We start from the raw sequence: 57,100 nt of genomic DNA, 5'->3' as shown, positions 1-57,100 counted from the left end.
GCCGGTTGGGCCGAGCCGCTGCCACTGCCGCCCGTCGCCATGGCCGCCGGCCTGTTGGGAGCGCTCTCCTTCGGCCACGAGTTCAGGTACCCCGCGCTCGCCCCCTCCCGGGTGCCGGTGCCACGCCGACTCTCGCTGCTCGCGGGCAAGCTCGTCGTCTCCGCGCTCGCCGCCGTCGCGCTGTGCCTCGCCGCGCTCGTGATCAACTCGGCCGCGCTCACCGCGCTGTTCGCCGAGGGCCGCCGCATCTCCGGCTCCTGGGACGTGGCGCTCTCCGGCACCGTTGGGCTCTCCGTCGGCTGCGCCTGGGCCGGGCTGCTGGCGGCCGGGATCTTCCGCTCCACGCTGGTCGGCTCGGCCGCCGTCGGCGCGGTGCCCCTGCTGCTGGCGCCCGCGTTGCGGGCCGCGCTCGACAGTGGCGCCGGGCGCTCCCTCGACGGACTGCCGGGCAGGCTGCACGCGTTGACGACGCTGCCGCTCCCCTCCGGCGTGGACCGCTGGCTGTCGGCGTCCGCGGCGCTCGCCACCCGGCCCGTCGGCTGGGCGCTGCTGCTCTCGCTCGCCGTGCTGCTCTGCGGGTACACGCTGGTCTGCCTGCGCAACAGCCCACGTTGATCGGCGAGTCGGCCGGTCGCCCCACCCGCCCCAAGGCGCCGGCGCGGCCCCAACTGGGCGGCGGCGCGGGAGGTTGCTCGACCGCCGTCTCGACCGGCGTCCATTTCCTTACGGTTAGGCGTCAATTATGCGGGAGCCGCCGATCACCCTTTCGTGTGCTTTTCACCAAAGACCTCAAGGTGTCAACGAGGGCCGCCGACAAAGGAGGCGTGACTACCCTTGCGCACTCCATGATGACCGCCACCCGTTCCGCCGACTCCGGCCCCGCCGGCCCGGGTGAGCTGGACCGCTACTCGTACGCCGAGTCGACGGGAGCGGCTCGCACCACCAACGCGCCGGCCTGGGACGGCCCCGACACCGACATGGGGCGGGTCGGCCGCCGCGCCGCCGGCAGCCGGGGCCGCGGGCTCCACGGCCAACTCGTCCAGCAGCTCGGCCAGATGATCGTCTCCGGCGACCTCGGCGCCGACCGGCCGCTGGTTCCCGAGGAGATCGGCCAGCGTTTCGAGGTCTCCCGCACCGTGGTCCGCGAGTCGCTGCGGGTCCTCGAGGCCAAGGGCCTGGTGAGCGCCCGGCCCAACGTGGGCACCCGGGTCCGCCCCGTCGGCGACTGGAACCTGCTCGACCCCGACATCATCGAGTGGCGGGCGTTCGGCCCGCAGCGCGAGGACCAGCGTCGTGAGCTGTGCGAGCTGCGCCTGACCATCGAGCCGCTGGCCGCCAGGCTCGCCGCTCGCGACACCAGGGAGGAGGTGCGGCAGCGTCTCGGCGACATGGTCGACATCATGACCCACGCCCTCGCCCAGGGCGACGCGCTCACCTTCTCCCGCGCCGACGCCGAGTTCCACGCCCTGCTCCTCCAGGCCGCCGGCAACCGCATGCTGGAGCACCTGTCCGGGATCGTCGCCTCCGCGCTCCAGGTCTCCGGCGGCGCCCCCTCCGGCTGTGAGCACCCGACGGAGGGCTCGGTCGCCCAGCACCAGCGCATCGTGGACGCCGTCACCTCAGGGGAGCCGGCCGCCGCCGAGACCGCGATGCGCCACCTGCTCTCCCTCTCCACGGACGGCGCCGCGGCCGCGGCGGGCTCGGACCATGTGGTTCCCGCCCCGCGCGAGCACTGAGCCGGCGGAACGACACGCGACCCGGCGTCGTCGGGGCCGACCCGGCAGGGTTCCGGCGGCGCCTCGGGCCCGACTCGTCGCCGTCGGGTCGCGATGTGACTCGCGCCACGTGCGAGCCGCGTAACGCTTCGGGAAGCAGCGCGATGATTGAAGAGGTGGCCGTAGTGTCCGGACCGAGGGTCCGCAGCACCGCGCCACCACCGCCGGCCCACCCCGCCGTCGGTCACGGTTCCGCTTGCTTCGGGCGGGCCCTAAGCCGTTCCCAGAGTTTCCGAGAGGTTGTTCGTGTCGGCCAGCACTTCCCGTACTCTCCCTGCCGAGATCGCCGAGTCAAATTCTGTGATGGCGCTGATCGAACGGGGAAAGGCTGAGGGGCAGATCGCCGGCGATGATCTGCGCCGGGCCATCGAGGCTGACCAGATCCCGAAAGCCCAGTGGAAGAACGTTCTGCGCAGCCTCAACCAGATCCTCGACGAGGAGGGCGTGACGCTGATGGTGAGTGCCGCCGAGGCGCCCAAGCGCACCCGGAAGAGTGTCGCCGCGAAGACGACGGCCAAGCGCACCGCGACCAAGACCGTCGCGGCCAAGACGGCTCCGGCCAAGCAGGCCACCGCCATGGCTCGCCCGGAGGATCCGGCTGGTGAGGTCGAGCGCGCCGAGGCGGCGGGCGGCTCCGTGAGCCGTCCCGCGGCGAAGAAGGCCGTGGCCAAGAAGGCGGTCGCCAAGAAGGCCCCGGCGAAGAAGGCCGTGGCCAAGAAGGCGCCGGCCGCCAAGAAGGGCCCCGTCGCCACCAAGAAGACCGCGGGCAAGAAGGACGAGCCGAACGGCAAGTCGGAGCTGGCCGACGAGTTCCTGGACGGCGACGAGGAGGGCCTGGAAGAGCCCACCGACCGCGCCGTGCGGGCCGGTGCCGCTCCCGGTGAGGGCCCCGAGGGCAAGCAGGAGAACGAGGGCTTCGTCCTCTCCGACGACGACGAGGACGACGCCCCGGCCCAGCAGGTGGCCGCCGCCGGCGCCACGGCCGACCCGGTCAAGGACTACCTCAAGCAGATCGGCAAGGTCCCCCTGCTCAACGCGGAGCAGGAGGTGGAGCTCGCCAAGCGCATCGAGGCGGGTCTCTTCGCCGAGGACAAGCTGGCCAGCTCCGACAAGATCGCGCCCAAGCTGCGCCGCGAGCTGGAGATCATCTCCGAGGACGGCCGCCGGGCCAAGAACCACCTGCTGGAGGCCAACCTCCGGCTGGTCGTCTCGCTGGCCAAGCGCTACACCGGCCGCGGCATGCTCTTCCTGGACCTGATCCAGGAGGGCAACCTCGGTCTGATCCGCGCGGTCGAGAAGTTCGACTACACCAAGGGCTACAAGTTCTCCACGTACGCCACCTGGTGGATCCGGCAGGCGATCACCCGCGCCATGGCCGACCAGGCCCGCACCATCCGCATCCCGGTGCACATGGTCGAGGTGATCAACAAGCTCGCCCGCGTCCAGCGGCAGATGCTCCAGGACCTGGGCCGTGAGCCCACCCCCGAGGAGCTGGCCAAGGAACTCGACATGACCCCGGAGAAGGTCGTCGAGGTCCAGAAGTACGGTCGGGAGCCGATCTCGCTGCACACCCCGCTCGGCGAGGACGGCGACAGCGAGTTCGGTGACCTCATCGAGGACTCCGAAGCCGTGGTGCCGGCCGACGCGGTCAGCTTCACGCTGCTCCAGGAGCAGCTGCACTCCGTGCTCGACACGCTGAGCGAGCGCGAGGCCGGCGTCGTCTCGATGCGCTTCGGCCTCACCGACGGCCAGCCCAAGACGCTGGACGAGATCGGCAAGGTCTACGGGGTGACCCGGGAGCGGATCCGGCAGATCGAGTCCAAGACCATGTCCAAGCTGCGTCACCCGTCCCGCTCGCAGGTGCTGCGGGACTACCTCGACTGAGGCGGCAGCCCGGGCGCGGGGCCCGAGAGCCCCGTCCCGGCGCGCCTGAACGGCCGGTGGCCCCTCTCGGGGGCCGCCGGCCTTCTCGCGGCGTCATGGGAGGCTGCCGTGGCCCGCAGGAAGGGCCTGGAGGGCAGGGAAACGGGCGGTCACCGCGCGTGCACGGGTGACCGCCCGTTGTCCGGTCGACACACCGACCGGACGGAGCCCGTCGTCAGGGGGACGCGATACGTCGGATCTCGGTCGATCAGCGTTCGTCGTCGCTCGCGGATGCGGGAGTCGCGGTGAGCTTCTCCGTCTCGTCCTGTATCTCCGCGGCGATCTTCTTGAGCTCCGGCTCGAACTTGCGGCCGTGGTGAGCGCAGAACAGCAGCTCTCCGCCGCTGATGAGGACCACGCGAAGATACGCCTGGGCACCACAGCGGTCGCAGCGGTCCCCAGCCGTCAGCGGGGTCGCGGGGGTCAGAACAGTAGTCACGTCGCCTCTTCTCTAGCTCGACGAGCTGTCGTACCAGGGACAACATCCAACCAGGCCGAGAACGTTCCCGCTCGCGGCTTCTCGATGGAAAAATTTCTCCCGAGATGGCCGAACGCTGCCCGGTGGCGGCGAATGAGCCGTATTGCAGTCGCTTGGTGTAATGCGTCGTCTAGTTGTTTTGTTCCGGCTACCTCGGTGTATCCGGGGGCCCTCCCTTGTTCAGGAGGACGTGCCCGGAGCCTAAATGGTTCATGCCTCGAAGGGAACGTGATGTACACGTCACCCAGACGAGTTATCGAACGTGTGAGCGATGCTCGGCTACCCTGGATACTTCCCGGGGAGCCGCACAACCGCTCTACAGGGCCTCGGTACCCTCTGAGCGGCGACCGCCACCACATCTGGGCCAGATCAGAATTCAGCGAGGAGCGAACTGCGTGACCGCCGACACGTCCGTGCAGTCCACAGCACTGTTGACCGGGGCCGACCCGGCAGGCAACTACACCGCGCGGCACCTGCTCGTCCTGGAGGGTCTCGAGGCGGTCCGTAAGCGGCCGGGCATGTACATCGGGTCCACGGACAGCCGGGGGCTGATGCACTGCCTCTGGGAGATCATCGACAACGCCGTCGACGAGGCCCTGGGCGGGCACTGCGACCGGATCGAGGTGCTGCTGCACGGCGACGGCTCGGTCGAGGTCCGGGACGACGGGCGCGGCATCCCCGTCGACATCGAGCCGAAGACCGGGCTCTCCGGCGTCGAGGTCGTGATGACCAAGCTGCACGCCGGCGGCAAGTTCGGCGGCGGCTCCTACGCGGCCTCCGGCGGCCTGCACGGCGTCGGCGCCTCCGTGGTGAACGCCCTCTCCGCCCGGCTCGACGTGGAGGTCGACCGGGGCGGCAGCACCCACGCCATCAGCTTCCGGCGCGGCACCCCCGGCGTCTTCGCCAGGACCGGGCCCGAGGCCCCGTTCGCCCCGGCCAACGGCCTGCGCAAGGCCAAGAAGATCCCCAAGACCCGCACCGGCACCCGGGTGCGCTACTGGGCGGACCGGCAGATCTTCCTCAAGGACGCCAAGCTCTCCCTCGACACCCTGTACGCCCGCGCCAGGCAGACGGCCTTCCTGGTCCCCGGGCTGACCATCACGGTCCGTGACGAACGGGGTGTCGACGGTGCCGAGCCGTCCGAGGAGGTCTTCCACTACGACGGCGGGATCAGCGAGTTCTGCGAGTTCCTGGCCTCCGACAAGCCGGTCTGCGACGTGCTGCGGCTCACCGGCCAGGGCACCTTCAAGGAGACCGTCCCGGTCCTCGACGACCGCGGCCACATGATCCCGACTGAGGTCAAGCGCGACCTGGACGTGGACATCGCGCTGCGCTGGGGCACCGGCTACGACAGCACCGTGCGGTCGTTCGTCAACATCATCGCCACCCCCAAGGGCGGCACCCACGTCACCGGCTTCGAGCGGGCCGTCACCCGCACCGTCAACGAGGTGCTGCGCGCCACCAAGCTGCTGCGGGTCGCCGAGGACGACGTCGTCAAGGACGACGCCCTGGAGGGCATGACCGCGGTGGTCACGGTGCGGCTCGCGGAGCCGCAGTTCGAGGGCCAGACCAAGGAGGTGCTCGGCACCTCGGCCGCCTCCCGGATCGTGGCCCAGGTGGTCGGCAAGGAGCTCAAGGGCTTCCTGACCTCCAGCAGGCGGGACGACAAGCAGCAGGCCCGCGCCGTGCTGGAGAAGGTCGTCGCCGCCGCCCGCACCCGGATCGCCGCCCGCCAGCACAAGGAGGCCCAGCGCCGCAAGACGGCCCTGGAGTCCTCGGCGCTGCCGGCCAAGCTGGCCGACTGCCGCAGCGACGACGTGGACCGCAGCGAGCTGTTCATCGTCGAGGGCGACAGCGCGCTCGGCACGGCCAAGCTGGCCAGGAACTCGGAGTTCCAGGCGCTGCTGCCGATCCGCGGCAAGATCCTGAACGTTCAGAAGTCGTCGGTGTCCGACATGCTGAAGAACGCCGAGTGCGGCGCCATCATCCAGGTGATAGGAGCCGGCTCGGGGCGTACCTTCGACATCGACCAGGCACGCTACGGCCGGGTGATCTTCCTGGCCGACGCCGACGTGGACGGGGCGCACATCCGCTGTCTGCTGCTGACGCTGTTCCAGCGCTACATGCGGCCGATGGTCGAGCAGGGCCGGGTCTTCTCGGCCGTGCCGCCGCTGCACCGGATCGAGCTGAGCAACCCGAAGAAGGGGCAGGACAAGTACCTGTACACCTACTCGGACGCCGAGCTCCGCGAGACGCTGCTCGATCTGGAGCGCCGCAAGGTCCGCTTCAAGGAGTCGATCCAGCGTTACAAGGGCCTCGGCGAGATGGACGCCGACCAGCTGGCCGAGACCACGATGGACCCGCGCCGGCGCACCCTGCGGCGGATCAACATCAACGACCTGGAGGCGGCCGAGGAGGCGTTCAGCCTGCTGATGGGGAACGAGGTGGCGCCTCGCCGCGAGTTCATCACCAACTCGGCGGCCACGCTCGACCGCTCCCGCATCGACACGTAGTCGCGGCGCCGGCTCAGGGGGACGGCGGCGCGCTCGGCAGGGTGACGATGTCGGTGACGGCGATCCGTGGGCGGGTCTCGAAGAGCGCGCCGCAGCTGGCGGGGGCGGGTTCGCCGGCGGTGTGCTCCGCCACCGTCACCCGCCAGCGGCGGCCGTCCGTGTGGCCCACCACGATCCCGTCCCGGCCCCGGTCGGCGAGCACGGCCAGCGCGTCCAGGCCGTGCTCACCGGTGGCCTCCCGGACGGCCAGCTCGGCGGCCTGGCCAGGCCGGTCCCAGGCGGACCGGCCGCGGCAGCCTTCCGTGACCAGCTGGCCGTCGTCCAGCGCCGCCAGGACGCTCTTGACGCCCACCGCGGTCATCCGCCCGTAGGCGTAGCCGTGCGGCAGGACCAGCAGCGTGGGGGAGAAGCGGTGCCCGCCGATGTGGCTGATCTCCCAGACCTCCGAGCCGCCGCTGGCCACCAGCTCGGCGGCCAGCGGCCGGCCGAGCAGCGCGCAGCAGCGGTCGCGCCGGCCGTTGGTGCACACCAGGGTCAGCGGCTCGCCGCGGTGCGGCTCCCAGCGTCCGTCGTGGTCGCCGGCGCCGAGCCTGGCGAAGTCCAGGTCGAGCAGGCGCTCCGGGCGCACGTGGTCGGTGACCCGGACCCAGGCGTTCCCCGGCAGGGTGTGGGCCAGGTAGGCGCGGCGGCCTCCCGGGCGGTCGGCGTGCCGCCCAGGCCGGCGGATGAGCGCCACCCGGACGCCGGTGCCGGCGGTGGCGGCCTCCAGGGCCCGGCCCACGGCGGGGTCGAGGTGGCTGTCGACCAGGGCGTCGGGGCCCCAGGGGCCCGGCTGTTCGATCAGCAGCCAGGTCCGCGCGGCGCTGGCGGTCCCGGCCAGCGGCTCCGTCAGGGCCTGGGAGAGGGTGGTGCACGTGCTCACCCAGGTAAGGCTAGCCTCTCCTGACCCGGGCGCCGCTCCCGTCCCTTGGTTCGGGGGTGACGCAAGTGACTTGCGTGGCTTGCATTATTCTTGCGGCCATGACACGACGACTTGCGCAGGTCGCGCAGAAGGTGGGGGTCAGCGAGGCCACGGTCAGCCGGGTGCTCAACGGCAAGCCCGGGGTCTCCGAGGCCACTCGGCAGGCCGTCCTCACGGCGCTCGACGTGCTCGGCTACGAGCGCCCCACCCAGCTGCGCGGGGAGCGCGGCCGGCTGGTCGGCCTGGTGCTGCCCGAGCTGAGCAACCCGATCTTCCCGGCGTTCGCCGAGGTGCTCGGCGGGGTGCTCGCCCAGCGCGGCCTGGTTCCGGTGCTGTGCACCCAGACCCCGGGCGGCGTGCAGGAGACGGACTACGTCGACCTGCTGCTCCAACAGCAGGTCTCCGGCGTGGTGTTCGCCGGCGGTCGGTACGCGCAGGCGGACGCCTCGCACGACCACTACCGGCTGCTCGCCGAGCGGCGGCTGCCGGTGGTGCTGATCAACGCCTCCGTGCCGGGGCTCGGCTTTCCGCAGGTCTCCTGCGACGACGCGGTGGCGGCCGAGCAGGCGTGGCGGCACCTGGTCTCGCTCGGCCACGAGCGGATCGGCCTGGTGCTCGGCCCGAGCGACCACATGCCGTCCCAGCGCAAGCTGGCCGCCGCCCGCGCGGTGGCCGCGGCCGCCGGCCGGGAGCTGCCGGACGACCTGGTGGCCAGGGCGATGTACACGCTCGAGGGCGGGCAGGCGGCCACCGCGACCCTGCTGGAGCGCGGCGTCACCGGCGTGATCTGCGCCAGCGACGTGATCGCGCTCGGCGCGGTGCGCGCGGCCAGGCGGCGTGGGCTCGGGGTGCCCGACGACCTGTCCGTGGTGGGCTTCGACGACTCGGCGCTGATGACCTGCACCTCGCCGCCGTTGAGCACGGTGCGACAGCCGATCGAGGCGATGGGGCGGGCGGCCGTGGAGATGCTGGTGGCCCAGTTCGGGGGCCGCGACGTGGCCCGCGGCGAGCTGCTGTTCGAGCCGGAACTGGTGGTCCGCGAGTCGACAGGGCCCGCACCCCGCGAGGCGTAGTCAATTTTTTTCCCTTTACACGCAGGATATTGCGCGCTGCTGACTCCGGTGGTTGAGTGTGCGCCACTCTGTGGTCACGCCGTGCCGTGCCGACGAAGGGGTCCCTCATGACACGCAGCGCGCACCGGCGGCTCCGCGTCCGCCTCGCGACCGCCACCGCCCTCGTCCTCCCGCTCGCCCTGGTCGCCTGCTCATCCGGCGACGGCGCCACCGGCGACGACGGGCGGATCCGGCTCGACATCAACGGCCAGCCGCCCGGCACCGACGAGCGTGAACTGCGGGTCTTCCTCGCCGAGATCGCGGCCTTCGAGGAGGCGCACCCGGACATCGACATCGTTCCGCACGAGGGCTTCATGGAGCCCGAGACGTTCAACACCCGGGTCGCGGGCGGCGACCTGGAGGACGTCTTCTACGTCTACTTCACCGACCCCGCCGGCATCATCGAGCAGGGCTACGCCGCCGACATCACCGACCACCTCGCCGACGTACCCCGGCTCGACCAGGTGCGGCCCGAGCTCCACCGGGTCTTCCAGGACGAGGCGGGCCGCCAGTACGGCATCCCCACCGCCAACTACTCGATGGGCCTGCTCTACAACCGCGACCTCTTCGAGCGCGCCGGCCTCGACCCCGACGCGCCCCCGACCACCTGGGAGGAGGTCCGCGAGGCCGCCGACGCCATCGCCGAACTCGGCGGCGGCGTCACCGGCTACGGCGAGTGCACCATCGACAACACCGGCGGCTGGCACCTGACCGCCGAGATCTACTCCAGGGGCGGCCTCGTCGCCGAGCCGGAGGGCGAATCCCACCGCGCCGCGTTCGATGCCGCCCCGGCGCGCGGGCTGCTGCGCACCCTCCAGGCCATGCGGTGGGAGGACGACTCGATGGGCAGCGACCAACTCCGCTCCTGCGAGGACCTGATGGTCCAGATGGGCGCCGGGCAGCTGGGCATGTACATAGCCGCCCCGGACAACCTGCCCACCCTGGTCAGGCAGTACGAGGGCTCCTACGAGAACCTGGGCCTCGCCCCCGTCCCCGACGGCCAGGCCACCCTCGTCGGCGGCGAGGGCTACATGGTCAACGCCAACGCCACGCCCGAGCAGATCGACGCCGCCCTCACCTGGCTCCAGTGGCGGTTCGTCAACCCGGACGAGATCGAGCGCCGCATCCGGGAGAGCCGCGACGACGGGCTGCCGGTCGGCCTCCCCATGCCGCCCACCCCCGACATCTGGACAGCCGGCGAGACCAGGGACGCGGTCGAGGCGCTCAAGGAGCAGTACGCCAACGTTCCGGTGGAGCACGTCGCGCCCTTCATGGAGGCGGCTCCCGAGATCGAGGGCCGGATCGAACCGCCGCGGGCCCAGGAGGTCTACGCGATCCTCGACAACGTCATGCAGGCCGTGCTGACCGAGCGCGACACGGACGTCGACGCGGTGCTCGCCGACGCGGCGGAGCAGGTCGACCGGATCTACGGCGCCTCCTGAGATGGCCCTCCGAGGAACGGCGACCGCGCCGGCCGCCCGGGCCACCAGGCGGCGGCTGACCGAACACCTCACCGCCTACGGGTTCCTGTGCGGCGCGCTGGTGGTCTTCGCCGTCTTCGCCTGGTACCCGGTCGTCAGGAACGTGGTCCTCGCCTTCCAGGAGGTGAACTTCGTCCGCGGCTCCAGCTGGGTCGGCCTGGAGAACTTCCGCCACGTCCTCGACGACCCGCTGTTCGCCACCGCCTGGCGCAACAGCGCCCTGTTCACCCTCTACGCGCTGGTGCTCGGCTTCGGTGTGCCGTTCGTCGCCGCCGTGCTGATCAACGAGTTCCGGCACGCCCGCGCCTACTTCAGGGTCCTCGTCTACCTGCCGGTGATGCTGCCGCCCGTCGTGGTGGCCCTGATGTGGCGCTGGTTCTACCAGCCGGAGGGCGGGCTGATCAACGAGGTGCTCGGCACCGCGGGGCTGCCCACCTCCCAGTGGACCAACTCCCCTGACACCGCCCTGATCTCGCTGGTCATCGTCTCCACCTGGGCCAACATGGGCACCGCCACCCTGATCTACCTGGCCGCCCTCCAGACCATCCCAGGCGAGCTCTACGAGTCCGCCGAGCTGGACGGCGCCGGGCTCTGGCGACGGCTGTGGCACGTGACGGTCCCGGGGACCCGCTTCGTCATCCTGATGCTGCTGCTCCTCCAGGTGGTCGCCACCATGCAGGTGTTCACCGAGCCCTTCGTGATGACCGGCGGCGGCCCGCAGGACTCCACCGTCACCGTGATGCTGCTCGTCTACCGCTACGCGTTCGTCCACCACGATTTCGGCGCGGCGAGCGCCATGAGCCTGCTGCTGCTCCTCGTGCTCGCCGCCTTCTCCGCCGCCTACCTGCGGGTCACCCGCGGCCGGGCCGACTAGCGGGAGGTCGTCCATGCGCACCCTGGTCCGCCCGGCCGCCCTCAGGACGCGCCGCGGCCGGCTCGTCTACTGGTCCCTGTTCACCGTCACCCTCCTGCTGTTCACCCTGGCCTTCGTCATCCCGCTCTACTGGATGGTGACCGGCGGCATGAAGAGCTCGCCTGAGCTCGCCAGGAACCCGCCCACGTACGTGCCGGAGGAGTGGCACCCGGACACCTACGCGGACGCCTGGAACCGGCTCGACCTCGCGCGCTACTTCGGCAACACCCTCACCCTCATCGGCGGCGCCTGGCTACTCGGGCTCGCGATCCAACTGCCGGCCGCCTACGCGCTCTCCCGCCTCCGGCCGCGGTTCGGCGGCCTGCTGCTCGGGCTGATGCTGGTCACCCTCATGGTCCCGGCCACCGTGCTGCTCGTGCCGACCTACCTGACCGTCACCGACGTGCCGCTGGTCGGCCTCAACCTGGTCAACAACCCCGCCGCGGTCTGGCTGCCGGCCGCCGCCAACGCGTTCAACATCTACGTCCTCAAGAACTTCTTCGACCGGATACCAGGCGAACTCCTGGACGCGGCGCGCATCGACGGCGCCGGACCGCTCGCCGTGTTCCGGCGGATCGTGCTGCCGCTCTCCCGCCCGATCATCGCCGTGGTGTCGATCCTCTCCGTCACCGCGCTCTGGCGCGACTTCCTGTGGCCCCTCGTGGTGCTGCCCGACCCGGCCAGGCAACCCATCACCGTCTACCTCCAACGGATCTCCGACAGCACCTCGCTCAATCTGCTCATCGCCGGGCTCGTCCTGGCCAGCATCCCCCTGATCGTGCTCTTCCTGGTCTTCCAGCGCCACATCGTCGCCGGCCTGACCGCCGGCGGACTCAAGGGCTGAGCGATCACCGGAAAGGAACCTCACTCCGTGCCGCACCAAGCCAGCGACTGGTGGGGCAGCGCCGCCATCTACCAGGTGTACATCCGCAGCTTCGCCGACGGCGACGGCGACGGAACCGGCGACCTGGCCGGCGTCCGGGCCAGACTGCCCTACCTGGCCGACCTCGGCGTCGAGGCGCTGTGGTTCACCCCCTGGTACGTCTCGCCACTCGCGGACGGCGGCTACGACGTCGCGGACTACCGCGCCATCGACCCCGCGTTCGGCACCCTGGCCGAGGCCGAGAAGCTGATCACCGAGGCCGACCGGCTCGGCCTCCGCACCATCGTGGACGTCGTCCCCAACCACGTCTCCGCCGAGCACCCCTGGTTCCGGGCCGCGCTCGCCGCGCCGCCCGGCAGCGCCGAGCGGGCCCGCTTCCACTTCCGCCCCGGGCGCGGCCCGGGCGGCGAACGGCCGCCCAACGCCTGGCGGTCCGAGTTCGGCGGCCCCGCCTGGAGCCGCACCACCGAACCCGACGGCACCCCGGGCGAGTGGTACCTGCACCTGTTCGCGCCCGGCCAGCCCGACCTCGACTGGTCGCACCCCGACGTCCGCGCCGAGCACGAGGACGTGCTGCGGTTCTGGTTCGAACGCGGCGCCGCCGGCATCCGGATCGACTCCGCGGCGCTGCTCGCCAAGGACCCGGAACTCCCGGACTTCGACCCCGAGCACGACCCGCACCCCTACGTGGACCGGGACGAGCTGCACGACGTCTACCGCTCCTGGCGGGCCGTCGCCGACCACTACGGCGGCGTGCTGATCGGCGAACTCTGGCTGCCGGACGTCGAGCGCTTCGCCCGCTACCTGCGCCCCGACGAGCTGCACACCGCCTTCAACTTCGACTTCCTCGCCTGTCCCTGGGACCCCGACCGGCTGCGCCGCTCCATCGACGCGACGCTCGCCGCGCACGCCGGCGTCGGCGCCCCCGCCACCTGGGTGCTCAGCAACCACGACGTGACCCGCACCGTCACCCGCTACGGCCGCGCCGACACCGGGTTCGACTTCGCCGCCAAGCGCTTCGGCACCCCCACCGATCCGGCCCTCGGCACCCGCCGCGCCAGGGCCGCCGCGCTGCTCACCCTCGCCCTGCCGGGCGCCGTCTACCTCTACCAGGGCGAGGAACGCGGCCTGCCGGAGGCCGAGATCCCGCGCGACCGCATTCTCGACCCGATGCACGACCGGTCGGGCGGGATCGACCCGGGCCGCGACGGCTGCCGGGTGCCGCTGCCCTGGGAGGGCACCGAACCCCCCTACGGCTTCGGCGGTGCCGCCACCTGGCTGCCGCAGCCAGCCGACTGGGCGCCCTACACCGTGGACCGGCAGGCGGCCGACCCCGACTCCATGCTCAACCTCTACCGCACCGCGCTCCGGCTGCGCCGCGCCGGCCCGCCGACCGCCGCCGACGGGCTGCGCTGGCTGCCCACCGCGCCGGGACTGCTCGCCTTCGCCCTGCCCGACGGGCTGATCTGCGCGGTCAACCTGGCCGCCGAACCCGCCACGCCACCGCCCCACTCGGAGGTCCTGCTGACGTCCGGCCCGCTGGACGACGCCGGCCGGCTGCCGCAGGACACCGCCGCCTGGCTGCGCGGCTGACCGACCCCGCGCCGCCCGGCACAGCACAGGAGCACCACAGCACGGCAGCACAGCACGCACCGTTCCCGCACCGCACAGCCGAACCCCACCGGAAGGAACGACGTGACCCCACCACGCACCGGTCGAAGGCCACTCGTGGCCCTCGCCGCCGCCGTCTGCGCCGCGCTCCTCGGCACCCTGGCGAGCACCGCGCCCGCCAGGGCCGCCGACGCCCAGGACGACGTCTCCGTCGCCGCCGGCGCCACCGTCCCCTTCGTCACCCAGGAGGCCGAGGCCGCACAGCACAACGGCACCGCCGTCGGCCCCGACATCACCCAGGGCACCGTCGCCTCCGAGGCGTCGGGGCGACGCGCGGTGCGGCTGGCCGCCGGCCAGCGCGTCACCTTCACGCTGACCGCGCCCGCCAACGCCGTCACCGTCGCCTACAACATCCCGGACGGCGCGAGCGGCACCCTGTCCGTGTACGTCAACGGGCAGAAGCTGGACCGCGGCCTCGACGTCACCTCCCGCCATACCTACTTCGACGCCCCCTGGATCCAGGGCTCGAAGACCCACCACTTCTTCGCCCACGGCAGGCTCCCGCTCGGCCGCGACCTCGCCGCTGGCGCCACGGTCACCCTCCAGGTGGACGCCGGCGACAACGCCGGGCCCTACGTGATCGACACCGCCGACTTCGAGCAGGTCGCGGCCCCCGCCCAGCAGCCCGCAGGCTCGCTCAGCGTCACCAGCCGCGGCGCCGACCCCACCGGAGTCGCCGACTCCACCCAGGCGTTCACCCAGGCCGTCGCCGAGGGCCGGGGCGGCACCGTGTGGATCCCGCCGGGCACCTACCGCCTCAGCCAGCCGATCTACGTCGAGAACGTCACCCTCCGCGGCGCCGGCAACTGGCACTCGGTGGTGCGCACCTCACGGTTCATCAACCAGGGCACCTCGCCTGGCAACGTGCACATCCGCGACTTCGCCGTCATCGGCGACGTCACCGAGCGCGTCGACTCCCACCCCGACAACTTCGTCAACGGCAACCTCGGCGCGGGCTCCTCGGTCTCCGGGATGTGGCTCCAGCACCTCAAGGTCGGCCTCTGGCTCACCGGCGCCAACGACAACCTGGTCGTCGAGAACAACCGCATCCTCGACATGGCAGCCGACGGGCTCAACCTCAACGGCAACGCCAACGGCATCACCGTCCGCGACAACTACGTGCGCAACACCGGCGACGACGCCCTCGCCATGTGGTCCCTGCCGGCCCTCAACCGGAACTCGGTCTTCGAGAACAACACCGTCGTCCAGCCCAACCTCGCCAACGGCATCGCGATCTACGGCGGCGAGAACATCACCGTGCGCGGCAACCTGGTCCGGGACACCAACGCCCTGGGCAGCGGCCTCGCCATCTCCAACCAGGCGTTCCTCCAGCCGTTCTTCCCGCTGGCCGGCACCATCCGGGTGGAGGGCAACACGCTCCAGCGCGCCGGGGCGCTCAACCCCAACTGGAACCACCCGATGTCGGCGCTCCGCGTCGACGCCTACAACCACGCCATCACCGCGAACGTGCGGATCACCGACACCACCATCCTCGACAGCCCCTGGAGCGCCATCCAGTTCGTCTCGGGCAGCGGCACCGGGCTCGCCACCGACAACGTGACGGTCGACCGGGCCAGGATCGAGAACGTCGGCACCGTCGTGGTCCAGGCGGAGACCAGCGGACGCGCCACGTTCAGCGGCGTGACCGCGACCGGCGTCGGCTCAGCCGGCGTCTACAACTGCCCGTTCCCGACCGACCGCGCCCCGCTCACCCTCACCGACGGCGGTGGCAACAGCGGTTGGGACAGCGCCTGGACCGACTGCGCCAGCTGGCCCCAGCCCGGCGAGCAGCCCCAGGAGCCCGACCCGGACCGCAACCTGGCCGCCGGCCGGCCGGTCACCGTGAGCAGCCACACCGACGTCTACACCGGGCAGCGGGCCGTCGACGGCAACCCGGAGACCTACTGGGAGAGCGCCAACAACGCCTTCCCACAGACCCTGACGGTCGACCTCGGCGAGGCCACCGAGGTCGGCAGGCTCGTCCTCAGGCTGCCCACCCCCGCCGCCTGGGGCACCCGCACCCAGACCATCACCGTGCGCGGCGGCGACCAGCCGAACGCGCTCACCGAACTCGTCTCGCAACGCGGCTACACCTTCAACCCCGCGAGCGGCAACCAGACCACCCAGGCGCTGCCCGCCGGCACCGCCGTCCGCTACCTCCAGCTCACCTTCAGCGCCAACACCGGCTGGCCGGCCGGGCAGCTGAGCGAACTCGAAGTCTACCGCCGCTAGCGCGAACGGGTCGGCCGCCACGGCTATCGTGGCGGCCATGACCACCAGCCGGATCCCCGTCGTCGTGTTGGCGGGCTTCCTCGGGGCGGGGAAGACCACGCTGCTCAACCACCTGCTGCGCAACCGTGAGGGGGTGCGGATCGGCGCCGTCGTCAACGACTTCGGCAGCATCCCCGTCGACGCGATGCTGGTCGCCGGGCAGGTCGACGCCATGGCCTCGTTCGACAACGGCTGCCTGTGCTGCGCCGTGGACACCGAGGACCTGGACGCGGCCCTCGGCAGGCTGGCCGACCCGGCCGCGGGCATCGACCTGATCGTGGTGGAGGCCAGCGGCCTCGCCGAACCTCCCAGCCTGGTCCGGATGATCCTGGCCAGCGGGGACCGGCGGATCGTCTACGGCGGCCTGGTGCAGGTGGTGGACGCCGCCGAGCCGGCCGGGACCCGGCACCCCGGCGCCGCCGACCTGGTGGTGCTCAACAAGACCGACCGGGTCCCGGAGGCCGAGTGGCGCGCCCAACTCGCCGCGCTCACCGACCTCGCCGCCGGCGCCCCCGTGGTGCCGGCGGCCGGGGGCCGCGTCGATCCCGGCCTGTTCTTCGACCGGGACACCGGCCGCGCCGGCCTCGACGCGCCGGACGCCGGCTTCCGGCAGCTCTCGTTCGCCGACCTGGCGCACGACGACGAGAACGACGGCGAGGACGGCGCGGGGCACGACCACCCGCACACCGCCTACGACAGCGTGGCGTTCAGTGACGAGACGCCGCTCGACCCGGCCGCCCTGATGCGCTTCCTCGACACCAGGCCGGCCGGGCTCTACCGGATCAAGGGCTTCGTCACCCTGGCCGCCGGGCCGCGCCCCGAGCGGTACGAACTGCACGCCGTAGGCCGCTTCCTGCGCTTCTACCCGGCGGCCGACGCCGACGGCGCGACCCGCCTGGTGCTCATCGGCGCCGGCATCGATCCCGAGGCGTTGCGCAAGGAGCTGGCCGGCTGCGCCGCGGCGGGGCCGGCCGAGGCCGACCCCGCGCGCAACGGCATGTGGGAGGTGCTGCGGTACGTCGACGACCCGGAGGACGTCACCGAGCCGGAGCCGGAGCCGGAGCCCGAGCCGCGGCCTTAGTCGCCGGCCGTCGTCGACCGGCCGCCACTACACCGGGCCGGCGACCACCGCGACCGGCCGGCCGAGCGGCGTGCCCGAGCCGTCCCGGCGCGGGTCGGGCTCCGGCAGGTCGACGGGCGCGCCCGTCGACGTGGCCGCCCGACCCGGCATCGTGCCGGCCCAGGCGAACGTCAGCCGCTCCTCGCCCTTCAGGAACCGCTGGCAGCGCACCCCGCCGGTGGCCCGGCCCTTCCGCGGGTACTGGTCGAACGGCGTCAGCTTGGCCGTGCCGAGCGAGTCGTCCAGGGTGCCGCTGCCGCCCGCCACGGTGAACACCGCGCCCTCGCTCGCCGGATCCACCGCCGTGAAGGAGATCACCTTCGCGCCGTCCGTCAGCTTGACGCCGGCCATGCCGGCCGCCGGCCGGCCCTGCGGCCGCACCTGGGCGGCCTGGTAGCGCAGCAGCTGCGCGTCGTCCGTGATGAAGACCAGGTCCTCCTCGCCGGTGCGCAACTCGGCCGCGCCGACGATCACATCGCCGTCCCTGAGGGCGATGACCTCCAACTCGTCCTTGTTCGACGGGTAGTCGGGCACCACCCGCTTCACCACGCCCTGTTCGGTGCCGATCGCGAGCCCGGGCGAGGACTCGTCGAGCGTGGTCAGACAGATCACCCGCTCGTCGGGGCGCAGCGTCAGGAACTCCGCCACCTGGGCCCCGCCCGACAGGTTGGGCGCGGCGGCGCTGTGCGGCAGCATCGGCAGATCCACCACGTTCAGCCTGAGCAGCCGGCCCTCCGAGGTGACCACCCCGATCTCGCCGCGGGTGGTGGAGGGCACCGCCGAGACCACCACGTCGTGCTTCACCCGGCGCGCGTTCTCGTCGAAGACGGACTGCTCGTCGGCCGTGCGGGCCAGCAGCCCGGTGGAGGAGAGCAGCACCCGGCAGGGGTCGTCCGACACCTCCAACGGCAGCACCTCGACGGCGGCGCCCTCCGCCTCGGCGAGCTGGGTGCGGCGCGGGGTGCCGAACTTCTTGGCCACCTCGGCCAGCTCGGCCGAGACCAGCTTGCGCAGCTCCGCGTCCGACTCCAGGATCCTGGTCAGCTCCTCGATCTCGGCCGTCAGCCGGTCACGCTCCGACTCCAGCTCGATCCGGTCGAACCGGGTCAGCCGGCGCAGCGGGGTGTCCAGGATGTACTGGGTCTGCGTCTCGGAGAGCTCGAACCGCGCCATCAGCGCGTCCTTCGCCTCGGCCGCGTTGTCGCTCGACCTGATGAGCCGGATCACCTCGTCGATGTCGACGAGCGCCACCAGCAGGCCCTCGACCAGGTGCAGCCGGTCCCTGCGTCTGCCCCGCCGGTACTCGCTGCGCCGCCTGACCACCTCGAAGCGGTGGTCGACGTAGACCTCGAGCAACTCCCGCAGGCCCATGGTGAGCGGCTGGCCGTCCACCAGGGCCACGTTGTTGATGCCGAAGGTCTCCTCCATCGGCGTCAGCTTGTAGAGCTGGGCCAGCACCGCCTCGGGGTGGAACCCGTTCTTGATCTCGATCACCAGCCGCAGCCCGTGCTCACGGTCCGTCAGGTCCTTGACGTCCGCGATGCCCTGCAGCCGCTTCGCGTTGACCAGGTCCTTGATCTTGCCGACGACCTTCTCGGGGCCGACCGTGAACGGCAGTTCGGTGACCACCAGGCCCATCCGCCTGGCCGTGACCTTCTCCACCGCGACCGTGGCCCGGATCCGGAAGGTGCCGCGCCCCGTCTGGTACGCGTCCCGGACGCCGTCGAGCCCGACGATCCGGCCGCCGGTCGGCAGGTCGGGCCCCGGGATGTAGCGCATCAGGGCGGCCAGGTCGGCGTTCGGATAGCGGATCAGGTGGCGGGCCGCGGCGATGACCTCGCCCAGGTTGTGCGGCGGCATGTTGGTGGCCATGCCGACGGCGATGCCACTCGACCCGTTCACCAGGAGGTTGGGGTAGGCGGCGGGCAGCGCCACCGGCTCCTGCTCGCTGCCGTCGTAGTTGGGCGAGAAGTCGACCGTGTCCTCGTCGATCCCGCTGACCATCAGGCCGGCCACCGCCGAGGAACGGCACTCCGTGTACCGCATGGCGGCCGGCGGGTCGTCGTTCCCCAACGAACCGAAGTTCCCATGGCCGTCCACCAGCGGGAGGCGCATCGAGAACGGTTGGGCCATCCGCACCAGCGCGTCGTAGATGGCCGAGTCGCCGTGCGGGTGGAGCTTGCCCATCACCTCGCCGACCACCCGGGCGCACTTGACGTGGCCGCGATCGGGCCGCAGCCCCATGTCGTGCATCTGGTACAGGATTCGACGCTGCACCGGCTTCAACCCGTCCCGCGCGTCGGGGAGGGCCCGGGAGTAGATCACCGAGTAGGCGTACTCGAGGAAGGAGCCCTGCATCTCATCGACGACGTCGATGTCGAGGATGCGCTCCTCGAAATCCTCCGGAGGCGGGGTCGGCGTACTGCGGCGGGCCATCGCGCGGGGACTCCTTCGTACGGCTGGACGGTGTGCTGGCGACCATTGTGGACCTCGCCACCGACAGCCGGGTACCAACCGCCGATCGCATCGCACACCCCGGCTCACCTTGCATAAGGTGACAGGACATCCGACAGAGAACCGGACCGTCCGAGCGAAGGGACCTCACGCCCATGGGCCACACGGCCATCCCGCAGGATACCGCCGGCGGGCTCACCGCGACCGAACACAGGCTGGACAACGGGCTGCGCGTGGTGCTCTCCGAGGACCACCTCACCCCGGTGGCCGCCGTCTGCCTCTGGTACGACGTGGGCTCGCGGCACGAGGTCGCGGGCCGCACCGGGCTCGCCCACCTCTTCGAGCACCTGATGTTCCAGGGGTCGCAACAAGTCAAGGGCAACGGTCACTTCGAGCTCATCCAGTCCGCCGGCGGCTCGCTCAACGGCACCACGAGCTTCGAGCGGACCAACTACTTCGAGACCATGCCGGCCCACGAGCTGGAGCTGGCCCTGTGGCTCGAGGCCGACCGGATGGGCACCCTGCTCGCCGCGCTCGACCTGAAGGCCCTCGACAACCAGCGCGACGTGGTGAAGAACGAGCGCCGCCAGCGCTATGACAACGTCCCCTACGGCACGGCGTTCGAGAGGCTGACCGCGATGGTCTTCCCGGACGGCCATCCGTACCACCACACCCCGATCGGCTCGATGGCCGACCTGGACGCCGCCTCGATCGAGGACGCCAAGGAGTTCTTCCGCGTCAACTACGCGCCCAACAACGCGGTGCTCGCCGTGGTCGGCGACATCGATCCCGAGCAGACCCTGGCCTGGGCCGAGAAGTACTTCGGCTCCATCCCGGCCCAGGAGGGCAAGCGCCCACCGCGCGACGGCACGCTCCCCGACCTCGTCGGCGAGGAGGTGCGCGAGTTGGTGCGTGAGAACGTCCCCTCGCGCGCCCTCATGGCCGCCTACCGGCTGCCCCACGACGGCATCCGCGAGGCCGACGCCGCCGACCTGGCGCTGACGATCCTCGGAGGCGGCGAGTCCTCTCGGCTGTACAACCGGTTGGTCAGGCGTGACCGCACCGCGGTGTCCGCCGGCTTCGGTCTTATGCGGCTCGCCGGCGCCCCCTCGATGGGCTGGCTCGATGCCAAGACATCGGGCGAGGCACGGGTCGAGGACATCGAGACCGCCGTCGCCGAGGAGCTCGCCAGGTTCGCCGAGGAGGGTCCCACTCCGGAGGAACTCGAGCGCGCCCAGGCCCAGCTGGAGCGCGAGTGGCTCGATCGGCTCGCCACGGTCGGCGGCCGAGCTGACGAGCTGTGCAGGTTCGCGGTGCTCTTCGGAGACCCGAACCTGGTGACCACCGCCGTGCGCCGCGTCCTGGAGATCACTGCGGACGAGGTGCGGGAGGTGGCCGCGGCGCGGCTCCGCCCTGATAACCGCGCGGTGTTGGTCTACGAGCCCACCGGCTCCGACGAGGACGAGACCGAGGCCGACGACGACACCGAAGGGGCCGACCACCAGTGAGCGACGCCATCGCCAGCATGCAACTCCACCCGCGGCCGACCGGCGGCGAGCCCAGGCCCTGGGCGTTTCCGGCCCCCGAGCGCTCCACCCTGCCCAACGGCCTGACCGTGCTGCGCAGTCACCGCCCCGGCCAGCGCGTCATCGCCGTCGAGCTCAACCTGGCCGCCCCGCTGGCCGCCGAGCCGGCCGCCATCGAGGGCGTGGCCACGATCATGGCCCGCGCCCTGTCCGAGGGCACCGACCGGCACACCGCCGAGGAGTACGCGGCCGAGTTGGAGCGCTGCGGTGCCACCCTGGACACCCACGCCGACCACCCGGGCGTCCGGGTCTCCCTGGAGGTCCCGGTCTCCCGGCTCGACCGGGCGCTGCGGCTGCTCGCCGACGCGCTGCGCGCCCCCGCGTTCCCCGAGCACGAGGTCGAGCGGCTGGTCGCCAACCGGCTCGACGAGATCCCGCACGAGCTGGCCAACCCGGGCCGGCGGGCCGCGGTGGCGCTCTACGACACCCTGTTCCCCGCCGACTCGCGGATGTCCAGGCCCCGGCAGGGCACGGCGGCGACCGTCGAGCGGATCGACGCCAAGTCCGTCCGCGCCTTCTACGACGCGCACGTCAGGCCCGCCTCGGCCACCGCGGTGGTCGTCGGCGACCTCACCGGCATCGACCTGGACGCGGTGCTCAAGGAGACCCTGGGCGCCTGGACCGGCGGGCCGCCGGCCGAGCCCGTCTGGCAGCCGGCCGTCGCCGACGACTCGGCCCGGGTCGTCATCGTCGACCGGCCGGGCTCCGTGCAGACCCAGCTGCTGATCGCCCGCACCGGGCCCGACCGGCACGACCCGGTGTGGGCGGCGCAGCGGCTCGGCGTCTACTGCCTCGGCGGCACCATCACCTCCCGTCTCGACCGGGTGCTGCGCGAGGAGAAGGGCTACACCTACGGCATCCGGGCCTTCGCCCAGGTGCTGCAGTCACGGGCCGACGGCACCGGGCTCTCGTTGCTCGGCATCCGCGGCTCGGTGGAGTCCGACAAGACCGGGCCGGCGCTCGCCGACCTCTTCCAGGTGCTGAGCACCCTGGCCGCCGGGGGGCTGACGGACGAGGAGCGGGACGCCGCGGTGCAGTTCCTGGTGGGCGTGGCGCCGCTCAGCTTCGAGACGGCGGCCGCCGTCGCCGGCACCCTCGCCGACCAGGTCGAGGAGGGGCTGCCCGACGACTACCAGGCCCGGCTCTACGCCCGGTTGGCCGCGACCGGCGCGGTCGAGGCGTCGGCCGCCGTGGTTCGCGCCTTCCCGCAGGACCGGCTGGTGACCGTGCTCGTCGGCGACGCCGCGAAGATCGCAGAGCCGGTGCGGGAGCTCGGCATCGGCGAGGTGACGGTGATCGGCGGCTGAGCCGCCGGCCGAAGCCGACCGCCGCCGGCCCCGGGGTTCTCCTCGACCCCGGGGCCGCGTGCTGTCCGCGTGCCAGTTCGACGCCGTTGACCTTTCGGGTAAACGTCCGAAAGGCGCCGCTTATCCAGGGGTGCTATCGGCATTCCAGCGGTTTTGCCATACAGTTCGGTTGAGTGACCCGGTGGAAATGCAACAGGGCAGAAGCCGGCTATGGCTGTGGGGGTTTGTCATGCGTATCTCCGCGCACACGGTATGCACGGCGATCCGTGAGGACATCGTCAGCGGTGTCCTGCCCCCCGGTGCCCGGCTCGCCGAGGAGCAGCTGGCGCAGCGCTACGGGGTGTCCCGGGTGCCGGTGCGGGAGGCCCTGCGCACCCTGGAGTCCGAGGGCTTCGTCACCTCGCGGCGGCACGCCGGCGCCTGCGTGGCGCAGCCGGGGGAGCGCGAGGCGGCCGATCTGCTCGACGTCCGGGCGCTGTTGGAGCCGCTCGGCGCCGCGCGCGCCGCCCAGCGGCGCACGGAGGCGCACCTCAAGGTCCTGCGTGGGCTCGTGCGCCTCGGGCGCCAGCGGGCAGGCCAGGGGCAGGAGTCGGACCTCCGCTCGCTCGGCGACTGGTTCCACGAGACGGTCGCCCAGGCCACCTGCAGCCCGGGGTTGACGGCCATGCTGGTGCAGCTGCGCCGCAAGATCACCTGGCTCTACACGAGCGAGCCGCTCTCCCGCGCCGTGGTGCAGTGGCAGGAGCGCGGGGCCCTGGTGGACGCCATCGCCCGGGGCGACGCGGAGCGGGCCAGGGCGCTCGCCGCGGCCCAGCTCGAGCGGTCGACGCCGGCGCGCAAACAGGTCAGGGCCGTCGCCGTGAGAATCCCGAAACCTGCCGTAAACACGGTGCGCGGCCAGAATTAACAGCGACCGTATACACCTGTGTGAAAGCGTCGGGAATTCCATCGCCGAATTCGCGGCCGATAATTTTCGTCGCCCGGAATTCAGCGCCGGTACCGGCGCCATTCCCACACCGTCTCCGGCGGCCTCACACCGTTTCGGGAAGTTCCTCGAGCCCCTCGGAAACCAACCGCGCCAGCCGGTCGATCGCGGCCTCGGCGGCCACCGGGTCGGCCGAGCCGGACGCGAGCACCACCTCCTCGCCGCCCTCCGCCCCCAGGCTCAGCACGGCGAGCATCGACGCGGCGTTCACCGGGGTGCCACCCTTCCTCGCGATGGTCACCTGGACGCCGGTCGCCGTCGCGGCCCGGACGAAGATCGAGGCGGGCCGGGCGTGCAGGCCCTCCGACCAACCGATGATGACGCGGCGCTCAACCATGATGGTGCCCTTCGGTTCGAACAGGGTGGAACGGTTGTGCTGTCGACCGGGCCGCCGTCCCGGCAGACCCAACCGTACGCTTGGAGCCATGCGGACCCCCGCCCAGCCGCCCTACCCCGCCCACTGGGAGGCCGACGTCGTGCTCCGCGACGGCGGGACGGCCCACCTGCGGCCCATCACCCCGGCGGACGCCGACCGTCTGGTCGCCTTCTACGAGCGGGTCTCCGACGAGTCGAAGTACTACCGCTTCTTCGCGCCCTACCCCCGGCTCTCCGACCGTGACGTGCACCGTTTCACCCACCACGACTACGTGGACCGGGTCGGCCTCGCCGCCACCGTCGGCGGCGAGTTCCTCGCCGTGGTGCGCTACGACCGGATCGACGAACACGGCCTGGCCGCCACCGAGCCCGCCGACCGCGCCGAGGTCGCCTTCCTCGTCCAGGACGCCCACCAGGGCCGCGGCCTCGCCTCCGTGCTGCTCGAACACCTGGCCGCCGTCGCCCGCGAACGCGCCATCCGCCGCTTCGAGGCCGAACTGCTGCCCGCCAACACCAGGATGGCCAAGGTCTTCACCGACGCCGGCTACTCCCAACGGCGCAGCTTCGCCGACGGCTCCCTGCACCTCACCCTCGACCTGGAGCCAACCGCCCGCTCCCTCGCCGTGATGCGCGCCCGCGAGCAGCGCGCCGAGGCCCGCTCCGTGCAGCGCCTCCTCGCCCCTGGCTCCGTCGCCGTCGTCGGGGTGGGCCGCCGCCCGGGCGGGGCCGGCCGCACCGTGCTCGCCGGCCTGCTGGCCGGCGGCTTCACCGGGCCCGTGTACGCCGTCAACGCCGCGCTGCCCGAGGGCACCACCGAGCTCGGCGGCGCCCCCGCCCACCGCACCGTCGGGGACATCGGCGCCCCGGTCGACCTCGCCGTGCTGGCCGTCCCCGCGCCCCGGGTCGCCGGCGCCATCGCCGACTGCGCCGCCGCCGGCGTGGCCGGCCTGGTGGTGCTCGCCGCCGGTCACGACCGGGAGGAGCAGCGTGACCTCGTCCACCTCGCCCGCTCCCACGGCATGCGGCTCGTCGGCCCCAACGCCTTCGGCCTGATCAACACCGACCCCGCCGTCCGGCTCAACGCCAGCCCCGCGCCCCGGCTGCCCGCCGCCGGGCGGATCGGGCTCTTCACCCAGTCGGCCGCCATCGGCATCGCCGTGCTCGACGAGCTGGCCAGGCGCGGCGGCGGCCTCTCCACCTTCGTCTCCGCCGGCAACCGCGCCGACCTCTCGGGAAACGACCTCCTCCAGTACTGGGACGAGGACCCGGCCACCGACGTCGCCCTGATGTACCTCGAATCGGTCGGCAACCCCCGCAAGTTCACCCGGCTCGCCCGCCGCATCGCGGCCGCCGGCACCCCGGTCGTCGTGGTGCGCGGCGGCCGGCACAGCGGCGGGCTCCCGCCGCACGGCCACGCCGTCCCCACCAGCCACACCCCCGAGCCCACCGTCTCCGCGCTGCTCGGCCAGGCCGGCGTCATCGAGGCCGACACCGCCACCGAACTCCTCGACATCGGGCTGCTGCTGGCCCACCAGCCGCTGCCCCAGGGCCCCCGCGTCGCCGTCGTCAGCAACGCCGAGGCGTTCGGCCTCGTCGCCCACGACGCCTGCCGCGCCCACCGGCTCCGCCCGCTCGACCCGGACGGCCTCGGCCCCGCCGCGCTCCCCGCCGACTTCGGCGCCGCGCTCGCCGCCGCCCTCGCCGACCCGGGCGTGGACGCCGTCGTCGTCGCCGTGGTGCCCACCGTCGGCGAGACCCCGGGCGCCGCCGCCGACCACACCGACCGGCTGCTCGAAGACCTCGCCCCGGCGCTGCACACCGCGCTCACCGACACCGGCGCCGGCAAGCCGGTCGTCGTCGCCCAACTCGCCCTTGACGCCCTCGCCGCCGCGCTCACCACCCGCGGCATCCCCGTCTACCCCTCGGCCGAGCGCGCCGTCCGCGCCCTCTCCAAGGCCGTCGGCCACGCCGAGTGGCGGGCCGGCGCCGTCCACGCGGGGCACGTGCCGGCCTTCGACGACATCGACGAGGACACCGCGGCCGAACTGGTCGCCGCCGCCGCCGACCCACGCCGCACCGTCACCCTCGACCAGGCCGCCACCCACCGGATCCTCACCGCCTACGGCATCCCGCTGCTGCCCGCCCACCCCGCGCCCGACGCCCGCGCCGCCGTGGTCGCCGCCCGCCGCATCGGCTTCCCCGTCGCCCTCAAGACCACCGCGCCGCGACTGCGCCACCGCCCCGACCTGGGCGGCGTCCGCCTCGACCTGACCACCGAGGGCGAACTCCGCCGCGCCTACGCCGAGTTGACCGGCCAGCTCGGCGAACCGGCCGAACTGCGGCCCGTCGTCCAGCGGATGGCCCCCCGCGGTGTCGACACCGTGGTCCGCGCCACCGTCGACCCGGCCGTCGGCGCCGTCCTCTCCTTCGGCCTGGCCGGGGCACCCGCCGAACTCCTCGGCGACGTGGCCCACCGGCTGCTCCCGGTCACCGACCGGGACGTGTCCTGGCTGGTCCGCGCCATCCGGGCGGCCCCCATGCTGTTCGGCTGGCGCGGCGCCAGACCCGTCGACACCGCCGCCCTGGAGGAGACGCTGCTGCGCCTCGGCCGGCTGCTCGACGACCGGCCCGAGATCGCCGCCGTCGAGCTCGAACCCGTCGCTGTCGCCCCACACGGAGTCACCGTGCTCGGCGCCTCGATCCGGGTGGCGCCCCCGGCGCCCGCCTTCGACCTGGGCCCACGCCGGATGCCCGACTTCTAGTCGCGCGCCCGGCGCGCTCCGCCCACCGAGAACAGACCGGACAACGGCCTCACCGCTGTCGGAGGTGCCCCTTAGGATGGGCGCATGGCGAAGACCGGTACGACGTCCCAGGGGCTGCGGGAGGCAATCGAGCGCAGCGGCTACTACCCCGCGCTGGTCGCGGAGGCGGTGGAGGCGGCCGTGGGCCGGGAGCCCGTGACGTCCTTCCTCGTCCACCAGGAGACGACCTTCGACAGCAACGAGGTGCGCCGCCACGCCACCGTGCTGGTGCTGACCGGCACCCGGTTCATCGTCAGCCACACCGACGAGCAGTCCGCCGACAGCTCGGCCCCCGCCCCCTACGCCACCACCTCCACCGAGTCCGTGAAGCTGTCCCGGATCTCCTCCGTGGTGCTGAGCCGCGTCGTCTCCGACCCGCAGTCCTACGTGCCAGGCACGCTGCCCCGCGAGGTGGTGCTCACCATCGGCTGGGGCGCCGTCTCCCGGATCGACATGGAGCCGGCCAACTGCGGCGACCCCAACTGCGAGGCGGACCACGGCTACACGGGCTCCAGCACCGCCGACGACCTGTCGCTGCGCATCAGCGAGGCCGGCGACGGCCCCGAGACGGTCCGGCAGACCCTGGAGTTCGCCCAGGCCCTCTCCGAGGCGACCGCGGTGGCCGCCAGGTGACCCACCCCCGACCGGGGAGCTGGGACGCGTGGCCGGGCCCGGTCGACGAACCCGCGCCGCTCGACCCACGCCTGGCCCCCGCCCCCGAGTACGGGACGGGATCGCTCGCCGACGTGCTGCCGGCCGCCGCCGCCGGCCTCGGCATCCCCGGCCTCTCCTCCTCCGGCCTCCAACTCCCGCCCGCCGACCGGGTCTGCGTCTTCCTGGTCGACGGCCTCGGCTGGGAGGCGCTGCTCGCCCACCCCGAGCAGGCCCCGTTCCTCACCTCGCTGATCCCGTCGTCCAGGGCCGGCACCGGCCGGCCCATCACCGCCGGCTTCCCCGCCACCACGGCGACCTCGCTCGCCTCGGTCGGCACCGGCCTCGCGCCCGCCGCGCACGGCCTCGCCGGCTACAAGGTCCGCGACCCGGGCACCGGCGAGCTGATGAACCAGCTGCGCTGGGACCCGTGGACCGACCCGCGGCTCTGGCAGCCGCACCCCACCATCTTCCAGCGCGCCCACGCGGCCGGCGTCGCCGCCGCCCAGGTCACGGCGCCGCACTTCGAGCACACCCCGCTCACCCAGGTCGCGCTCTCCGGCGGCACCTTCCTCGGCCGCGGCGACGCGGGCGAGCGGATGGACCTGGCCGCCGAGCGGCTCGCCGCCGCCGACCGGGCCCTCGTCTACACGTACTACGCGGAACTCGACGGCAAGGGCCACCGGTTCGGCATGGCCTCCGACGCCTGGCTCGCCGAACTGGCCTACGTGGACGGCCTGGCCCGCCGGCTCGCCGAGCGGCTGCCGCCCCGCTCCGCGCTCTACGTCACGGCCGACCACGGCATGGTCGACGTGCCGACCACCCCCGAGGCCCGCTTCGACTTCGACGAGGACTGGGAACTCCGGGCCGGCGTCGCCCGCCTCGGCGGCGAAGGCCGGGCCCGCCACCTGTACGCGGTGCCGGGTGCGGCAGCCGACGTGCACGCCGTCTGGCGCGAGGTGCTCGCCGAGCACGCCTGGGTGGTGACCCGCGACGAGGCCGTCGAGCTCGGCTGGTTCGGGCCGCCGGGCGTCGACCTCGAACCGCGGGTGCGGGGCCGCGTCGGCGACGTGGTCGTCGCCATGACCGGGAACGCCGCCGTGGTCGCCGGCGCCTCGGAGCCGAGGGAGACGGCGCTCCTCGGCATGCACGGCTCCGTCACCCCGGCCGAGCAGCTCGTGCCGCTCCTCGAAGTACGCACCTGAGCACCTGACGTATGGAACAACCGGGAGCAGGACCCTTGGCTGAACTCGCCTTCTTCTCCGGCACGATGGACTGCGGGAAGTCCACGCTCGCCCTCCAGATCCAGCACAACCGCTCGGCCCGCGGCCTGCGGGGGCTGATCTTCACCAGGAACGACCGGGCCGGCGAGGGCCTGCTGTCGTCCCGGCTCGGCCTGGTGACGGAGGCGACCGAGACGGACGAGGCGTTCGACTTCCACGCCCACCTGGCCGCGTGCGTCGCGGCCGGGGCCCGGGTGGACTACGTGATCGCGGACGAGGCCCAGTTCCTCTCGCCCGAGCAGGTCGACCAACTGGCGTGCGTCGTCGACGACCTGGGCGTCGACGTCTACGCGTTCGGCATCACGACCGACTTCAGGACCCGGCTCTTCCCCGGCTCCCAACGGCTGATCGAGCTCGCCGACCGGGTGGAGGTGCTCCAGGTCGAGACGCTGTGCTGGTGCGGGGCGCGCGCCACGCACAACGCCCGCACGGAGGGCGGGCGGATGGTCGTGGAGGGCGCGCAGGTCGTCGTCGGCGACGTCGGCGCGGCGGACACGGAGGTCGGCTACGAGGTGCTGTGCCGCCGCCACCACCGCCGTCGCCGCACGGCGGCGACGGCGACGACGCCCGCGCCGTCGCCGGCGAGCGCGGTGGTGGCGGCCGACTGACGCGCCGGGCTGGGCACCGGGGCTCCCCCCACCCACCCGCCCTCTCCGGCGCGCTCCGCGCGACGGTTGGCGGCTACGCCGCCGAGCCGGCCTCGCGGCCGCCAACGGACCGCCGGCCGGCGGCGTAGCCGCCTCGGCCCTTCGGGCCCACCGGCCAGCGGCCTGGCGGCGCAGCCGCCGCAGGCTGGCCAGGCCGGCCGTTCCGGCGGGGGGGCCTCGCCGTGTTGCGCGTGGCAGTGGCCAACGGCGGGGTCGCCGTGGGCTTGGTGGGCCCTGGTTCGTTGCTGTCAGCGGGTCCGGCGGCGTAGCCGCCGCTGGCCGGTCAGCCCCGCCGGGCGGGGTCTCTCCGCGCGCTCCGTACGGCAGTGGCCGCGCTGCGCGCATCCCGCACCGCCGCCCGTGCGGAGCGCGGGTCGGGCGGGGGAGCCGCCTCGGCCCTTCGGGCCTGCGGGCCAGCGGCCTGGCGGTGTAGCCGCCGCAGGCTGGCCAGGCCGGCCGTTCCGGCGGGGGGCCTCGCCGTGTTGCGCGTGGCAGTGGCCAACGGCGGGGTCGCCGTGGGCTTGGTGGGCCCTGGTTCGTTGCTGTCAGCGGGTCCGGCGGCGTAGCCGCCGCTGGCCGGTCAGCCCCGCCGGGCGGGGTCTCTCCGTGCTCCGTACGGCAGTGGCCGCGCTGCGCGCCGCCCGTGCGGAGCGCGGGTCGGGCGGGGGAGCCGCCTCGGCCCTTCGGGCCTGCGGGCCAGCGGCTCGGCGGCGTAGCCGCCGTGGGCTGCCGCCCGCCCCTCCGGTGCGGAGCGCCGGGCCGGGGCCCCGCGCTGCGGCGGCCCTGCCGAGCACAACCCCCGCACCGTGCGCGGCGCCGGCCCGGGCCCGCTCGGGCCCGGGCCGAAGTTGGGGTGGGTGGGTGGGGGAGACCTCCGCACCCCGCCCGCGCGCAGCGTCGGCTTGCGGCGCAGCCGCCCAGGTCCCAGGCCGCGGGCCTTGGCGCGCAGCGCGAAGAGGGGCGGGAGGGCGGGGGAGAACCCCAACCGGTCAGCCCCCGGAGGGCCTCGTCGGGACGATCACCGCGAACGGCGCGCCCTCTGGGTCCGTGACCCGGGCCCAGCGGCCGAAGGGAGAGGTCTCCGGCTCGGTCCGCCGGCGGCCGCCGAGCGCCACGACCCGCTCCAGCGTGTCGTCGAGGTCCACCACCGAGAAGTACGTCAGCCAGTGCGGCCCCCGGTCGTGCGGCAACGCGCCCGCCGCGCCGCGGATTCCGGCGACGGGCCGGGAGCCGAGGCGGAGGGTCAGGAAGTCGCTGCCGGGCGGCTGCGCCGGCTCGGGGCCCACGTCGTAGCCGAAGACCCGCTCGTAGAACTTGCCGACCCCCGACGACTCCACCGCGAACAGCTCGTTCCAGGACACCGCCCCCTCGACCCCGTGGTAGCGGCCGCTGCGCCGCGGGCCGCCCTCCCAGATGCCGAACGCCGCGCCGCCCACGTCGGCCGCGATGCCGAGGCGGCCCACCTGGTCCACGTCCAGTGGGCCGACCGCCACCGTCCCGCCGCACTCACGGATCAACGCGGCCGTCGCGTCCGCGTCGTTCGTGGCGATGTACGGCAGCCAGGCCGTGACCCGCCGCACCCCGCCCGCCATCTCGCCCAGGCCGGCGACCGGGTGGCCGTCCCGCAGCGCCCTGATGTACGCGCCGAGCGGTGACGGTCCCTCGTCGAACTCCCAGCCGAAGAGCCCACCGTAGAACCGTCGGCTCGCGGCCAGGTCGTGAACCATCAGGCTCACCCAGCGGTGCGTACCGGGAACTGGTGGACTCGCTGTGTTGGTCATCCTGCTCCATCTCCTCGGGGCTCCCTTGCTCGGCCCCAAGTCTCCACCGCGCGCGGGGAGAATGGGGCCATGACTGCAATGATCTCCGCCTCCGAACTGGGGCTCGCCCTCGGCCCCGGGGTCCCGGCGCACGAGCGTCCGGTGCTGCTCGACGTGCGCTACAAGCTCGGTGGCCCGCCCGGGCTGCCCGAGTACGCGGCCGGCCACCTGCCGGGCGCCGTCTACGTGGACCTGGACTCCGAGCTGGCGGCGCCGGCCGGGCCAGCCGGTCGGCATCCGCTGCCGGACGCCGACGTGTTCGGCACCGCGATGCGGCGGGCCGGGGTCTCGCACGACCGTGACGTGGTGGTCTACGACGCCGGCCAGGGCTGGTCGGCGGCCCGCGCCTGGTGGCTGCTGCGCTGGGCCGGGCACGAGCGCACCCGAGTCCTCGACGGCGGCCTGGCCGCCTGGGCCGGCGAGTTGACGGAGGAGGTGCCGGCCCCGGCCGAGGGCGACTTCGTGCCGCGGCCTGGCGGCCTGCCGACGCTGGACGCGGACGAGGCCGCGCGGCTGGCCAGGAGCGGCGTGCTGCTGGACGCCAGGGCGGGGGAGCGGTACCGCGGCGAGGTGGAGCCGATCGACCCGGTGGCCGGCCACATCCCGGGCGCGGTCTCGGCCCCGACCGGCGAGAACCTGCGCGACGACGGCCGGCTGCGGCCGGCCGCCGAGCTGGCGGCGCACTACGCCGAGCTCGGGGTGGCGCCGGGCGCCGAGGTGGGCGTCTACTGCGGCTCGGGCGTCTCGGCGGCGCAGGAGGTGCTGGCGCTGGCCGAGATCGGGGTGGTGGCGGCGCTCTACCCGGGCTCCTGGAGCGGCTGGACGGCCGACCGGAGCCGGCCGGTGGCCACCGGCCCCCAGCCAGGCTGAGGGCCGGCGGGCCGCCGGCTACTCCTTCTTCTTGCGGCGGGTGCCGAAGACGATCTCGTCCCAACTGGGCACCGCGGCGCGCCGGCCGGGGCGGACGCCGTCCGCCTCGGCCTGCCGGTCGGTCTGGCCGGTGAGCCGCTCGCGGTGGCCGCCTACCGAGCGCGGCATCAGGACGTCCGCGTAGGTCGAGCCGGCGCTGGCCGCCGGCGCCGCGGGGCCGCGGCCGGGCGGGGCCTCGGCCGGCGGCTCCTCCTCGTCCAGCTCCTCGACGGTGGGCGACGGGGTGGCGGCGGCTGGCTCGGGCACCACCAGGTCGCCGCGGAAGCTCGGCACCGCCTCCAGCAGGCTGGTCAGCGAGTCCGTCTCGTCGCTCGCCGGGGCCAGCCGGCCGGGCCCCCGGTCGCCCTCGCGGGGCAGCCGGGCGATGCGCGGCACGAACGGCGTGCTCGGCTCGGGCGTGTCGTCGGTCTCGCCGAGCAGCGCCCGCGCCTCGTCGTCCACGGCCTGCACCAGGCGGCGCGGCGGGTCGAACATCCAGCTCGCCGAGTGGGTCTCGCCGGCGACCCGGTAGACGAGCAGCACCTCCCAGGTGCCGTCGTCCCGCCGCCAGGAGTCCCACCGGACCGCGTCCTTGTCGGCGCCGCGTAGCAGCAGCCGGTCGGCGACGGCCTCGCCGAGCTGGGGCCCCGAGGCCTCGCCGGGACGGCGGACCGGCGTCTTGCGGGCCCGCTCCGCCATGAACGCGCGCTCGGCGAGCACCGGGCCCTCGAACCGCCGCACCCGGTCGACCGGGATGCCGGCGAACTGCGCGACCTCCTCGGCGGTGGCGCCGGCTCGTATCCGCGCCTGGATGTCGCGCGGACGCAGGTGGTTCTCGACCTCGATCTCGATCTGGCCGAGCCTGGCCCGGTCGTTGCGCACCGCGGCGCGCAGCCGTTCGTCGATCGGAAGGGTGTATTCCGTGTTGTCGGCAGCCTTGAGTACCAGACGTGTGCCGTCATTGCTCACGGCCACGACACGCAGTTCGGGCACGAGGACCTCCCGGTGGTGCCTGCCGACGTCACGTACGTCGCTGCTCCCGCTGGACGAGTGTGACCTGCCCGGGTGCAGCCTGCCACAACCTTGCCGACTTGCCCGGCGTGTCGGGCCATGGACTTGAGCCGCCGCTATGGCACAGTCACCACTTTGCCACGCGCTGTGACCGGCGCGGGCGCCGTGTTTCGCACGGGACATGAGACGGCTAAGGCCAGGTGTGGTCACACTACTCCATTAGGGCCACCTGGGTGGGGTGTGGCGCCGTGGAAGTTGTCCCGGGGCAAGGGAGTTGACACGCGGAACTCCCGCTCCTTTGGGTGGCAAGGCTCACAGAAACGCCGAAATCGGAACTATCCTCCCGCCTCCGCATGTCTTCTCCGTGGGCACGATGCGAAGAGTGTGTGGATTGAGGCGAACGGTGGAACCTCGGGTAAAGAGTTCAGGTGGGGAGCGGGAGGAACGGAGGCGTGGCCGGATCGAACTGACGGTTCCGCAGGTCGCGGCGAGCGCGGCGGCCGCCGTGGCGGGCGCGGTGCTCGCCTCCGGGCTCGGCGTGTTCGGCACGGTGATCGGCGCCGGTGTGATGAGCGTGGTCGCCACCGCGGGTGGCGCCGTTTTCCAGCACCTGTTCGACAGGTTGCGCGGGCGCCCCGGCGCCCCGGAGGACCCGCCACCGCACGCCCCGCCGCCACCCGCTCCGCCGCCCCCCACCCGGCCCCGTCGCACGCTCCGCCGCACGGTGGCGGCGGCCGGCGCCGTCTTCGCGCTGGCGATGGCCGCCGTCACCGGGCTCGAACTGGCCGGTGGCAGCTCGCTCTCCGGCTGGTGGCACGGCGACGACCGGGCCGGCACCTCCGTCGGCCGGATCCTCACGGGCGGCGGCGGGGAGGGCGAAGGCGAAGGACAGCGGCCGGCCGACGACGGGGGTGAGCCGAGCCCCGAGCCCACCGACGAGTCGACCGACCGGCAGCCGGACGAGGCGACCGAGCCCGCCCCGGAACCGTCGACCGGGGAGCCGAGCGAGGAACCCACCGAGGAGACCGACCCACCGGCCGACGAAGGGGCCGGCGAGGAGACCGGGCAGGGCGACGCCACGCCGAGCCCCACCCCCACGCCGTCCGCGCCGTCCCCGACGCCCGAGGCGCCAGAGCCTTCGGAGAGCCCGACGACGCTGGAGGACGGGGCCACCGGCGGTGCGACGCCGTAGACCGCGGTGGCAGGATCACAGGCATGGACCGCGCGATCAGCCCCCAGCCCTACGACGCACTCCTGCTGCTCTCCTTCGGCGGGCCCGAGGGCCCGGACGACGTCATCCCGTTCCTGGAGAACGTCACCGCGGGCCGGGGCATCCCGCGCGAGCGGCTCGAGGAGGTCGGGGCGCACTACCGCCTCTTCGGCGGGGTCAGCCCGATCAACGAGCAGAACCGCACGCTGCTCGCCGCGCTCCGCGCCGACTTCGCCGAGCACGGCGTCGACCTGCCGGTCTACTGGGGCAACCGCAACTGGGCGCCCTATGTGACCGACACCCTGCGGGAGATGGTCCGCGACGGCCGCCGCCGGGTGCTCACGCTGGCCACCAGCGCCTACGCGTCCTACTCCGGCTGCCGCCAGTACCGCGAGGACCTGGCCGGCGCGCTGGCCACCCTGGCGGACGAGGGGCTGCCGCTGCCCCGGGTGGACAAGCTGCGGCTCTACTACAACCACCCGGGCTTCCTGCGCACCATGACCGAGGGGGTGCTCGCGGCGCTCGCCGAGCTGCCCGAGGAGGTGCGGGCCTGCGCCCACCTGGCCTTCACCACGCACTCCATCCCGGACGCGGCGGCCGACGTCTCGGGCCCGCCGGCCGGCCACGGCGCCGGCGGCGCCTACGTCGCAGAGCACCTGGACGCGGCCCGCTTCATCGCGGACGCGGTCCGCGAGGAGACCGGCGTCGAGCGCCCCTGGGAGCTGGTCTACCAGTCCCGCAGCGGTGCCCCCCACATCCCGTGGCTCGAGCCCGACGTCGTGGACCACCTGAAGGACCTGCACGGCAAGGGCGCCCCGGCCGTCGTCATGGTGCCGATCGGCTTCGTCTCCGACCACATGGAGGTCCTTTACGACCTCGACACGGAGGCCCTGGCCGCCGCGCGGGAGCTCGGCCTGCCGGCGGTGCGCTCCGCCACCGTGGGCGCCGCGCCGGCCTTCGTCGCGGCCGTCCGCGACCTGGTGCTCGAGCGCGCCGCCACCGAGCGCGGGGAGTCCCCGACCCGCCGCGCCCTGGGCGCGCTCGGCCCCAGCCACGACGTCTGCCCGGTGGGCTGCTGCGCCGGCCGGGTCGTCCGCCCGGCCGCCGCGGGGGCGGACAGCCCCTACGCCTGAGCCGGGGAGCCCCCCGGAAGATCGCCCGACACCGCCCGACGAGGACCGACAAGGAGTCCCACACCGTGTCCGAAGGACCGCAGGCCGCCACCGGCGAGCTGGCCACCACCCTGCTCGCGCTCGCCGAGGAGGCGGCCGACAGGGCCGGTCGGCTGCTGCGCGAGGGCCGCCCCGCCGACCTCGGCGTCGCCGCGACCAAGTCGAGCCCGATCGACGTCGTCACCGAGATGGACATCGCCGCCGAGAAGCTGATCACCGGCTTCCTGGCCGAGCGGCGCCCGCACGACGCCTTCCTCGGCGAGGAGGGCGGCGTCACCGGCGGCGACAGCGGGGTGCGCTGGGTCATCGACCCGCTCGACGGCACCGTCAACTACCTCTACGGCCTGCCGCAGTGGGCCGTCTCCATCGCCGCCGAGGCCGAGGGCGAGACGCTGGCCGCCGCGGTGGCCGTCCCGATGCGCGGCGAGACCTACCGGGCCGTGCGCGGCGGCGGAGCCGAGCGCCTGGTGGCCGGCCGGGCACCCGAGCCGCTGCGGGTCCGCGCCGCGCCGCCGCTCGACCAGGCGCTGATCGGCACCGGCTTCAACTACGTCGCCGCGGTGCGCACCGCCCAGGCGGCCGTCGCCCAGCGGCTGATCCCGCGGGTGCGGGACATCAGGCGCTCAGGTTCGGCCGCCATCGACCTCTGCGACGTGGCGGGCGGCCGGCTCGACGGCTTCTACGAGCGCGGCCTCCACCCCTGGGACCTGGCCGCCGGCGACCTGATCGCCCGCGAGGCCGGCGCCCGCACCGGCGGCCGGCCAGGGAGCCCGCCCGACGGAGACCTCACCGTCGCGGCCAGCCCTGGCGTCTTCGCGGCGCTCCAGCCGCTCCTGGACGAGCTGGGCGCCTGGCACGACTGAGGGGCGCCCCAGGGGCCCTGGGGCGCCCCCACACGTGACTGAGCGCCCCCGGGAGGCCCCGGGGGCGCTCAGCCACTGGAACGGTCGTCGGCGCCCGGTCGGGCGCGCGTGGGGAGGGAGATCAGGCGCTCCTGGCGCCGACCTCCACGCCGTATTCGGCGGCCAGGCGGTGCAGGTCGTCCAGCTCAGCCTGCTCCACGTCCATCGTGAACAGATCTCCGGCTTCGCGAGCGCGGTGCAGATCGGACTGGGTGTTCTCGATTCGCTGCAGGATTCCAGCGGTGAACGCGTCCAAGGTGCGCCCCCTCGTCTTCGATCGTCGGCACCGGGGAGTGCCAGGGGTGGGTGCGGCCACAGGGGTTCCTCGTCGGTCGGCAGCACTGGCGGCTTGCCGCCGGCGGGGGGCACCGCCCGGCGGGGGGCCGGGGGGTGGTGGTCGCGGGGTGTGTCGCTGTTCCTCCCCGGCCCACCAGGACCGGAAACCTCACCGGCCGCGAAATTCGGGGCCACGGGTCCGCACCCTGCGTTTACCAGTGGTTTATGGGTGGTGGGTGCAGGATGGACGGTGGGGTGGGCCCACGAGCCTCCCGGCGGTCGCCGGGAGGGCCCCGCGTCGAGGGCCGCCCGCCACCCAGGGGATCTCACGAGAAGAGGATCGGGACGTGCGCGTACTCGTCGTGGAGGACGAGCAGTTGCTCGCGGACACGGTGGCCGTCGGGCTGCGCCGCCAGGCCATGGCGGTGGACGTGGTCTACGACGGGGCGGCGGCGACCGAGCGCGTCGACCTGAACGACTACGACGTGGTCGTCCTCGACCGCGACCTGCCACTGGTCCACGGGGACGACGTCTGCCGGCACATCGTCCGGCTCGGCAAGCCCACCAGGGTGTTGATGCTGACGGCCTCGGGGGACGTCAGCGACCGCGTGGAGGGCCTGGAGATCGGCGCCGACGACTACCTGCCCAAGCCGTTCGCGTTCAGCGAGCTGATCGCCAGGGTGCGGGCCCTCGGGCGGCGCGCCACGGCGCCGCTGCCGCCCGTTCTGGAGCGCTCCGGCATCCGGCTCGACCCGAACCGCCGCGAGGTGTTCAGGGAGGATCGGCAGATCCATCTCGCGCCGAAGGAGTTCGCCGTGCTCGAGGTGCTGATGCGCGGCGAGGGCACGGTCGTCTCGGCCGAGCAGCTGCTGGAGAAGGCGTGGGACGAGAACACCGACCCGTTCACCAACGTGGTCCGGGTCACCGTGATGACGCTCCGCCGCAAGCTGGGCGACCCGCCGGTGATCACCACCGTGCCCGGCGCCGGATACCGGATCTGAGCCATGCCGCAGTCCTCCGCCTCGCCGCCGCCGAGGCCACAGAGCCCGCCGAGCCCCCCGGCCGCCGGGCGCCGGCCGCCGCCGCTGATGCCGGACGCGCCGCCCAAGCCCCACTGGGACCCGCGGGACGCCGACCGGCCGCAGGGCTGGTTCCGGCCGACCATCCGGATCCGCCTCACCCTGCTCTACGGCGGGATGTTCCTGATCGCCGGCGTGGTGCTGCTGACGATCATCTACCTGCTGGCCGCCCAGGCCCTGCACAAGGGCAACGCGATGCCCTTCGTCTTCGAGACCGACACCAACCTGCGCACCACCTCGGGCGTTTGCCCCGAGCTGTCGGGCCCCGTCTCCAAGGGGGAGTTCGAGGACTGGCTCTCCGACTGCGTGGACCGGCAGCGCGCCATAGCCCTCGACCAGCTGCTGCGCAGCTCGCTGCTCGCGCTGCTCGGGCTCGCGGTGGCCGCCTTCGCCTTCGGCTACGTGATGGCCGGCCGGGTGCTCTCGCCGCTCGGCCGGATCACCCGCACCGCCCGCCAGGTGGCCGGCTCCGACCTGCACCGCAGGATCGAACTCGACGGCCCGGACGACGAGTTCAAGGAGCTGGCCGACACCTTCGACGAGATGCTCGACCGCCTCGACCGCGCGTTCACCGCGCAGCAGCGCTTCGTCGCCAACGCCTCGCACGAGCTGCGCACCCCGCTGGCGATCAACCGCACGCTGCTCGAGGTGCAGCTCTCCGACCCGGACGCCACCCCCGAGCTGACCCAGCTCGGCAAGACGCTGCTGGCGACGAACGAGCGCAGCGAGCAGCTGGTGGAGGGCCTGCTGCTACTGGCCCGCAGCGAGAACGAGATCGTGGACCGCAAGCCGGTCGACCTGGCCGAGGTGGCCGGGCAGGCGGTGGAGCAGGTGCGGGCCGAGGGGCAGCAGCGCGGCGTGGAGCTGCGCGGCGTCCGCCGGCCGGTCCTCGTCCAGGGCAACGGCGTGCTGCTCGAGCGGATCGCGCTGAACCTGGTGCAGAACGCCGTGCGGTACAACGTGCCGGAGGGCGGCTGGGTTCGGGTCGACACGGAGGCCAGGCCAGGACAGGCGGTGCTGGTGGTGGAGAATACGGGTCCGGTCGTGCCGGCGTACGAGGTCGATAATATGTTCGAGCCTTTCCGTCGGCTGCGTACCGAGCGCACGGGCAGCGACAAGGGCGTCGGTCTCGGGCTGTCGATCGTCCGCTCCGTGGCGCGGGCGCACGGCGGCTATGTGCGGGCCGAGCCGCGGGAGCAGGGCGGCCTGGTGATGAGGGTCGCCATCCCGGTCTGATCGGCCCTCGCAGCGGGAAAGAAGGAGATGTGATCAATCGCATAGCGGCGCCCCCCAGGGTCGGCGCCACACGGCCGTGGGTGGGTTTTTGACCGGTTAACGGCCCGATCGGCAGCCGGGATGATCACCTCTTCAGGCGTTCGGTTGGGTGTCGATTGAGTAACAGCACTTGATGTGAGGCAAAATCTCCGCCTCGGGTCGGGCACAAAGTCCGACCCCCCGCGCGTTACGTGCGCTGGAGATACCACAGACACCCGGAGGGGGAGAACGAAATGGCAACCGACTACGACACTCCACGCAAGACCGATGACGATGTCAACGAGGACAGCATCGAGGAGCTGAAGGCCCGGCGGAACGACAAGTCGGCGTCCACCGTCGACGTCGACGAGTTCGAGCAGGCGGAGGGCCTGGAACTGCCCGGCGCCGACCTCTCGAACGAGGAGCTTTCCGTCCGAGTGCTGCCTCGGCAGGCTGACGAGTTCACCTGCATGAGCTGCTTCCTCGTGCACCACCGGTCGCAGCTGGCGAAGGAGAAGGACGGTCAGCCGATCTGCCGCGACTGCGCGGCATGAGCGCCGGCCCGGGCGTGGCCTCAGGTCGGGTCCGGGCGGGCGCTGAGCGCCGCGGTCAGGCGGTCGGGGCGCCGGGTGGAGAGATAGAGATACGGAGTCGGATCATCCGGATCCGTCACCTCGACCCGGACGGCCGTCGGGATGTAGGCGCGCAGCAGCATATGGGCCCGGGCATCCGCACGATGGGTGCGCCAGGCGCGCGCCTCGTCGGCGTCGAGCGCCCGGGCTTCGCCCAGGGCGGTGAGCGGGATCCGGGCCTCGCCCGCGACCAGCGAGCCGGCGACCACCCGGATCCGGGCCGAGCCGTAGGCGCTCAGCGCCACCCCGGACAGGGCCCCGCCCGCGGCCAGGCCGCACAGCACCGGCACGGTGCCCAGCGGAAGCAGCGCGAAGGCCAGCAGCACCACCCCGAGCAGAGCCATCAGCCACCACGTCCTGGGCACGGTCAGTCGCTCGTCGTACGGCTTCATGGCCCAAGCATGGCAGGCTCGCCCCCACGGGCCGTCAGCGGCGGTAGGGTCTGCATCGTGAGCGCCGAGCCTGTAAACCCCTTCGCGCTGGACGTGCCGCTGCGGCGGATCGATCCGGCGGTCCCCGTCCCCTCCCGGGCGCACCCGGGGGACGCCGGGGTCGACCTGGTGACCACCCAGGCCGCCGAGCTGGCGCCGGGGGAGCGCGCGGTGCTGCCCACGGGGGTGGCCATCGCGCTCCCCGACGGTTACGCGGCGTTCGTGCACCCACGCTCCGGGCTCGCCGCCCGCTGCGGGGTGTCCATGGTCAACGCGCCAGGCACCATCGATGCCGGGTACCGTGGAGAGATCAAGGTCATCGTGATCAATCTGGATCCGCGCGAAACGGTGCGGTTCCAGCCGTTCGACCGGATCGCCCAGCTTGTCGTCCAGCAGGTGGCGGCGGTGCGTTTTCACGAGGTCACGGAGCTGCCGGGGTCGGCGCGCGCCACGGGGGGTTTCGGCTCCACGGGAGGCCATGCCGACCTGCGGAACCCCCCCTACGCTGCGGTCGGCCCCGGCGGGAGCGCCGATCGGAAAGGACTCTGACGTGTTCGGACGTCGTCGCAAGCGGAACGAGGAGCCGGCCGAGGCGGCGGAGGCGGTCGAGCCCACCGAGGCCACCGCCGATGAGGCTCCCGACGAGGAGGAGGTGCGCCGGGTCAGGCTGGAGCCGGCGCCCCGACCCGACGGTCCGTGGGACATGAGCGAGGTCACCAAGCCCTCCGAGGGCCGGGTCGACCTCGGCGGCATCTTCGTGCCAGGCGTGCAGGGCATGGAGCTGCGGGTGGAGGTCGCGGGAGACGCGATCGTCGCCGCCACCGTGGTGCTCAAGGACAGCGCGGTGCAGCTCCAGGCGTTCGCCGCCCCCAAGCGCGAGGGCATCTGGGGCGAGGTGCGCGAGGAGATCGCCTCGGGCATCACCCAGCAGGGCGGCGTGATCGAGGAGATCGAGGGCCCGCTCGGCTGGGAGCTGCGCGCCCGGGTGCCGGTCCAGCTGCCGGACGGCAAGCGCGGCATGCAGGTCGTGCGGTTCGTCGGCGTCGACGGCCCCCGCTGGTTCCTGCGCGGCGTGATCTCCGGCCAGGGCGCGGTCCAGCCGCAGGCGGCCGGCGTGCTCGAGCAGATCTTCAGGGACACCGTGGTGGTCCGCGGCGAGGGCCCGATGGCCCCCAGGGACCCGATCGTCCTCAAGCTGCCGCAGGACGCGCAGATGGTGCCGGACGGCGTGAAGCAGGAGCAGGCCGCCGCGGACGGCGCGCAGGTCTCCCGGTTCGCCGGCGGCCTCGACAAGCTGCGTCGCGGCCCGGAGATCTCCGAGGTCCGCTAGAGCCTGTCTTCCGGATCTTCGTGGGGCCGCGACGCCAGCTACGGCACCTCGCTGCGTTACCCCACGCCGCGGAGCGGCATGTTAGGCGCCGCGCGCGAATACGGCCAAGTATGAGCTGCGATCCGGCGCCTTACGATGCACCGCATCTGGGGGTACCTCCCAGGCCGCCAGGCCTGGGGGAGCCAAGGCCTGATCCACGAAGATCCAAAAGACAGGCCCTAGTACCTTCCGACCCCCGTCGGGCCGTCGCCACGCGGCGGCCCGGTCGGTGCGGTCGGTTCGGCGCGGGGTGTGGTGGGCGTCCCGGCGGGGTACTCGGGGCTCTCCGTCACGGGAGGCCCCGCCATGAGCAGAGGTAGCGGACGGCACCGCTTCGAGCGGACCGGCACCGAGCCACTCACCGCGTACAGCGACATCCGGCTGCGGATCCTGTTGTCCGCGATCTTCACCCCGCTCTTCGCCGCCGGCACGATCGCCTTCGCCATCTGGCTGGCGGTCTCCGGGGCGCACTCAGGTCCGGGCCGTGGCCCGCTGATCGCGCTCACCGTGGGCTGCGCCGTCCTCACCCTGGCCGCCGCGACCGATCTCACCATCCTGCTGCGCCGGCGCCGCCGGATCCAGAGCGACGAACACCGCGGGGACCGGGAGCACCGGGAGCCCCCTGAGGATCGTGGCCCCGGCGGCAATCCGGACGAAGGTGGCTAGACCGGGGCCAGCGCGTAGGAACCACGTCAACGGCGCCCCACCGGCTATCAGGGTGCCGTCAACGAACGCCGCATGCGGCACGAACAGAGGTTCCCTGGGCGAGTAAGTGATTGCCCACTCGTTCGGGAGCAACCGATGGCCGACCTGGTCTTCGTCCTGGTCATCCTCGCGGGATTCGCGCTGGTGGCCCTCTCCGCCCATGGGGTGGGGAAGCTGTGAGCGCCGAGAACATCGTCGGTCTGTGCGTGGCCGCCGGCCTCCTCGGCTACCTGGTCCTGGCCCTGCTCTTCCCCGAGAGATTCTGAGGGCCGCCGACCATGAGTACCCCTCTCGCCGACGTGCTCCAGATATCCGCCCTCGTCGTGGCCCTGGTCCTGGTGCACCGGCCCCTCGGCGACTACATGGCCGCCGTCTACTCGTCCAGGAAGCACCTGCGCGTCGAACGGCTGATCTACCGCTGCGTCGGCGCCGACCCCGACGCCGAGATGCGCTGGCCCACCTACCTGCGGTCCGTGCTCGCCTTCTCCGCGGTCGGCGTGCTCTTCCTCTACCTGCTGCTGCGGGTGCAGGACCTGCTGCCGCTGTCGCTCGGCTTCGCCGCCATCCCGGCCGACCAGGCGTTCAACACGGCCGTCTCCTTCGTCTCCAACACCAACTGGCAGTCGTACTCCGGCGAATCCGCCATGGGCCATCTGGCGCAGGCCGGCGGTCTCGCCGTGCAGAACTTCGTGTCGGCCGCGGTCGGCATGGCCGTCGCCGTCGCCCTGGTACGCGGCTTCGCCCGGTTCCGCACCGGTGAACTCGGCAACTTCTGGACCGACCTGGTGCGCGGCACCATCCGCATCCTGCTGCCGATCTCCGTGCTCGCCGCGATCGTGCTGGTCGCGCTCGGCGCCATCCAGAACTTCTCCGGCGGCCACGACGTCACCACCGTCACCGGCGCCACCCAGCACCTCACCGGCGGCCCCGTCGCCTCCCAGGAGGCGATCAAGAACCTGGGCACCAACGGCGGCGGCTTCTACAACGCCAACTCCGCCCATCCCTTCGAGAACCCCGACGGCATCAGCAACCTGCTGGAGATCTTCCTGCTGCTGGTGATCCCGTTCTCGATGCCCCGCACCTTCGGCCGGATGGTCGGCAGCGTCCGCCAGGGCTACGCCGTCGTCGCCGCGATGGGCGTGATCTGGCTGGCCGGCGTCATCGCCGTCACCCTCGTCGAGCACCACGCGCCAGGCTCCGCCTCGCAGGCGGCCGGCGGCGGCATGGAGGGCAAGGAGCAACGCTTCGGCATCGGCGGCTCCTCGCTGTTCGCGGTCTCCACCACGATGACCTCGACCGGCTCCGTCAACTCCTTCCACGACTCCTTCCAGGGGCTCTCGGGCGGCGTGTTGATCTTCGGCATGGTGCTCGGTGAGATCGCCCCAGGCGGCGTCGGATCCGGCCTCTACGGCATGTTGATCATGGCCGTGATCGCCGTGTTCGTCGCCGGCCTGATGGTCGGCCGCACCCCCGAGTACCTGGGCAAGAAGATCGGCACCCGCGAGATCAAGCTCGCCGCCTGCGCCATCCTCGTCTCCCCGGCCCTCACGCTGATCGGCACCGCCCTGGCCATGGGCTTCGGGGACGGCGAGGAGTCGATGACCAACATCGGTCCCCACGGCTTCTCCGAGGTCCTCTACGCCTACGCCTCGGCCGCCAACAACAACGGCAGCGCCTTCGCGGGCCTGGTCGCCAACACCGACTTCTTCAACACCACCCTCGGCGTCTGCATGCTGCTCGGCAGGTTCCTGCCCATGGTGTTCGTCCTGGCGCTGGCCGGCTCGCTCGCCCAGCAGCGCCGCGTCCCGGTGACCGTCGGCACCCTCGGCACCCACCGGCCGCTCTTCAGCGGCCTGCTGGTGGCCACCGCCGTCGTCGTGGCGGGGCTGACGTTCTTCCCCGCCCTCTCACTCGGCCCGCTCGCCGAAGGTCTGTCTCTGGAAGGAGGCGCCTCATGAGCACCACCACCCCCGTCCGCCCCGAGGCCGACGCCCGGGACCACCACGGGGCCGGTCAGCCGGCCCGCGTCTCCCGAGGCGGCTTCGACCCCCGGCTGCTGTGGTCCTCGCTGCCCAGCGCCGTCCGCAAGCTCGACCCGCGCACCATGGTCAGGTCGCCCGTGATGTTCGTGGTGCTGATCGGCTCGGTGCTCACCACCGTGCTGGCCGTCAGCGACCCCACGGACGCCTTCGGCTGGGCGATCGCCTGCTGGCTCTGGCTGACTGTGCTCTTCGCCAACCTGGCCGAGGCCGTCGCCGAGGGCCGCGGCCGCGCCCAGGCGGCCTCGCTGCGCGCCGCCCGCACCGACACCGTCGCCCGGCGCCTCACCGGCCCGCACTCCGTGGAGGAGCGGGTGCCAGGCACCGCGCTCGGCGTCGGCGACCTGGTGGTCTGCGAGGCCGGCGACGTGATCCCCGGCGACGGCGACGTGATCGAGGGCGTCGCCTCGGTCGACGAGTCCGCCATCACCGGCGAGTCCGCGCCCGTCATCCGCGAGTCCGGCGGCGACCGCTCGGCCGTCACTGGCGGCACCCGGGTGCTCTCCGACCGGATCACCGTCCGGATCAGCACCAAGCCGGGCGAGACCTTCCTGGACCGGATGATCGCCCTCGTCGAGGGCGCGGCCCGGCAGAAGACCCCCAACGAGATCGCCCTCAACATCCTGCTGGCCAGCCTCACCATCGTCTTCCTGCTGGCCGTCGTCACCCTCCAGCCGTTCGCCGTCCACGCCGGCGCCGAGCAGTCGCTCGTCGTGCTGACCGCGCTGCTGGTCTGCCTCATCCCCACCACCATCGGCGCGCTGCTCTCCGCGATCGGCATCGCCGGCATGGACCGCCTGGTGCAGCGCAACGTCCTCGCCACCTCGGGCCGGGCCGTGGAGGCGGCCGGCGACGTCTCGACGCTGCTGCTCGACAAGACCGGCACCATCACCCACGGCAACCGGCGGGCCACCGCGCTCCTGCCGGCCGCCGGGGTGACGGCGGCGGAGCTGGCCGAGGCCGCCCAGCTCTCGTCGCTGGCCGACGAGACGCCCGAGGGCCGCTCGATCGTCGCCCTGGCGGTGACCGAGTACGGGCGGCCGGCGCGCGACCGCGACGGCGTGGCCGACGCCGACTGGATCCCGTTCACCGCCCAGACCCGGATGTCCGGCGTCGACACCGGCGACCGCCGGATCCGCAAGGGCGCGGTCGGCGCCGTCACCGGCTGGGTCGTCGAACTCGGCGGCACGGTCACCGACGCCACCCTGGGCGCGGTCGAGTCCATCAGCGCCGGCGGCGGCACCCCGCTGCTGGTCGCCGACGGGCCCCGGGTCCTCGGCGTCGTCCACCTCAAGGACGTCGTCAAGGAGGGCCTGCGCGAGCGCTTCGAGCAGCTGCGGGCCATGGGCATCAGGACGGTGATGATCACCGGCGACAACGCCAGGACCGCCAAGGCCATCGCGGCCGAGGCCGGCGTCGACGACTACCTCGCCGAGGCCACCCCCGAGGACAAGATGGCCCTCATCAAGCGGGAGCAGGCCGGCGGCCGGCTGGTCGCGATGACCGGCGACGGCACCAACGACGCCCCGGCGCTGGCCCAGGCCGACGTGGGCGTCGCCATGAACACCGGCACCTCGGCCGCCAAGGAGGCCGGGAACATGGTGGACCTGGACTCCGACCCGACGAAGCTGATCGACATCGTCCAGATCGGCAAGCAACTGCTGATCACCTGCGGCGCGTTGACCACCTTCTCGATCGCCAACGACATCGCCAAGTACTTCGCGATCATCCCGGCGATGTTCGCCGTCGCCTACCCGGGCCTGGACGGGCTCAACATCATGCGGCTGTCCTCGCCCGAGTCGGCGATCCTGTCGGCCGTCGTCTTCAACGCGCTGATCGTGGTCGCGCTGGTGCCGCTCGCCCTGCGCGGCGTCGCCTACCGGCCGATGGGCGCCGACCAGCTCCTCAGCCGCAACCTCGGCATCTTCGGCCTCGGCGGACTGGTCGCGCCGTTCGTCGGCATCAAGGCCATCGACCTCGTCGTCTCCCTGCTCCCCGGGATCGGGTGAACTCGCACATGAACCTCAGAACCCCCCTGCGAACGGTCTGGGCCGCCTTCCGGGCGCTGCTCGTGCTGACCGTGATCACCGGCGTGCTGTACCCGCTGGCCGTGACGGGCGTGGCGCAGGCCGCGTTCGGCCACCAGGCCGACGGCTCGCCGGTCCTGGCCGACGGGCGGGACGTCGGCTCGTCGCTGATCGGCCAGACCTGGAACGACGCCAACGGCGACCCCGACCCGCGCTGGTTCCAGCCGCGGCCCTCCCACAGCGGCTACGACCCGACGGCGACGGGGTCCAGTCAGCTGGGCGCGAGCGACCCGACGCTGCTCGCGACGGTCGAGGAGACGCGGGCGGCGGTCGCCGCGTTCAACGGCGTCGCGGAGTCGGCGGTGCCGGCGGACGCGGTGACGGGCTCCGCCTCGGCCATCGACCCGCACATCTCGCCGGCCTACGCGGAGATCCAGGTGGCGCGGGTGGCCGAGGCCAACGGGCTCCCGGTCGCGGAGGTCGAGCGGCTGGTCGCCGACCACACGGAGGGCCGCGACCTGGGCTTCCTGGGCGCGGAACGGGTGAATGTGCTCGAACTGAACCTGGCCCTGCGGGAGTTGGCGGGGTAGCAGTTCGGCGTCGGTCGCCGCAAGTGGTCATATGATCGCTTGTGGCCGGCCGCCCAACGAAGCGAGGTTACCCGTGGGGGTTTGGGAACACATGTGGGTTACGACCACGAAGCCGGTCCCGATGTCCCCTGCGCGATTGGCGCGGTTGTGCGTCGATCTCCTCGACGAGCGCGTCGTGGAGCCCCGATGGGCCCTGGTGACGGGGAAGCTCGGCGCGGCCACCCCGTTGGCTCTCGGGAACGAGCTACGCGGCCCTTGCTGCACGGCCCCGCACACCGACCTGGTGGGCACGACCATGGAGTCGGACGGCGTGGTCATGACCGTCGAGGCGTTCGGCTCCGTCGCCACCGAAGTGGCCGCCGCGCTCACCGCGTTGCCGGCCGACCGCGGAGACATCGCCGTCTACTTCACCGGGCTCGACTTCGACAACCCCCAGGTCGCCGAGGCATACGAGGGATTGAGCAATCCGGACGTCGCCGCCTATGCATTGGCCGAACCGGCGACGATATGGGACGAGCGAGACAACCCTGATTTCATGGACCCGGACGGGGGTGGACCGATCCCTGGTGTCGAGCCCATCATCTACACCGAGCACCACGTGCAGAGCGTCTTCGCCACCTACACGAAGCGCGGCCCGAGCCGCCCCGAAGGGCCGCTCCGGGACGTTCTGCGGCGGCACTTCGGCGACGACATGCTGGAGTGCTGCGCCTATTCCTGACAGTGGCGCCCGTGGACGCGGTTCCTATGTCTGGGCGGCCTTGATGCTGTCGACAAAGGCACTCCAGCCGCCTCCCGGGATGGTGAGGACGGGACCGGTGGGGTTCTTGCTGTCCCGGACGGGCACGATCCCGGGGTGGTCGTCGGCGACCTCAAGGCAGCTGCCTCCCTCTCCGTTGCTGTAGGACGACTTGCGCCAAGTGACGTTGCTCATCAGGTTGTGAGGTCCTCCGCCGCCGACTCCAACAGGGTCAGGGACGCCGTCGGCGACAGCGCGGCAGCCCTGATGAGATCGTATGAATGTCGATAGCGCTCCACCAGTTCAAGGTCTTCGATGAGTTGACCGGTGTGTGCCCCCTCCGAGTACGCGACGGGCGGTTCCTCGGCGAAGGTCATCAAGGAGAGCATGTTGCCCATCAGGGCATCCGTCGCGGAACTGAAGGGGAGCACCTGAACCCGGATGCGTCGGGTTCGGGCCAACTCCACGATGTGGGCGAGCTGGTCGGCCATCGCGTCCGGGCCACCGAACGGGACGCGCAGCGCTGCCTCGTACAGCACTGCCCAGAACTCCGGTGCCTTCTCCCGGTGCAGGAGCTTCTGCCGCTCCAGGCGGTTGCGCACGTGCTTCTCCACCTCCTCGTCCGGTGCGAGCGGCAGCGTCGCCCTGGTCAGGGCCCGCGCGTACGACTCGGTTTGGAGCAGCCCCGGCACCAGCGTCGGGGCGTACTCGCTGATCGTCTTCGCCACCTTCTCCAACTCGGCCGCGTGGACGAAGTAGTCCGGGTGCTTCTCGGACTCGTGGGCGAGCCGGCAGAGCCGCTGGAAGTGCTCGGCGGTGCCGAAGATCTCGTCGAACTTGACCGAGAAGTCCGTCTGCGGCCGCCGGAACGCCGCCTCGAACTGGCCGATGTACGAGCCGGAGCAGAACGCCTTGTGGCCCAACTCGTCCTGGGTCAACTCCGCGTCCTCGCGTAGTCGTTTCAACTCGGCGCCGTAGAAGGTCCGGGGTGAGGAATAGGGATCCGCCATCATGACCACCTCCGTGGCGGATCGTACGAGCGAACGGTAATCGTTCGGGTGCCGGTCGTGACGGCGCACCCGAAGGAGTTACGGGACGTACGCGGACGCGCTGATGAGGCGGGCCAGCGTGAAGTCGTGGTCGCGGCGGTGCGCTTGGCACCAGCCGTACATCACCTCCGGTGGGTCGAGCGTCAGCTCGTTCATCGGGCAGCGGCGGACCCCGTCCTCCTCATGGGGATACTCCAAGAGCACCCGCTCGCCGCGGTCGACGCCGCGGGCCAGCTGGCGGACCGAGTCAGGCGAGAGCTGGGGCGCGGCCAGGGAGAGGAACTCCTGGGACCGCCGCTCCGTGACCAGCAGCTGCGCCACCACCCGTTCGATCCTGGCCGGCTCCGGCCGGCCGACCGAGGCCGCGTAGCCGCGCTGGCCTGGCAGCGGGCCCCGGCGGGCGGGAGCCGGCGTGGCCTGGGGCCGTTCGGTGCGCTCCACCTGGACCAGGCCGTCCACCGCCTCGGTGACCGGCGCGTAGCCGGCCGTGCGCAGCGCGGCCAGCGTCTCGGGGGCCGGGGTGCGGCTGACGAGCACCGTGGGGGCCAGCTGACGCAGACCGAGGGGGGCAAGCTTGCGGTGGTAGATGATCTCGGTGAGCAGCGCCGGCTCGGGCGCGTGGATGACGCAGGCGGGCGAGACCACCCGGAGTTGGCCGTGGCGGCGCGCCGTGTCGCGGATCAGGTAGTGCAGCGGCTGGGGGAGCCGGCCGCCGTTGATCGCCACCAGCTCGGCCTCGATCGACTCCGCGCTGTCGCCCGCGTCCAGGCCGCGCCGGATGCTGCCTGCGGTGAACCGCCAGACCGAGGCGGCGCCCCGCGACTCCCGGTCGGCCACCGCTTCCAGGGTCTTCTCCAGGCGGGCCGAGGGGGCCCCGGCCACCACGGCCGTCAGGTCGCCGCCGATCCTGGCCCGCTCGGTGGCGGCCGGCAGCAGCCGCCGCGCGGCCGCCACCAACTCCTCGTCCTCGGCGCCGAGCAGGGCCGCGCCCAGCGGCGTCAACGCGCCGTGCGCCAGCACCCCGATCCGCGTCGCCTCGGCCAGCAGCGTCGTGAACGGCGGGGCGTCCTCGTCGAGGCGGGCGGCCAGCGGCCGGTGCCAGGCCACCAGGGCGGCCAACGCCTCAGGCGACGCGGCGCCCTGCCCGGCCGGCAGCCGGGACGCGGCGTTGAGCAGCGTGCGGCGGGCGATCGGGACGTCCCGGCGCGGCGGGAGTTCGAGGAGCGCGGGCAGCGTCCTGCCCTCGCGGTCCCGGGTCCTGGTCGGGGTCGCCGGCACCGAGCGCCAGGCGCGCAGCAGCGCGGCGGCGCGCTGCCCGGGCTCGCCGGCCAGCCACGCGTCGTACGCGGCGGTGGCCGGGAACCGGTCCTCGTCCCGGCACAACAGGCCAGCCGCGCGGCCCAGTTCGAGAGCGAGCCGGACGTCGGGCTCCTCGCAGTGCGCCGCCCTGCCGAGCCGCAGCAGCTCGCGCGGGCCGACGCCGCCGCTCTTCCGCCGCTCGGGCGGCCGGGCCGCGCACTCGGCGAGCACCGCCGCCGCCCGGTCGAGGAACGCGTACGCGGCGGCCGACGCCTCCTGGCCCACCGCCTCGGCCGGGACCGCCACCAGCGGGGGCGCCGGCGGCACGGCGTCGAACGGCGCCCGCCAGCCTGGGCCGCGCAGGATCAGGGCCACCTCGGCCGGCAGATGGGCCGGCACCTGCCCGTAGCGGGCCCGCAGCAGCAGGCCGCGGTCGAGCGCCCACCGCAGTCCCGGCAGCGAGCCGGGCACCGGCTCCGTCAGCACCGCCCTGCTGTGCTGGAGCAGCAGCTCGCGCGAGGCCGGGGGCGCCGCCGCCACCACGGCCCGCACCCGCTCCGGGTCGGTGTGGTGGTCCCGCAGCACGTCGAGCCGGCGCTGCCGGGTGTCGGGCGGCGTGATGCCCAGCGCGTCGACCATCCCGCACAGCTCGTCCGTGGTCTTCTCGCCGAGCAGCTCGACGAGCCCGGGGCCGAGGCCGAGCGGCGCCGGCCAGGTCGCCGCCACCGGCTCCGCCAGCTGCCAGTGCCCGCCCTCGTCCTGCCAGGCAAGCCCGTAGCCGGTCAGCTCGGTCAGCGCCAGGTCGAGGCCGCGCGCCCCCTCGGCCGTGCCGCCGCGCAGCAGCCCGGCGAGACGTTCCCGCGCCACCCCCCGACCTATGGCGCCCAGCGCGGCCAGCGCCTCGGCGGCCTGCAGGCACCGCCGCGGCAGCCGGGACATGGCGCGGGCCACCGACGCCTTGTCGAGGAGCCGGGCGGCCAGCTCGCCGAGGTCGTTCGGGGCGTAGGGCTTGAGCGTGTCGGGCCGGGCGACGAGCAGGGCCCGCAGCCGGTCCGCTGGCAGCCGACCGAGCCAGGCGCTGAGCGGAAGGCCGGACGGAGTGGGGGACGACGACGCGCTGATCGGACTCACCTCGACTGTGTGCGATGTCGTGGATTCGGACGGTCACCGTATCGGTCCTGGCACCCGGCAGGGGCCGGAATGGGGAAAACTATGCCCCCCCTCGTGGCGCCCTTGCGGCCACCCCTTCTCCGGCGTCGATTCATACGGGACCCTGACGCCCCGGTTCTCCGCGACCACCTGGCACTTCGTCGGCGAGGTGCGACGATGGGAGCCATGGCACGCCGCGGCAAACTACGCATCTATCTCGGCGCGGCCCCGGGGGTGGGCAAGACCTACGCGATGCTCTCCGAGGCCCACCGCCGCGTCGAGCGTGGCACCGACCTGGTCGTGGCGCTCGTCGAACACCACGAGCGGCCCCGCACCCAGGTGCTGCTCCACGGCCTCGAGCAGGTGCCGAGGCAGGAGATCGGCTACCGGGACGGCGTCTTCGGCGAGATGGACACGGACGCCGTGCTGCGCCGCCGCCCCAAGGTCGCCCTGGTCGACGAGCTGGCCCACACCAACGTGCCAGGCGGCCGCAACGAGAAGCGCTGGCAGGACATCGAGGAGCTGCTCGACGCCGGCATCGACGTGATCTCCACCGTCAACATCCAGCACCTCGAGTCACTCGGCGACGTCGTCGAGTCGATCACCGGCGTCCGACAGCGCGAGACCGTGCCGGACGCGGTGGTGCGCCGCGCCGACCAGATCGAGCTGGTCGACATGGCCCCCGAGGCGCTGCGCCGCCGGATGGCCCACGGCAACATCTACGCCCCCGACAAGGTCGACGCGGCCCTCTCGCACTACTTCCGCCCGGGCAACCTGACCGCGCTGCGCGAGCTCGCCCTGCTGTGGACCGCCGACCGGGTCGACGCCTACCTGCGCCGCTACCGCGACGAGCAGGGCATAACGTCCACCTGGCACGCCCGCGAGCGGCTGGTCGTCGGCCTCACCGGCGGCCCCGAGGGCTCCACCCTGATCCGCCGCGCCGCCCGGATGGCCGCCAAGAGCTCGGGCAGCGAGATCATGGCCGTCTACATCTCCAGGGCCGACGGGCTCACCTCCGCCTCGCCGCGCGAACTGGCCTCCCAGCGCACCCTCGTCGAACAGCTCGGCGGCACGTTCCACCACGTCATAGGCGACGAGGTGCCGGCGGCCCTGCTCGACTTCGCCCGCGGCGTCAACGCCAACCAGATCGTGCTCGGCTCCAGCCGCCGCAAGTCCTGGCAGTACGTCTTCGGCCCCGGCGTCGGCGCCACCGTCGCCCGCGAGTCGGGCCCCGACATCGACGTGCACATCGTCACCCACGACGAGGTCGCCAAGGGCCGCGGCCTCCCCTCGGCCCGCGGCGCGACGCTCGGCCGCTCACGGACCCTCGCCGGCTGGCTGATCGGCGTGCTCGGCCCGCTGCTGCTGACCGTGCTGCTCGCCGTGCCCTCGCCTGGCGCCGAGTTCGCCAGCGACGTGCTGCTCTTCCTCTCCCTGACCGTGATGGCCGCCCTCGTCGGCGGCCTCTACCCGGGGCTCGTCTCGGCGGCCTTCGGCTCGGTGCTGCTGAACTTCTACTTCGCCCGCCCCATCCACCAGTGGTCGGTGGCCGAGGGACACAACATCGTGGCGATCGTCGTCTTCTTCGCCATCGCGGTGGCCGTGGCCACCGTCGTCGACCGTTCGGCGCGCCGCACCCAGCAGGCCGCCAGGCTGCGCGCCGAGTCCGAGACGCTGACGCTGCTCGCCGGCAGCGTGCTGCGCGGCGAGGACACCCTGGGCGCCCTGCTCGAGCGGGCCAGGGAGACCTTCGGCATGGACATCGCCGCGCTGCTGGAGAGCGACCCCGACCGCCGCCACTGGACGTGCGTGGGCAGCGTCTCCGTACCCGACCACGCGGGCCGCCCCCTGCTCGCCCCCGAGGACGCCGACGTGGACGTGCCGGTCGGCGACCACGCCATGCTGGCCCTCTCCGGCCGGAAGCTGCCGGCCGAGGACCGCCGCGTCCTCACCGCGTTCGCCGCGCACGCCGCCGCCGTCCTCGACCGCCAGCGGCTCAAGTCCGAGGCGCACCGCGCCCACAAGCTCGCCGAGGGCAACCGCATCCGCACCGCCCTGCTGGCCGCCGTCTCGCACGATCTGCGCACCCCGCTCGCCGCCATCAAGGCCAGCGTCTCCAGCCTCCGCTCGGACGACGTGGCCTGGTCGGAGGAGGACGAGGCCGACCTGCTGGAGAGCATCGAACAGGGCGCCGACCGGCTCGACCAGCTGGTGGGCAACCTGCTCGACATGTCCCGGCTCCAGACCGGCACGGTCGAGCCGCTGATCCGCGAGATGGACCTGGACGAGGTGGTGCCGGGGGCCCTTGGCGGCGTCCCGGAGGGTTCCGTCGACCTGGACATCCCCGAGTCGCTGCCGTTCGTCGCCGCCGACCCGGGGCTGCTGGAGCGGATCGTCGCCAACATCGTGGAGAACGCGGTCAAGTACGGCCCCTCCGACCGGCCGGTGCTGGTGCGCGCGAGCAGCCTCGGCAACCGCGTCGAGCTGCGGGTCGTGGACCGGGGGCCCGGCGTCCCCGACACCGAGAAGGCACGGATCTTCGAGCCGTTCCAGCGGTACGGCGACACCCCGCGCGGCAACGGCGTCGGCCTCGGCCTGGCCGTCGCCCGCGGCTTCGCCGAGGCGATGCACGGCACGTTGGACGCCGAGGACACCCCGGGCGGCGGGCTGACCATGGTGATCACGCTCCCCGCCGCCCGTCTGGCGGAACCGGCCGAGGCAGCAGGACCAGCAGGACCAGCGGAAACAGTAGAAGTAGAAGAGAGGGCGACCCATGCATCGGGTGCTCGTAGTCGATGACGAACCCCAGATCCTGCGCGCGCTCGTGATCAACCTCAAGGCCAGGAAGTACGAGGTCGACACCGCGGAGGACGGCACCGAGGCACTGCGGCTGGCCGCCGAACGGCACCCGGACGTGATCATCCTCGACCTCGGGCTGCCCGACATGGACGGCGTCGACGTCATCACCGGCATCCGGGGCTGGACCCGGGTGCCGATCATCGTCCTCTCCGCCAGGCACACCTCGGACGAGAAGGTGGAGGCCCTGGACGCCGGCGCCGACGACTACGTCACCAAGCCCTTCGGCATGGACGAGCTGCTCGCCAGGCTGCGGGCCGCCGTGCGGCGCGCCGAGCCCAGCGGCGTGGGCGACGAGGAGCCCACCGTGGAGACGGTCGACTTCACGGTCGACCTGGCCGCCAAGAAGGTCCACCGGCAGGGCAAGGACGTCCGGCTCACCCCGACCGAGTGGCACCTGCTCGAGGTGCTGATCCGCAACACCGGCCGGCTGGTCAGCCAGAAGCAGCTGCTTCAGGAGGTGTGGGGTCCCTCATACGGCACCGAGACGAACTACCTGCGGGTCTACATGGCCCAGCTGCGGCGGAAGCTGGAGACGGACCCGTCCGCGCCGCGCCACCTGATCACCGAACCCGGCATGGGATACCGCTTCGAGCGCTGAGGCGTGGGCCGATCGCCTGGCGATCAGAGAAATCTCCCGGCCATCAGGCCTGCGGAATCCTGCTTTTCGCGTAGCGGGGCAGAGGTGGCCCCATCGTCGCCGGGCGATTCGGCGTTCACCCCGGTAGTGCCGTGAGCTGCCTACGGCGGGTGTGGGATCTCGGAGTTGGTAGGTCGCGGGTCCCCGGTCGTGGGGGCGGTCACGTCGGTCCCGCAGGTCGTCAGGCGGCGTGGAAGGGGAAGGATCGCGATGCTATGAGTGGCGTCATGACGATTCCAGCGATGGCCGAGGAGGCCGGGCGCGCCCGGTACACCTTCCGGTGTCGCGTGTCGTCCACCGCGCTGCGCCTGCTCGAAGCCGAGTGGGCCCGGTGTCGCTGGATCTGGAATGAATCCGTCGCCAAGTCCAGAGCCACCCACCTGCACAACCAGGCCACCGGCGAGAGACTGACGTGTGGTCCGGCGCAGCTCGACAAGGTGCTGACCCAGGCCCGCACGGTAACGCGGTGGCTGCGGGAAGGCAGTTCGGTTCCGCGGCAGCAGATCATCCGGGACTTCGGTAAGTCCCGTGCCAAGGCGCAGAAAGACATTCGGGAACGGCTGCCGATGCGGCGGCGGGCTGGGATGCCGCGCTGGAAGGGGAAGCGTCATGCCCGCCCGACCCTTGACTACACCAAGCGGGGTTTCCGGCTGAAGGACGGTCGCCTGCACTTGGCGGGGGGCATCGTTCTGACGGTGGTGTGGTCGCGGGAGCTGCCCGCCGTCCCGTCCTCCGTTCGGGTGTATCAGGACAGCGCCGAGGCATGGTTCTGCTCGTTCGTCGTCCCCGCCCAGGCCGACCCCCTGCCCGCCACGGGTCGGGTGATCGGCATCGACTGGGGTGTGAAGGAGACCGCGACCACCACCAGCGACGACCAACGCCCCAAGGGAAAGCCCCAGACGAAGGGCTACCGGGCCGCGAAGCGGCGGGTCGCCAAGCTGCGCAAGAAGGTCGCATGCCAGCGGCAGGACACCGGCCGCAAGTGGGCCAAGCGCGTCGTCCGCGATCACGAAGGGATCGCGGTGGAGGACTTCCGGCCCAGGTTTCTGGCGAAGACCACCATGGCCGAGAAGGCCGCTGACGCCGCCATCGGTGCTACCAGGACAGCTCTGATCGAGATGGGCCGCAAGCACGGGCGCGACGTCCGCCTGGTACATCCCGCGCACACCACGACGGACTGCGCGCACTGCGGAGCGAGAGCCAAGCACCGCATGCCGCTGGGTGAGCGCACCTACACCTGCATCGCATGCGGAACCGTGAGCCCACGGGACAAGAACTCCGCCCGCGTGATGCTCGTCCGGGCAGGTTGGAACCCGGCAGGTGCTGAGGGCGTAAGACCTCGGGAGGTGCCGCCTCCCGAGGCGGCCTGAGCCTGGAATCCCCAGGTACGCCTGAAGGCGGCGCGTCAGCGGCGCACAGCCGCGAGACCGGGCGGGATTCCCCTGCCTTCAGACGGGGAGCCTTCAAGTTACGCTGAGGGTATGAGTGCGGAAGGCCGTTCCTCCCGGAGGCGGTGGAAGCTGTTCCAGTGGCCGGGGGCCAAGGGCGCCGACGACGGCGACCTCGCCGACGACGAGCAGCCCGCGGACGCGGGCTGCACCCGGATCCGCGACTGCGCGGAGGGCCCGAAGGGCCGCGAGGTGGTGCGGGTCGCGGGCACGCTGCGTGCGGTGCACGAACGCACGGTGGCCGGCATGCCGGCGCTCCAGGCCGAGCTGGACGACGGCTCGGCCTCGCTGGACGTGGTGTGGCTCGGCCGGCGTTCGATAGCCGGCATCGAGCCCGGCCGCGCGGTCGTCGCCTCAGGGCGGATCGTCAGGACGCACGGCAGGCAGGTGCTGTTCAACCCCCGATACCAGCTGCAACCGCGTGGACAGGAGTAGCCAGGTGAGCAGACCCGAGAGCCGGACCGAGACCGGCGCCGCCGGGCCCGCGGGGCCCGAAGGCCCCGAGATCGCCGACCAGACCCCGGACGAGGCGGCCACCCGCGCCGCCTTCTTCGAGGCGTTCGGCGGGGTCCGCGGCATGGTCGAGACGACGGTGCCTGGCCTGGTCTTCGTCCTCAGCTACACGATCACCCGCTCCATCAACATCTCGGCGGTCGCCGCGCTCAGCGTCTCCGCGGTGCTCGCCGTCTCCCGGCTGCTCCAGCGCGACACGCTCAAGCACGCCCTCAGCGGCGTCTTCGGGGTGGCCTTCGGCGCGGTCTTCGCGATGATCTCCGGCGACGCGAAGAACTTCTACCTGCCGGGCATGCTCTACACCCTGGGCCTCGGCGTGGCCTACGTCGGCACGGCACTGGCCGGCGTCCCGCTGCTCGGCCTCATCCTCGGCCCGGTCTTCCGCGAGAACCTGTCCTGGCGCACCCGCAACCCCGGCCGCAAACGGGCCTACGTGCGGGCCAGCTACGTCTGGGGCGGCATCCTGCTGGCCAAGTCGGCGATCACCTTCCCCATCTACTTCTGGGGCGACGCGACGCAGCTCGGGTGGCTGCGGGTGGCGTTGGGCATCCCGCCGTTCCTCGTCGCGGTCTACTTCACGTGGATCATCCTGGTGAAGGCGCCGGCGCCGATCGATGTGATCGCGGAGTGGGAAGAGCGGGAGCGGCGCGAATCCGCCGCCGCGGACTAACCACCGACCGGCGGTTTTCCCCACCCACCCACCCACCCGCCCTTTACGTTCCGCGCTCCGCGCGGGGCGGCGCGCGCTGCGCGCGCGCTGCGCGCGGGCGGTGGCCCGCGGGCGGTGGCCCGCG

Annotated in this window: 49 protein-coding genes (1 of these 49 cut by a window edge); 38 read left to right on the top strand and 11 right to left on the bottom strand. The window is 72.9% G+C overall.

Translation table 11 applies throughout. From position 1 onward, the window contains the following. The 3 genes from ACYVPE_RS13855 to ACYVPE_RS13845 form a co-directional block, all read left to right on the top strand. Positions 1 to 615 carry the final stretch of an ATP-binding cassette domain-containing protein gene (locus ACYVPE_RS13855; protein ID WP_461033841.1) on the top strand. Its footprint begins 1,176 nt before the window's first position, so only the last 615 of its 1,791 coding nucleotides appear in the window; the start codon falls outside the window, past its left edge; it ends in the stop codon at positions 613 to 615. A gap of 155 nt (positions 616 to 770) precedes the next feature. Then, on the top strand, positions 771 to 1,736 hold the full coding sequence (locus tag ACYVPE_RS13850; protein WP_461033840.1) for a FadR/GntR family transcriptional regulator: 966 nt from the start codon (positions 771 to 773) through the stop codon (positions 1,734 to 1,736). A 285-nt stretch (positions 1,737 to 2,021) separates the two neighbouring features. Beyond that, positions 2,022 to 3,659, top strand: a complete 1,638-nt coding sequence (locus tag ACYVPE_RS13845; protein WP_461033839.1) for an RNA polymerase sigma factor — start codon at positions 2,022 to 2,024, stop codon at positions 3,657 to 3,659. Positions 3,660 to 3,906: 247 nt separating this feature from the next. Here the strand turns inward: ACYVPE_RS13845 and ACYVPE_RS13840 are convergent, their stop codons facing one another. Beyond that, positions 3,907 to 4,137, bottom strand: a complete 231-nt coding sequence (locus ACYVPE_RS13840; RefSeq protein ID WP_132816144.1) for a DUF7455 domain-containing protein — start codon at positions 4,135 to 4,137, stop codon at positions 3,907 to 3,909. A 434-nt stretch (positions 4,138 to 4,571) separates the two neighbouring features. Here ACYVPE_RS13840 and ACYVPE_RS13835 point away from each other — a divergent pair, with 434 nt between their 5' ends. Beyond that, on the top strand, positions 4,572 to 6,689 hold the full coding sequence (locus ACYVPE_RS13835) for a DNA gyrase/topoisomerase IV subunit B (protein ID WP_461033838.1): 2,118 nt from the start codon (positions 4,572 to 4,574) through the stop codon (positions 6,687 to 6,689). A 13-nt stretch (positions 6,690 to 6,702) separates the two neighbouring features. Here the strand turns inward: ACYVPE_RS13835 and ACYVPE_RS13830 are convergent, their stop codons facing one another. Beyond that, entirely contained in the window at positions 6,703 to 7,611 is a 909-nt protein-coding gene (locus ACYVPE_RS13830; protein WP_461033837.1) for a sucrase ferredoxin, read from the bottom strand. A 98-nt stretch (positions 7,612 to 7,709) separates the two neighbouring features. Between ACYVPE_RS13830 and ACYVPE_RS13825 the strand changes: the two genes are divergently transcribed. From ACYVPE_RS13825 to ACYVPE_RS13795, 7 genes are all read left to right on the top strand, one after another. Then, positions 7,710 to 8,723 carry a LacI family DNA-binding transcriptional regulator gene (locus ACYVPE_RS13825; protein ID WP_461033836.1) on the top strand — a complete coding sequence of 338 codons (1,014 nt, stop codon included), beginning with the start codon at positions 7,710 to 7,712 and terminating at the stop codon, positions 8,721 to 8,723. Between the two features lie 107 nt (positions 8,724 to 8,830). After that, positions 8,831 to 10,204 carry an ABC transporter substrate-binding protein gene (locus tag ACYVPE_RS13820; protein WP_461033835.1) on the top strand — a complete coding sequence of 458 codons (1,374 nt, stop codon included), beginning with the start codon at positions 8,831 to 8,833 and terminating at the stop codon, positions 10,202 to 10,204. 1 nt (position 10,205) lies between these two features. Then, positions 10,206 to 11,117: a carbohydrate ABC transporter permease gene (locus tag ACYVPE_RS13815; protein WP_461033834.1), complete on the top strand. Its 912-nt coding sequence runs from the start codon at positions 10,206 to 10,208 to the stop codon at positions 11,115 to 11,117. 13 nt (positions 11,118 to 11,130) lie between these two features. Then, positions 11,131 to 12,000 carry a carbohydrate ABC transporter permease gene (locus tag ACYVPE_RS13810; protein WP_461033833.1) on the top strand — a complete coding sequence of 290 codons (870 nt, stop codon included), beginning with the start codon at positions 11,131 to 11,133 and terminating at the stop codon, positions 11,998 to 12,000. A 27-nt stretch (positions 12,001 to 12,027) separates the two neighbouring features. Then, positions 12,028 to 13,632 carry a glycoside hydrolase family 13 protein gene (locus ACYVPE_RS13805; RefSeq protein ID WP_461033832.1) on the top strand — a complete coding sequence of 535 codons (1,605 nt, stop codon included), beginning with the start codon at positions 12,028 to 12,030 and terminating at the stop codon, positions 13,630 to 13,632. A 102-nt stretch (positions 13,633 to 13,734) separates the two neighbouring features. Then, positions 13,735 to 15,942 (top strand): glycosyl hydrolase family 28-related protein, encoded by a 2,208-nt coding sequence (locus ACYVPE_RS13800; protein WP_461033831.1) that lies wholly within the window; start codon positions 13,735 to 13,737, stop codon positions 15,940 to 15,942. Positions 15,943 to 15,979: 37 nt separating this feature from the next. Further along, positions 15,980 to 17,062 carry a CobW family GTP-binding protein gene (locus tag ACYVPE_RS13795; RefSeq protein ID WP_461033830.1) on the top strand — a complete coding sequence of 361 codons (1,083 nt, stop codon included), beginning with the start codon at positions 15,980 to 15,982 and terminating at the stop codon, positions 17,060 to 17,062. 27 nt (positions 17,063 to 17,089) lie between these two features. Here ACYVPE_RS13795 and ACYVPE_RS13790 read toward each other — a convergent pair whose 3' ends face one another. Next, positions 17,090 to 19,537, bottom strand: a complete 2,448-nt coding sequence (locus ACYVPE_RS13790; protein WP_461033829.1) for a DNA gyrase/topoisomerase IV subunit A — start codon at positions 19,535 to 19,537, stop codon at positions 17,090 to 17,092. A 173-nt stretch (positions 19,538 to 19,710) separates the two neighbouring features. Between ACYVPE_RS13790 and ACYVPE_RS13785 the strand changes: the two genes are divergently transcribed. From ACYVPE_RS13785 to ACYVPE_RS13775, 3 genes are all read left to right on the top strand, one after another. Further along, complete coding sequence (locus ACYVPE_RS13785; protein ID WP_461033828.1) at positions 19,711 to 21,063, top strand: M16 family metallopeptidase; 1,353 nt, start codon at positions 19,711 to 19,713, stop codon at positions 21,061 to 21,063. A 17-nt stretch (positions 21,064 to 21,080) separates the two neighbouring features. Beyond that, on the top strand, positions 21,081 to 22,448 hold the full coding sequence (locus ACYVPE_RS13780) for a M16 family metallopeptidase (protein ID WP_461033867.1): 1,368 nt from the start codon (positions 21,081 to 21,083) through the stop codon (positions 22,446 to 22,448). Positions 22,449 to 22,677: 229 nt separating this feature from the next. After that, on the top strand, positions 22,678 to 23,355 hold the full coding sequence (locus ACYVPE_RS13775) for a GntR family transcriptional regulator (protein ID WP_461033827.1): 678 nt from the start codon (positions 22,678 to 22,680) through the stop codon (positions 23,353 to 23,355). A 124-nt stretch (positions 23,356 to 23,479) separates the two neighbouring features. Here the strand turns inward: ACYVPE_RS13775 and ACYVPE_RS13770 are convergent, their stop codons facing one another. After that, positions 23,480 to 23,770, bottom strand: coding sequence for an HPr family phosphocarrier protein (locus ACYVPE_RS13770; RefSeq protein ID WP_461033826.1), 291 nt, complete (start codon positions 23,768 to 23,770; stop codon positions 23,480 to 23,482). A gap of 88 nt (positions 23,771 to 23,858) precedes the next feature. Here ACYVPE_RS13770 and ACYVPE_RS13765 point away from each other — a divergent pair, with 88 nt between their 5' ends. The 4 genes from ACYVPE_RS13765 (at position 23,859) to ACYVPE_RS13750 (ending at position 29,151) form a co-directional block, all read left to right on the top strand. Next, the gene (locus tag ACYVPE_RS13765) at positions 23,859 to 26,570 is read left to right on the top strand and encodes a bifunctional acetate--CoA ligase family protein/GNAT family N-acetyltransferase (protein WP_461033825.1); all 2,712 of its coding nucleotides are present in this window, start codon (positions 23,859 to 23,861) and stop codon (positions 26,568 to 26,570) included. 84 nt (positions 26,571 to 26,654) lie between these two features. Then, a complete protein-coding gene (locus tag ACYVPE_RS13760; protein ID WP_461033824.1) occupies positions 26,655 to 27,242 on the top strand; it encodes a DUF5998 family protein in 588 nt (195 codons plus the stop codon). Then, positions 27,239 to 28,465 (top strand): alkaline phosphatase family protein, encoded by a 1,227-nt coding sequence (locus tag ACYVPE_RS13755; protein WP_461033823.1) that lies wholly within the window; start codon positions 27,239 to 27,241, stop codon positions 28,463 to 28,465. Before ACYVPE_RS13760 ends, ACYVPE_RS13755 begins: the two co-directional genes overlap by 4 nt. A gap of 35 nt (positions 28,466 to 28,500) precedes the next feature. Then, entirely contained in the window at positions 28,501 to 29,151 is a 651-nt protein-coding gene (locus ACYVPE_RS13750; protein WP_461033822.1) for a thymidine kinase, read from the top strand. A 1,028-nt stretch (positions 29,152 to 30,179) separates the two neighbouring features. Here the strand turns inward: ACYVPE_RS13750 and ACYVPE_RS13745 are convergent. Beyond that, complete coding sequence (locus tag ACYVPE_RS13745; RefSeq protein ID WP_461033866.1) at positions 30,180 to 30,917, bottom strand: VOC family protein; 738 nt, start codon at positions 30,915 to 30,917, stop codon at positions 30,180 to 30,182. A 123-nt stretch (positions 30,918 to 31,040) separates the two neighbouring features. On the opposite strand from ACYVPE_RS13745, the gene ACYVPE_RS13740 reads away from it, so the two are divergent. Further along, positions 31,041 to 31,880, top strand: a complete 840-nt coding sequence (locus ACYVPE_RS13740) for a sulfurtransferase (RefSeq protein WP_461033821.1) — start codon at positions 31,041 to 31,043, stop codon at positions 31,878 to 31,880. An 18-nt stretch (positions 31,881 to 31,898) separates the two neighbouring features. On the opposite strand, the gene sepH is transcribed toward ACYVPE_RS13740, so the two are convergent. Further along, positions 31,899 to 32,912 carry a septation protein SepH gene (gene sepH / locus ACYVPE_RS13735; protein WP_461033820.1) on the bottom strand — a complete coding sequence of 338 codons (1,014 nt, stop codon included), beginning with the start codon at positions 32,910 to 32,912 and terminating at the stop codon, positions 31,899 to 31,901. 421 nt (positions 32,913 to 33,333) lie between these two features. Here sepH and ACYVPE_RS13730 point away from each other — a divergent pair, with 421 nt between their 5' ends. The 3 genes from ACYVPE_RS13730 (at position 33,334) to ACYVPE_RS13720 (ending at position 36,175) form a co-directional block, all read left to right on the top strand. Continuing rightward, positions 33,334 to 34,122, top strand: coding sequence for a hypothetical protein (locus tag ACYVPE_RS13730; protein WP_461033819.1), 789 nt, complete (start codon positions 33,334 to 33,336; stop codon positions 34,120 to 34,122). 23 nt (positions 34,123 to 34,145) lie between these two features. Continuing rightward, entirely contained in the window at positions 34,146 to 35,273 is a 1,128-nt protein-coding gene (locus ACYVPE_RS13725; RefSeq protein ID WP_461033818.1) for a ferrochelatase, read from the top strand. A gap of 65 nt (positions 35,274 to 35,338) precedes the next feature. Next, positions 35,339 to 36,175 carry an inositol monophosphatase family protein gene (locus tag ACYVPE_RS13720; protein WP_461033817.1) on the top strand — a complete coding sequence of 279 codons (837 nt, stop codon included), beginning with the start codon at positions 35,339 to 35,341 and terminating at the stop codon, positions 36,173 to 36,175. 121 nt (positions 36,176 to 36,296) lie between these two features. Here the strand turns inward: ACYVPE_RS13720 and ACYVPE_RS13715 are convergent, their stop codons facing one another. Next, positions 36,297 to 36,470 carry a hypothetical protein gene (locus ACYVPE_RS13715; RefSeq protein ID WP_311604375.1) on the bottom strand — a complete coding sequence of 58 codons (174 nt, stop codon included), beginning with the start codon at positions 36,468 to 36,470 and terminating at the stop codon, positions 36,297 to 36,299. Between the two features lie 367 nt (positions 36,471 to 36,837). Here ACYVPE_RS13715 and ACYVPE_RS13710 point away from each other — a divergent pair, with 367 nt between their 5' ends. The 3 genes from ACYVPE_RS13710 (at position 36,838) to ACYVPE_RS13700 (ending at position 39,377) form a co-directional block, all read left to right on the top strand. After that, positions 36,838 to 37,491 carry a response regulator transcription factor gene (locus ACYVPE_RS13710; RefSeq protein ID WP_461033816.1) on the top strand — a complete coding sequence of 218 codons (654 nt, stop codon included), beginning with the start codon at positions 36,838 to 36,840 and terminating at the stop codon, positions 37,489 to 37,491. Positions 37,492 to 37,578: 87 nt separating this feature from the next. Continuing rightward, entirely contained in the window at positions 37,579 to 38,805 is a 1,227-nt protein-coding gene (locus ACYVPE_RS13705) for a sensor histidine kinase (protein ID WP_461033865.1), read from the top strand. Positions 38,806 to 39,077: 272 nt separating this feature from the next. Further along, positions 39,078 to 39,377 carry a DUF4193 domain-containing protein gene (locus tag ACYVPE_RS13700; RefSeq protein ID WP_052851347.1) on the top strand — a complete coding sequence of 100 codons (300 nt, stop codon included), beginning with the start codon at positions 39,078 to 39,080 and terminating at the stop codon, positions 39,375 to 39,377. Positions 39,378 to 39,397: 20 nt separating this feature from the next. Here the strand turns inward: ACYVPE_RS13700 and ACYVPE_RS13695 are convergent, their stop codons facing one another. Next, positions 39,398 to 39,847 (bottom strand): DUF3093 domain-containing protein, encoded by a 450-nt coding sequence (locus ACYVPE_RS13695; RefSeq protein ID WP_461033815.1) that lies wholly within the window; start codon positions 39,845 to 39,847, stop codon positions 39,398 to 39,400. Positions 39,848 to 39,934: 87 nt separating this feature from the next. Between ACYVPE_RS13695 and dut the strand changes: the two genes are divergently transcribed. The 8 genes from dut to ACYVPE_RS13655 all read left to right on the top strand — a co-directional run bounded on the left by dut (position 39,935) and on the right by ACYVPE_RS13655 (position 47,334). After that, positions 39,935 to 40,435 (top strand): dUTP diphosphatase, encoded by a 501-nt coding sequence (gene dut / locus ACYVPE_RS13690; RefSeq protein WP_461033864.1) that lies wholly within the window; start codon positions 39,935 to 39,937, stop codon positions 40,433 to 40,435. Position 40,436: 1 nt separating this feature from the next. Continuing rightward, a complete protein-coding gene (locus ACYVPE_RS13685; protein WP_461033814.1) occupies positions 40,437 to 41,216 on the top strand; it encodes a DUF3710 domain-containing protein in 780 nt (259 codons plus the stop codon). A 345-nt stretch (positions 41,217 to 41,561) separates the two neighbouring features. Then, on the top strand, positions 41,562 to 41,921 hold the full coding sequence (locus ACYVPE_RS13680) for a DUF6343 family protein (protein ID WP_461033813.1): 360 nt from the start codon (positions 41,562 to 41,564) through the stop codon (positions 41,919 to 41,921). 215 nt (positions 41,922 to 42,136) lie between these two features. After that, positions 42,137 to 42,226 carry a K(+)-transporting ATPase subunit F gene (kdpF, locus tag ACYVPE_RS13675; protein ID WP_311604384.1) on the top strand — a complete coding sequence of 30 codons (90 nt, stop codon included), beginning with the start codon at positions 42,137 to 42,139 and terminating at the stop codon, positions 42,224 to 42,226. A 12-nt stretch (positions 42,227 to 42,238) separates the two neighbouring features. Then, positions 42,239 to 43,918 carry a potassium-transporting ATPase subunit KdpA gene (gene kdpA, locus ACYVPE_RS13670; RefSeq protein WP_461033812.1) on the top strand — a complete coding sequence of 560 codons (1,680 nt, stop codon included), beginning with the start codon at positions 42,239 to 42,241 and terminating at the stop codon, positions 43,916 to 43,918. Continuing rightward, positions 43,915 to 46,008: a potassium-transporting ATPase subunit KdpB gene (gene kdpB / locus ACYVPE_RS13665; RefSeq protein WP_461033811.1), complete on the top strand. Its 2,094-nt coding sequence runs from the start codon at positions 43,915 to 43,917 to the stop codon at positions 46,006 to 46,008. Before kdpA ends, kdpB begins: the two co-directional genes overlap by 4 nt. Positions 46,009 to 46,016: 8 nt before the next feature. Then, a complete protein-coding gene (gene kdpC, locus ACYVPE_RS13660; RefSeq protein WP_461033810.1) occupies positions 46,017 to 46,616 on the top strand; it encodes a potassium-transporting ATPase subunit KdpC in 600 nt (199 codons plus the stop codon). A gap of 121 nt (positions 46,617 to 46,737) precedes the next feature. Further along, positions 46,738 to 47,334, top strand: a complete 597-nt coding sequence (locus ACYVPE_RS13655) for a hypothetical protein (protein WP_461033809.1) — start codon at positions 46,738 to 46,740, stop codon at positions 47,332 to 47,334. Between the two features lie 24 nt (positions 47,335 to 47,358). Here ACYVPE_RS13655 and ACYVPE_RS13650 read toward each other — a convergent pair whose 3' ends face one another. The 3 genes from ACYVPE_RS13650 to ACYVPE_RS13640 form a co-directional block, all read right to left on the bottom strand. Beyond that, on the bottom strand, positions 47,359 to 47,547 hold the full coding sequence (locus ACYVPE_RS13650) for a DUF397 domain-containing protein (protein ID WP_461033808.1): 189 nt from the start codon (positions 47,545 to 47,547) through the stop codon (positions 47,359 to 47,361). Next, positions 47,547 to 48,362 (bottom strand): helix-turn-helix domain-containing protein, encoded by an 816-nt coding sequence (locus tag ACYVPE_RS13645; protein ID WP_461033807.1) that lies wholly within the window; start codon positions 48,360 to 48,362, stop codon positions 47,547 to 47,549. The genes ACYVPE_RS13650 and ACYVPE_RS13645 overlap by 1 nt, the downstream gene beginning before the upstream one ends. Before the next feature lie 78 nt (positions 48,363 to 48,440). Then, positions 48,441 to 50,831 (bottom strand): helicase-associated domain-containing protein, encoded by a 2,391-nt coding sequence (locus tag ACYVPE_RS13640; protein ID WP_461033806.1) that lies wholly within the window; start codon positions 50,829 to 50,831, stop codon positions 48,441 to 48,443. A gap of 204 nt (positions 50,832 to 51,035) precedes the next feature. On the opposite strand from ACYVPE_RS13640, the gene ACYVPE_RS13635 reads away from it, so the two are divergent. The 5 genes from ACYVPE_RS13635 to ACYVPE_RS13615 all read left to right on the top strand — a co-directional run bounded on the left by ACYVPE_RS13635 (position 51,036) and on the right by ACYVPE_RS13615 (position 56,976). Continuing rightward, on the top strand, positions 51,036 to 53,648 hold the full coding sequence (locus ACYVPE_RS13635) for an ATP-binding protein (protein ID WP_461033805.1): 2,613 nt from the start codon (positions 51,036 to 51,038) through the stop codon (positions 53,646 to 53,648). Beyond that, a complete protein-coding gene (locus tag ACYVPE_RS13630; protein WP_461033804.1) occupies positions 53,623 to 54,306 on the top strand; it encodes a response regulator in 684 nt (227 codons plus the stop codon). The genes ACYVPE_RS13635 and ACYVPE_RS13630 overlap by 26 nt, the downstream gene beginning before the upstream one ends. A 266-nt stretch (positions 54,307 to 54,572) precedes the next feature. Continuing rightward, positions 54,573 to 55,715, top strand: coding sequence for an RNA-guided endonuclease InsQ/TnpB family protein (locus tag ACYVPE_RS13625; RefSeq protein ID WP_461033803.1), 1,143 nt, complete (start codon positions 54,573 to 54,575; stop codon positions 55,713 to 55,715). Positions 55,716 to 55,826: 111 nt separating this feature from the next. After that, the gene (locus ACYVPE_RS13620) at positions 55,827 to 56,228 is read left to right on the top strand and encodes an OB-fold nucleic acid binding domain-containing protein (protein ID WP_461033802.1); all 402 of its coding nucleotides are present in this window, start codon (positions 55,827 to 55,829) and stop codon (positions 56,226 to 56,228) included. A 4-nt stretch (positions 56,229 to 56,232) separates the two neighbouring features. Next, the gene (locus tag ACYVPE_RS13615) at positions 56,233 to 56,976 is read left to right on the top strand and encodes a DUF3159 domain-containing protein (RefSeq protein WP_461033801.1); all 744 of its coding nucleotides are present in this window, start codon (positions 56,233 to 56,235) and stop codon (positions 56,974 to 56,976) included. Positions 56,977 to 57,100: the final 124 nt, after the last annotated feature.

It is taken from the genome of Streptomyces mayteni (assembly GCF_054783955.1).
The sequence above is the reverse complement of the archived record's forward strand: the minus strand, read 5'-3'. Positions and strand labels throughout refer to the sequence as shown.

Bases quoted from the DNA above. Each gene is read 5' to 3' on its own strand.
- ACYVPE_RS13765 (WP_461033825.1), top strand. From the start codon at position 23,859: ATGCGGACCCCCGCCCAGCCGCCCTACCCCGCCCACTGGGAGGCCGAC.
- ACYVPE_RS13645 (WP_461033807.1), bottom strand. From the start codon at position 48,362: ATGGCGGATCCCTATTCCTCACCCCGGACCTTCTACGGCGCCGAGTTG.
- ACYVPE_RS13815 (WP_461033834.1), top strand. From the start codon at position 10,206: ATGGCCCTCCGAGGAACGGCGACCGCGCCGGCCGCCCGGGCCACCAGG.
- ACYVPE_RS13810 (WP_461033833.1), top strand. From the start codon at position 11,131: ATGCGCACCCTGGTCCGCCCGGCCGCCCTCAGGACGCGCCGCGGCCGG.
- kdpC (WP_461033810.1), top strand. From the start codon at position 46,017: ATGAACCTCAGAACCCCCCTGCGAACGGTCTGGGCCGCCTTCCGGGCG.
- ACYVPE_RS13785 (WP_461033828.1), top strand. From the start codon at position 19,711: ATGGGCCACACGGCCATCCCGCAGGATACCGCCGGCGGGCTCACCGCG.
- ACYVPE_RS13630 (WP_461033804.1), top strand. From the start codon at position 53,623: ATGCATCGGGTGCTCGTAGTCGATGACGAACCCCAGATCCTGCGCGCG.
- ACYVPE_RS13790 (WP_461033829.1), bottom strand. From the start codon at position 19,537: ATGGCCCGCCGCAGTACGCCGACCCCGCCTCCGGAGGATTTCGAGGAG.
- ACYVPE_RS13745 (WP_461033866.1), bottom strand. From the start codon at position 30,917: ATGGTTCACGACCTGGCCGCGAGCCGACGGTTCTACGGTGGGCTCTTC.
- ACYVPE_RS13635 (WP_461033805.1), top strand. From the start codon at position 51,036: ATGGCACGCCGCGGCAAACTACGCATCTATCTCGGCGCGGCCCCGGGG.
- ACYVPE_RS13775 (WP_461033827.1), top strand. From the start codon at position 22,678: ATGCGTATCTCCGCGCACACGGTATGCACGGCGATCCGTGAGGACATC.
- ACYVPE_RS13700 (WP_052851347.1), top strand. From the start codon at position 39,078: ATGGCAACCGACTACGACACTCCACGCAAGACCGATGACGATGTCAAC.
- ACYVPE_RS13740 (WP_461033821.1), top strand. From the start codon at position 31,041: ATGACTGCAATGATCTCCGCCTCCGAACTGGGGCTCGCCCTCGGCCCC.
- ACYVPE_RS13625 (WP_461033803.1), top strand. From the start codon at position 54,573: ATGACGATTCCAGCGATGGCCGAGGAGGCCGGGCGCGCCCGGTACACC.
- kdpB (WP_461033811.1), top strand. From the start codon at position 43,915: ATGAGCACCACCACCCCCGTCCGCCCCGAGGCCGACGCCCGGGACCAC.
- ACYVPE_RS13825 (WP_461033836.1), top strand. From the start codon at position 7,710: ATGACACGACGACTTGCGCAGGTCGCGCAGAAGGTGGGGGTCAGCGAG.
- ACYVPE_RS13620 (WP_461033802.1), top strand. From the start codon at position 55,827: ATGAGTGCGGAAGGCCGTTCCTCCCGGAGGCGGTGGAAGCTGTTCCAG.
- kdpA (WP_461033812.1), top strand. From the start codon at position 42,239: ATGAGTACCCCTCTCGCCGACGTGCTCCAGATATCCGCCCTCGTCGTG.
- ACYVPE_RS13760 (WP_461033824.1), top strand. From the start codon at position 26,655: ATGGCGAAGACCGGTACGACGTCCCAGGGGCTGCGGGAGGCAATCGAG.
- ACYVPE_RS13725 (WP_461033818.1), top strand. From the start codon at position 34,146: ATGGACCGCGCGATCAGCCCCCAGCCCTACGACGCACTCCTGCTGCTC.
- ACYVPE_RS13655 (WP_461033809.1), top strand. From the start codon at position 46,738: ATGTCCCCTGCGCGATTGGCGCGGTTGTGCGTCGATCTCCTCGACGAG.
- ACYVPE_RS13705 (WP_461033865.1), top strand. From the start codon at position 37,579: ATGCCGGACGCGCCGCCCAAGCCCCACTGGGACCCGCGGGACGCCGAC.
- ACYVPE_RS13695 (WP_461033815.1), bottom strand. From the start codon at position 39,847: ATGAAGCCGTACGACGAGCGACTGACCGTGCCCAGGACGTGGTGGCTG.
- ACYVPE_RS13650 (WP_461033808.1), bottom strand. From the start codon at position 47,547: ATGAGCAACGTCACTTGGCGCAAGTCGTCCTACAGCAACGGAGAGGGA.
- ACYVPE_RS13680 (WP_461033813.1), top strand. From the start codon at position 41,562: ATGAGCAGAGGTAGCGGACGGCACCGCTTCGAGCGGACCGGCACCGAG.
- ACYVPE_RS13780 (WP_461033867.1), top strand. From the start codon at position 21,081: ATGCAACTCCACCCGCGGCCGACCGGCGGCGAGCCCAGGCCCTGGGCG.
- ACYVPE_RS13770 (WP_461033826.1), bottom strand. From the start codon at position 23,770: ATGGTTGAGCGCCGCGTCATCATCGGTTGGTCGGAGGGCCTGCACGCC.
- ACYVPE_RS13795 (WP_461033830.1), top strand. From the start codon at position 15,980: ATGACCACCAGCCGGATCCCCGTCGTCGTGTTGGCGGGCTTCCTCGGG.
- ACYVPE_RS13820 (WP_461033835.1), top strand. From the start codon at position 8,831: ATGACACGCAGCGCGCACCGGCGGCTCCGCGTCCGCCTCGCGACCGCC.